Here is a 52,783-nt window from a genome sequence, read left to right as displayed (position 1 = left end):
TATAATTAAAATGAGAACCTATAAAACAAAAAACAGTAGTAAACCGGAGCTTACTACTGTTTAAAAATTGTACTTTTATTTTTTATTAATCCTGTATCGTTTTTTCAGGACTAGACAGCTGTCTAAGTAAGGTAGTTGTTTAGCCGATTTTTTAGTTATGATTGTCAATATTTTTATAAAGTCTTCATAGGGAATTCTGCCAAACTAAATACTTTCTTTATCTTTGTTTCATGAATGAAAATTTAGATCCAACTACAAACGGTTATAATGCAGACGAGCTTGATCTTGAAAAAAGATTAAGGCCGCTTTCATTCGATGATTTTGCCGGTCAAGACCAAATATTAGAAAATTTAAAAGTTTTTGTTCAGGCTGCAAATCAAAGGAATGAAGCACTTGACCACACTCTCTTTCATGGACCTCCAGGTTTAGGGAAGACAACTTTGGCTAATATTCTTGCCAATGAACTTCAAGTAGGAATAAAAATTACTTCTGGTCCTGTTTTAGACAAGCCTGGAGACCTAGCCGGTTTATTGACGAATCTTGAAGAAAGAGATGTATTGTTTATAGATGAAATCCATCGATTAAGCCCCATAGTCGAAGAATATTTATATTCAGCAATGGAAGACTTCAAAATTGATATAATGATTGAATCTGGGCCAAATGCTCGTACCGTACAAATTAATCTGAACCCATTTACTTTAATCGGTGCTACAACTCGTTCTGGACTATTAACAGCGCCCATGAGAGCCCGTTTTGGGATATCATCACGCTTACAATATTATACGACCGAGTTATTAACCACAATCGTGGAGAGAAGTGCTGCTATTTTCAAAATGCCTATCACAATGGAAGCAGCAATCGAAATTGCAGGCAGAAGTAGAGGGACTCCTCGAATCGCTAATGCTTTATTGCGTCGTGTTCGTGATTTTGCACAAATAAAAGGAAATGGTAAAATAGATATTGAAATTGCTCGTTATGCACTAAAAGCCCTTAATGTAGATGCTCATGGTCTAGATGAAATGGATAATAAAATACTTACTACAATTATTGAAAAGTTCAAAGGTGGCCCCGTAGGTTTATCAACTTTGGCGACAGCCGTATCCGAAAGTAGTGAAACTATAGAAGAGGTTTATGAGCCATTTCTTATCCAAGAGGGTTTCATTATGAGAACGCCAAGAGGGAGAGAAGTCACTGACAAAGCCTATAAACATTTGGGTAAATTAAACACCAGTATTCAAGGCGGTTTGTTTTAACTTTTTGAAGCTATTTCCCACTATTCGTCTAAATCTATCTCGTGAAAAAATGAGATAGGATATCGCTTCAAATGAAGGTCACTGAGCACCTATAAAAATAGAAGTTAAGTGAAGTGATCAGGGCTAGTATTTAATTGCCAATTTTAACTTTTTTTTATCATAATTCAAAAAACTAAATATACAGAGTTCATTAAATCCGAAGCAAAACGCCTTGGGTTTTTGGCTTGTGGTATTTCCAAAGCTCAGTTTTTAGAACAGGAAGCTCCTCGCTTAGAAAATTGGTTAAATAAAAATAGAAATGGTGAAATGTCGTATATGGAAAATCATTTCGACAAACGTCTAAACCCGACGTTGCTTGTTGATGATGCGAAAAGTGTGATTTCTCTTTTATTAAATTATTATCCAGAAAAAATTCAAAATCCAGATTCCTACAAAATTTCTAAATATGCTTATGGACAAGATTATCATTTTGTTATTAAAGAAAAGCTTAAAGAGTTTTTATTTTCTATTCAATCAGCTATTGGTGCCGTTTCAGGGCGTGCGTTTGTAGATTCAGCGCCAGTATTGGATAAAGCTTGGGCTGCAAAAAGTGGTTTAGGCTGGATAGGTAAAAACAGCAATTTGCTGACTCAAAAAGTTGGTTCCTTTTACTTCATAGCAGAGCTCATTATTGATTTAGATTTAGAACATGATAATTCTACTTCAGATCATTGCGGAACCTGTACCGCTTGTATCGACGCTTGTCCTACCGAAGCTATTGTAGCACCATATATTGTAGATGGAAGTAAATGTATCTCTTATTTTACTATAGAACTGAAAGAGAATATTCCTCATGAAATGAAAGGGCACTTTGATGATTGGGCTTTTGGATGTGATGTCTGTCAGGACGTTTGTCCATGGAATAAGTTTTCAAAAGCACATAATGAACCTTTATTTAATCCAAATCCAGAATTACTTTCTATGTCCAAAAAAGATTGGAGAGAAATTACGGAAGAAACATTTAAGGTTGTGTTTAAAAATTCGCCTCTAAAAAGGGCAAAGTTCCAAGGGTTAAAGAGAAATATTGATTTTCTAGAATAACTTTGGGGTCTAGATTAGGCTAATTAATTGGATTGTTTTTTATAGAAGATTCTCTAATAATAATATTGGTTTCTAATTCAATTGTTCTTGGTTTAAAAGGAATTCCTTCCTTATGACAATTCATTTCTTCCAATAATAAGTTGAAAGACTCAATCCCCATCTCATGACTAGGTTGATCTATAGTACTTAATTTTGGTGTAAGTACTTGTGACATAAACCAATTGCTGAAGCCAATTACCGCTACTTGACCCGGAACTTTAATGTTGTTGTCATTAAAATAAGATAAAACACCAACGGCTACTAAATCTGTAACAGCAAATATTCCATCAACATCAGGATGGTCTTTTATTATTTGTTTTGCAAAATCTACTCCTTCTTGAAAGGTTACGGTTTCGCAAGTATAGACTAATTTGGTGTCAAAAGGAATGTTGTTTTTTTCTAATGCTTTTTTATATCCAATATAACGGTCAATTGAATTTTGAGGATTTAAAGGTCCACGAATATGAACAATTTTTTTGCAATTATTATCTATTAAATGTTGAATAGCATTAAATGCTGCTTTTTGATCATCTATAATTACTTTAGAACAAGAAATTAGTTTGTTGATTTTATCAAACATTACAAAAGGAATATTCCGGGTGATTATTTCTTTTAAATGATCATCATTATTTGACTCATTAGAAAGCGAAATGATAATTCCATCGACTCTTTTTTTTATCAATAGTTCTACTTGTTTTTTCTCTAAAGCCAGTGACTCATTTGATTGTAATATAATAACTAGATAGCCATTTTTCTCTGCTTCATCAATAATTGCATTTATTACATTCGAAAAAAAATGATGTACAACTTCAGGGATAATTAATCCAATAGTTTTAGATTCTTTTGTTCTTAAATTTACAGCAAAACTATTAGGGGTATAGTGTAGATTTTGGGCAAGATCAATCACTGCTTGTTTAGTTTTTGCACTAACGTCAGGATAATTTTTTAAAGCTTTTGAAACTGTTGTTATTGAAATTCCGAGTTTAGTTGCAATTTCTTTAAGAGTGATGTCTTTCATGAATTGTATTTCTATTTATTTAATTTTAGAAAAATATTTCTCAGAAACGGTTTCCCTTTAAAGTTCGATGGGTTTTACCTTGTTTTATGTTTATGAAAAAATATTATAACGTCAAATATTCTTCACCAAGATATTAATTTTTATCTTATTTCTGAAGTTTTTATCAAAATAAACAAATTAATATTGATTAGTTAAATTAAAAATAGGATGATTATTATTATACTAAAAAAGTCTATTTATTAAGTTGAATCTCTTTCTATTATGCTAGTTTCTAATTCAATTGATTGAAAAATCACAGGAGAATTATTCTTTTTTAAATTAATTTCATCAAATAAAATTGAGGCTGATTTTCTTCCAATTTCAAATCCAGGTTGGTCAACAGTTGAAAGTTTAGGACTCATTACACTAGACATAAACCAATTACTAAATCCTAAAACAGCTATTTTTTGTGGAATTGCAATGCCTACTTCATTGAAATATTTAATGATTCCTACAGCTACTAAATCAGTAACTGCAAAAATCGCATCGATTTCCGGGTGTTCATTAACGATTTTTTTTGCATTTTCATAACCGTTTTCAAAATCCATGTTGGTGTCACACACATAAACCAAAGAGGAATCATAGATAATATTATTGTCTTCTAAAGCTTTTTTGTAGCCCAAAAAACGGTCTATGGAATTTTGTGGTAAATAGGATCCTCTAAAATGGGCTATTTTTTTATATCCTTTTTTTATAAGATAGCTAACGGCATCATAAGCTGCTTTTCTATCATTAATAGTTACTTTAGAACAGTTGACAAGCTTTGCAATTTTATCAAAAAGAACAAGAGGTGTATTATGAGACAGTATAGTCTGTAAGTGTTCAAATTCACCAGTCTCATTTGATAAGGATATTAGGATTCCATCGACTCTTTTATTTAATAAAAGGTCAATTTGTTTTTTTTCAAATTCTAATTTTTCATTTGATTGTAAAATAATAACCAAGTAATCTCTCTTCTCAGCTTCTTCAAGAATTCCTTGAATTACATTTGAAAAAAAATCATGAACTAGAGTAGGGATTATCAAACCAATTGTCTTAGACTCTTTTGTCCTTAAGTTTACTGCAAAACTGTTTGGAGTATAATTTAGTTTATTAGCTAGCTCTATAACTGCTTTTTTTGTCTTTTCACTTACATCTGAATAGCCTTTCAGAGCCTTAGAAACGGTAGTTATAGAAATTCCTAATTGGGAGGCAATTTGTTTGAGAGTGGTGTTATTCATATTTCATTACTCTAAATAGTAAAAGCCGAATAAAAAACTGCTTCTTGAAAACGAAATTACAATTAATTTATTGTAATTCAATTTTCAAGAAACAGTTTAATTTGAAATTAACTATTTCAGTATAATTTGTTATTATTTGAGTTCGATTATTTGTGCTTCATAAGGTTGTAAAATGTTGTTTTTTACTATTTTAGTTCCAGTGTAGTTGTCTAAAATAATTTTAGATTTAGCAGTCGAAACCCCTATTTTGTATGGGCTATTTTTATCAGTAAAATTTAATAGCACTAATAATTTTTTACCATCTAATTCTCGTATATAGGCATATACATTTGGATTTTCTCGGTCTAATAGCGTATATTTTCCATAAACAAGAGTTGGTTCTTTTTTGCGTAATTGGACTAATTTTCTAAAATAATTCAATACTGAATTTGGGTCTTTTTCTTGTGCTTCCGCATTCAAGGTCTTATAATTTGGGTTTACCTTCAGCCATGGTGTTCCGGTAGTAAAACCTGCATTTTGAGTTGTATCCCATTGAAATGGAGTTCTTCCGTTTTCTCTGGAAGTTTGTTTTTGTCCTTCTAAAAATGCATTCAAATCACCGCCTTTGTTTTTTAAACCAATGTATTTGTTACGGGTATCCACATCATGGTAATCATCAATAGAATTAAAACGAATGTTGTCCATTCCTAATTCATCTCCATAATAGTAATATGGAGTCCCTCTCATTGTCATTATGAAAGTAGAAAGCATTTTTGAAGAAATAGCTCTATATTTTGGAGTGTCATTACCAAATTTACTGACCATTCTAGGTTGATCGTGATTGGCCAGGAATATTGCAAGCCACCCTTTATCTTTGAAAGCTTTGTCGTATCGAGAAAAAATATCTTTGTATTTTACTAGGCCAAAATCTTTTAAATGTTTGCCAATATCAACACTTTCAAAATGGTATGCCATGTTTAGTTCTTTTCGATCGGGATCTACAAATAGCATTGCATCTTCAGGAGAACTTCCTGCACCTTCAGCAACTGTCATCATATCATACTTGCTAAAAACTTCTCTATTCATTTCTTGTAAATAGTCATGTAAATGAGGTCCTACACCATAATATTTTATGATATTTTTTTCATATCCTTTTGGTAATTCTGGCCAAGTTGTGTCTTTAGAGGCAAATTGGAAAGCGTCCATTCTAAAACCATCAATGCCTTTGTCTAACCAAAACTTCATAATGTCATAAACTTCATTTCTAACTTTTGGATTTTCCCAATTTAAATCGGGTTGCTTTTGAGAAAAATAATGGAGGTAATAGGAATCCGTTTGGGCATCATATTTCCAAGCATCACTATTCACATCAAAAAAGCTCCATCTATATGGTGGTTTCCCTTTTTCGGCTGGCCACCAATGATAGTAATCTCTGTATTTATTATCTCTGGAACTTCTGGATTGTTTGAACCATTCATGTTCATCACTACTGTGATTGACCACTAAATCCATGATGAGCTTAATGCCACGTTTGTGCATTTCCTTTAACAAAAGGTCAAAATCGGACATAGTTCCAAAATCTTTCATGATCTCACGATAATTGCTAATATCATAGCCATTATCATCATTAGGTGAAGTATAAATTGGATTAAGCCAAACAGCATCTACTCCTAGACTTTTTACATAATCTAATTTAGATATGATTCCTTTTAAATCGCCAACTCCGTCACCATCGCTATCCTTGAAACTTCTAGGATATATTTGATAGACTACGGCTTCTTTCCACCATTTAGAATCATTTTGTGGAGTTGTTTTTACTGATATGTTTTGTGCGAATGTGCTCTCAGATAAAAATAGCATAAGAGCAGAAAATAAGCATAAAGAAAAAATAGGTTTCATGATTGTTTGTATTAATAGTATTTATAATTATTTTTTTGTGGGATTCATAAATTCACCAATTTCCTTAATAGATATTTTTGGATTTGCACCCGTGTTTTTTGCTACTAAAGCTCCCATGGCACAAGCAAAATCAATTGCTTTTTGAGGTTCATTCGTGGTTAATAACTTGCTTAATAAAGAAGCTAAGAAGGAGTCTCCTGAACCTACAGTATCGACTACATCAATTTTGTAACCACTGTTATAGTACATTTTTTCATTGTAAAACAAAACGGCACCATGGCTTCCTTTGGTTATGCAAATATGTTTAGTGTTGGTGCGCTCGGCAATGAAAAGGATATTTTGTTCTAAGGAATGATAGGGTGAGTTTAGGAAAGCACTTATTTCATATAATTCATCATCATTAAACTTTATAAAATCAGATTGTAACATCAAACTGATAAGTATTTCTTTTGTGTAAAATGGTGCGCGTAAATTCACGTCAAAAATTTTATATTTGGCATAATTTATTAACTCTAATAAAGTTTGGTAGGAAGTTAGGTCTCTGCAAACTAGACTTCCAAATACAAAGGCATCAGCTTTTTTTACCGTATTTTCAGCTTCGGGATTACATTCAATTTTGTCCCAAGCTACAGGATAATTGATGGTATAAGATGCAGAGCCTTTGTCGTTCAATTGAACGAGCACTTCTCCGGTAGATAGGGTTTCATCTATTTGAATACTGTTTGTAGAAATACCATTTTTTTTAATGTAATCTAGCATTTCTCTACCTATTTCATCATTACCTACACGGCTTATTATTTGAGCTTTTACTCCAAGTGAAGCTAATCTAAGTGCTACATTTAGAGGTGCTCCTCCAATTTTTTTGTGTGTAGGGAAAACATCAAATAATACTTCTCCAAAACATACAATACTGAGTTCTTTTTTACGGTTATCCATTTTTAAGCATTTTATGTTCTAATTCTTCGAGTGATAATCCTTTGGTTTCAGGCATCATAAACAATACAAAAACTAATTGTAATACCATCATAAATGCAAAAAATGCAAATATAGGCCAAGGATTTTCTTTAAATAGATCAATTACTACAGGTCCGGCCAAAGTAATTAAGGCCGCAAAAATCCAATGAATTCCTGTACCAAAGGATTGTCCATTGGCACGAACATTATTAGGGAATATCTCGGAGATAAATACCCATATTACAGCTCCTTGTCCAATAGCATGAGAGGCTATAAATAGCATAATAGATGACATTAATATAATAGGTCCCATATTGTTGTAAAAGGCTAAAGCTACCATGCCTAAACTGATAATATAACCTAAAGAGCCAATAATCATCAGTTGTTTTCTTCCTAAAACATCTATTAATCGCATTCCAGCAATAGTAAAAATTAGATTTGTTAGTCCAATTAAAATAGAATTCATCAAAGATTCTTTCGAACCTAATCCTGCCATTTCCAATATCTCTGGAGCGTAATATAGTATAAAATTGATTCCGGATAATTGATTGAAAAATGCCAGTAAAAAAGCTAAAATAATTGGTAGTTTGTATTTTTTCGAAAAAATAGTTTCTTTGATCGTTGAGTCAACTAAATCTTTTTTAATTTCATGGAAATTTTCTAAAGCCTCTTCTTTGTTATAAATCATTTCAAGAACTTTCATTCCTTCCTTATCATCTCTTTTTTTTAATATTAACCAGCGCGGACTGTCCGGAATTTGTAAAACTACAATGCTATAGATTAAAGCAGGAACTGCCACGATTCCTATCATCCATCGCCAGTCATTGGCTCCGGCAAAACCTTCGAATAAATAATTAGAGAAAAATGCAATTAGGATTCCAAATACGATATTGAATTGGAATAGTGTTCCTAATTTACCTCTGTTTTCTGGAGTCGAAATCTCCGATATATAGATTGGTGCTGCAACTGAAGAAGCTCCAACTCCTATTCCGCCAATAAAACGAAAAAAAGAAAAGATATAAGGATTTGGCGCTAAAGCAGAACCTAAAGCCGATACTAAAAATAGGATTCCAATCCAAAATAATGTTTTCTTTCGACCCCATTTATCACATGGAATTCCTCCTAATAAAGAACCTAAAACAGTTCCCCACAATGCCATAGACATAATAAAAATGCCATGAAATAATGGTGTGGTATGCCATAATTCTTTTATTGGTAAATTAGCGCCAGATATTACGACGGTGTCAAAACCAAATAAAAATCCCGCCACAGCTACGGTAAGAGACCAATTTCGAACGTTATTCATTATTTATAGTTTTTGGTTGTTAGTTTGGTTGTTTTTATTTTGATGAAAGGTTTCTAATTTTGCCAAATTCCTTTTATTTTTGAGATTTCTATGTTTTTAATTTCTTGATTTTCATTAGATTGTATACTCAGTTTATTGTAAGCCTTTTTTGGGAAAATTTGCTCAGTGAATGTATAAATACCATCATTTAAGAAAATTTCTATCGAAGACCAATCTAAAATCATATGGTAGCTTATAGTTTTTGAAACAATATTTGAGGTTGAAGTCTTGTGGATTTTTTTTCCAAAATTGGCTTCAAAATTTACAATTCCGGAATGCCGTCTGTCTATAGAGAATGTTTTTTGTTTAGCATCATAATCAATTACTAAAGAATCTTTTGCTTCGTTAGAAAATATCAATTTTAAATTCTTTGAATAGGCTTTAAACTTTATATCGGATTGATTTAGATTGTCGTAATTTATTGTGATAGTATGATTTGCATTTAGCGATAACAAATCTTTAGATAGTTCAGTAGTAAATTGTTTATTTAGTTCTTCAACTGGAGTACTCTTTAGAATATAATTATTATTTAATTTTTCTAGTGAAAGTTCTCTTGGAAGTGTCATGGCGCTTCTCCAGTTTTTTGTCGGTGTATTTCGTGCATATTGCCAGTTACTCATCCAGCCAATAAAGAGGCGTCTGTTATTTGGAGCATCATTATAAGTCACTCCTGCATAATTATCTGTTCCATAATCAATCCATTTAGTCTCTTTTTGGACCGTGCGAAAAGTTTTTCCGTCAAAATCTCCTATGAAATATTGCGTCCCTGAACCACCATTTGGTGCTCCAGGATTAATGCTAACAAGTAATACCCATTTTTCTTCATTTGAATTGGCTACTTTTAGTTTGAAAATATCAGGACATTCCCAAACACCACCATGATCACCATTAATTTTACCAAATTCACTTTGCAATGTCCAATTTATTAGGTTTTTTGAAGTATAAAATTGGGCACGATCTCCAGCGACTAAAACTAAATTCCAAAGATTGGTTGCGGTATTCCAAAAAACTTTAGGGTCTCTAAAATCTTTTAAATCAGAATTTCCTATAATTGGATTTCCTTCGTATTTTAACCAAGTGTCTCCTTCGTCTAAACTGTAAGCCAGCCCTTGTGTTTGAAAGTTTGTTTTTCCCGCTTTTTCTCCTTCCATATTGTGATAGGTGAAAATTGCGACCATTGGCGGGTTTTCCTTAGTTCCCAATTTGGAACTGTTATTTTGGTCTATCACTGCACTTCCTGAAAATATAAGTCCTAGTTTATCAGGAAATAAAGCGATTTTTTTATGTTTCCAATGGATTAAATCCGTACTCGTTGCATGTCCCCAATGCATTGGTCCCCATATAATATCATTTGGATAATATTGGTAAAACAGATGATAGATGCCTTTGTAATACACCATCCCATTGGGGTCATTCATCCATTTTTTTTCTGGAGAAAAATGAAATTGCGGTCGAAAAGGTTCTTTGAATATTTTTGAAGAATCACTTTCTATTTTTTCAGAAGAATTAACAGTAATGATAGCATTATTTTCTTCTTTTTTACAAGAAAATAACAATAATGAAGTTCCGAATAAAAATAAGATTAATGGAATAGTACTTGTGAACTTCATTTAAAAAAGGGTTTATTTTTATATTATATCTATAAAAATAGAATTCTTTTTTTTAATTATTGAATTCGTAATAATCAAAAACGTTTTCGGTAAGTCGAAAACGTTTTCGATTTGGAATCAATGTACTATATCGAATTATATAATTATTTAACGAATTAATTATATAAGTTTGAAAATATTATTAAAAATTATAACTATGATTTCAAATTTTAAAAGCCTGTTCTTAATGTTTTTAGTATGTCAAGCTGTTTTTGGACAAACAAAATCAGATCAATGGCATTTATATGCAAACTCAAGAGAAAATTATTATGGAGTTGCTATGGCAAATGGTCAAATAGGAATTGTTACGGATGACACCCCTTTAAAAACAAAAGAGATATTATTGAATGGAGTTTATGATGGTAGTCCTGAAAACGGAATTAGCAGAATTGTAAGAGGAATTGAATTTTTAAACTTACATCTTATTATAAACAATCAAGAAATAAAATCGGACAATATTGATAATTGGGCTCAAGTGGTTTCTATGAAAGAAGGAACTAGCACAACCTCATTTACATTCAAAGATTTTGCAAGTATTAATTATACAATTTTAGCCAATAGAGCGGTTCCATATTCTGCTATGGCAATTGTTGAAATTACTCCTGATAAAGACATCGAAATAGTAGCTAATAATTACATGGTTGTCCCTGATGAATTGAAAGATGCTAAAAGTCAGTTTAGGGTATTAAAAGACAATCAGTATTTAATGCCGGTTTTTGGAACAACTGCAAAAACATTAACGGGTAAATATACCGTTTCAGCATCTACTACATTTCTTTTTGACGGGCAAAGCGAAACATTGAAGCAAGTAGGAAATGAAGTTGGTTTTTCTAAAAAATTATTAAAGGGAAAAAAATATCGATTTGCTATTGCCGGAGGGATTTGTACTTCAAAAGATATTACAGATCCTTTGAACGAATCCGAAAGACAACCAATTTATGCATTGCAACAAGGAATTGATAATTTATTGAATCGTCATAAAGAAGCTTGGGCTGAATTATGGAATACAGGAGACATTCAAATCGAAGGAGATTTAGATGCGCAACAACGGGTAAGATTCTCTTTGTATAATTTGTATTCCTATATACGTCCGGAAACAAGACAAAGTATTGCGCCTATGGGATTGTCTTCTCAAGGGTATAATGGACATATTTTTTGGGATAGTGAACTTTGGATGTATCCTACACTTTTGGCACTGCAACCTGATATGGCAAAATCATGCCTGGATTACCGTTCGGACCGTTTGCAAAAAGCAAAACAGAAAGCTACGATATATGGATATAAAGGAGCAATGTATCCATGGGAGTCTGATGACACAGGAGAAGAGGCGACACCAACTTGGGCTTTGACAGGAATTTTTGAGCAACATATTACGGCAGATGTTTCGATTGCGTTTTGGAATTACTATGCGTATACTCAAGACAAATCGTGGTTAAGAAAAGAATGGAGCGTATTAAAAGAAACGGCTGATTTCTGGGTAAGTCGAGTAGTTAAGAATCAGGATGGAAGTTATTCTATTTTGAATGTTGTTGGTGCTGATGAATATGCACAACATGTCGATGATAATGCTTTCACAAATGCTTCAGCTATTGAATCGTTAAAAAACACGATTAAAGCAGCTACAATTTTGAACGAGCCAGTTGATCCAAAATGGGTAGCAGTTTCTGAAAAATTAGTAATTCATACAGAAAATGGAATTACTCAGAATTACAAAGGATATAAAGGACAGATTATTAAACAAGCCGATGTTAATTTATTAGCATATCCGTTACATATTATTACTGATAAAGCTCAAATTGAGAAAGATTTGGAATATTACACTGAAAAAATCGATAAAAAAGATGGTCCGGCAATGGCCTCAGGAGTTTTATCCGTTTTGTATGCCAGATTAGGAGATAAGGAAAAGGCTTATAATTATTTTGTAAAATCCTATTTGCCAAATAGTCGACCTCCTTTTGGTGTGTTTTCTGAATCAGCAAACAGTAATAATCCTTATTTTGCAACAGGAGCTGGTGCAATGCTGCAAGCCGTAATTTATGGTTTTGGAGGTGTTGAACAAACCGATCATGGATTGAAATATAATAAAGGGTTGTTGCCCAAAAAATGGAAGTCACTAAAAATAATTGGTTTGGGAATGGATAACAAAACAATTACAATAGAATAACAGCATAAAACAAAAATTTCCTGCCACGATCGCACTTTTTAATCTTTTTAAGAAATTGAAAGAAGTGTATTCGTGGCTTTTTTATGGAAATAGCTCAAAATTCTTCTTAATAACCTCTTTTAAAACAAAATCATTACCATAAATAAATTCCTCCAAAAAAGGGGATTCTTAATTAAGTAAGCCATCGGATTTGAAAGACTGCTAATTTTAGAATTAAAGGCTATCTGATAAATAAGTGTGAAAAAGGCTTTTAGATTAAGGAATCTGCAGTGATTTTCGTTATAAAGCTTTTTTTTTGATATATGTTTAAATATTGAATATGGTAAATTGAGTCTAATTATGACTATGTGTTTTTTTTAACGCTTTTTTTTAAATTTTATATAATTTTAGTATTAATTTTTTGAAGTATTAATTTTAAAATCGAAAACGTTTTCGACTCAACGAAAACGTTATAGTTTGTAATTTTCTTAATTTTATCATAAAATTAGTATTATGTTTACCACATATTTTAAAACAAACCATTAAAACAAATTATTAACCAACTTATTTATTACGTATGAAAAATAGTCTATTAAAAGGCTTGATGGTGTTTCTAACGATGCTATGTACTAGTTTGACTTATTCGCAAGATGTGTCCGGTACGGTATCTGATGCTAGTGGTCCGCTTCCAGGGGCTTCTATATTAGTTAAAGGAACAACAAATGGAGCACAAACAGATCTCGATGGAAATTTCACTATCAAAAATGTTGGCTCAAACGCAGTTTTGATTTTCAGTTACATTGGTCTTAAAAGTCAAGAAGTAAGTGTAGCAGGGAAAAGCTCAGTAAAAGTAATCTTAAAAGAAGACTCATCTGAATTAAAAGAAGTAGTAGTTATTGGCTACGGTTCTGTTAAAAAGAAAGATGCTACTGGTGCAGTTGATCAAATCAGTTCAAAGAAATTTGATAATGTTGCTGCTACTAATCCAGCTGAACTTTTGAGAGGTAAAGTTGCAGGTGTTCAAATTACTTCTTCAAGCGGAGAGCCAGGTGCTGCAAATTCAATAAGAATTCGTGGTAATGGTACTTTACGTGGGGGTAACGGACCGCTTATTGTTGTAGATGGGGTGCCTTTAGCCGGAGGCGACGTGTCTGCAGGTGGTGCTAATATGAATTTAGGTTCTATGAGTGCCAAAGATCCATTGAGCTTTATTAATCAAAATGATATCGAAAGTATGTCAATTTTGAAAGATGCTTCTTCGACGGCGATTTATGGAGCTAGAGGGGCTAATGGGGTAATTATTATTACAACTAAGAAAGGAAAGTCTAAAGTACCAGAATTAACTTATTCTACTTCTTACACGACTTCTTCTTATGCTTCAAAATTCAATGTTTTATCTACTGATGAATTTATAGCGGCAACTCCAGGTCAGACAGCAAACCATTTTGGTGGAGCATTCGATTGGAAAAAACAAGTATTACAAACAGGTAGCACTGTAAATCATGATTTGTCTTTCTCAAGTGGAACAGACAATTCTAATACTAGAGTTTCTTTGGGTATGGCTAATACTGATGGTATTGTAAGAAATACTGGGTTAGATAAAATTACTGCAAGTTTTTACAACTCAAATGATTTCTTTGATGGTAAAGTGAAATTAGAAACTCGTATAGCTTATTCTAATATCAAAGATCGTAGAGGTTTGATTACGAATGACACAGGATATATTGGTAACTTATTAAGTGCTGCATTGTATTGGAACCCAACGCGTTCAGTTTATGACCCAGCACAGCCAGGCGGTTACACAAGAGTAAGTGGTGATTATCTTAATCCTGTTCATTTGATGAATTCGTTCTCTAATAATGGTGATTTGTCTAAATTATTAGGTAGCCTAACCACTACTGTGAAATTAACTAATAGTTTGAAATACAACATGGTTGTTGGTATTGAAACGTCTAATTCTTCTGTAAAGCAACAAGCTTCCCCAGATTTAAATATTCAAGATTTTGCAACGGCTACTAATCCTGCGGATTTAAAAACGTACAGAGGACAAGCGACAGTTTCTAATGATCAAAGAGTAAACAAAACTATTGAACACAATTTAACATTCACAAAAGATATTACAAAAGATATTAACTTGAATGCAATTGTTGGATATTCCTACTATAACTATGCGTCTAATGGTACTTACGTATCTGCAAAAGGTTTTGCTGCTACACAAAGTAATTTATTAGAAAATATGGAAGGTGGAATCCCAACAGAAACAAGAACTGGTTCTTACAAAGGATTAGTTGAAATGCAATCTGTTTTTGCCAGAGCATCATTAGCATTCTATAATAAATTGAATCTAGATTTAACGGTAAGACGTGATGGTTCTTCTAAAACAGCAGCTGGTAATAAATACGGAAATTTCCCTTCTTTAGGTTTGGCTTACAAAATAGTTGATGGAAAAGACGGCTTAGTTAATGATTTGAAATTAAGAGGAAATATTGGTAAAACAGGTAATACTGAATTCCCAAGAAACTCTTCTGTAGGTATAATTGAATACAATGGTCCAAATCAATTTAATGTTGTAAACAATGCGAATTCTCAATTAACTTGGGAGACTACAACTTCTTATGGAGTAGGGACAGACTTTGCTTTGCTTGATAATAAGTTAACAGGATCTGTTGATTATTTCAACAAAAACACTACTGACTTAATTGTTGGTATCCCTTCAACTTCAGGACAACCATCTCCTCAAGGTATCAAATATGCTAATTTACCGGCTAACTTAATAAACAAAGGAGTTGAGGTTTCATTATCTTACAAAGTAATTGATACAGATGATTTAACTTGGGACATTTCTGGTAACGTGGCATTTTTGTCAAATACTATTAAAAATTTGGGTGCTGCAAACGTGTACAACGTTGGGGCTATTCACGGGCAAGGTCTGAGTGATGCTTATGTTCAAAGAATTCAAGATGGATATCCGTTGTATACCTATTATCTTCCAACATTCACAGGATATGATGCAAATGGGATTTCTCAATATGCAGATGGAGGCGCTGTAAAGTTGTTAGACAAACAGCCGTTACCTAAAATGACTGCAGGCTTTTCAACAAGTTTGGCCTATAAAGGTTTTGATTTCTCAACATCATTATATGGGAATTTCGGAAATTATTTATTTAACAATACTAATGTCGCTCTTTTCTACCAAAATCAATTGGGAGGTAAAAATGTGACTCCAGAAGTTGCAAATTCAGTTCAATCAAAATCTGATGCTAATACACCATCTACTAAATACCTTGAAAAAGGAGACTTTATTAGAATGGGTAATTTAACCTTCGGTTATACTGTTAAAGGAGATGTTTTAGAGCGTTTTAAAGTAAAATCAGCTCGTTTTTATGTAAACGGTTCTAATTTATTTGTAATTACTAAATATTCAGGTTTTGATCCGGAAGTTGATACTAATAAATCTTTAAATGGTATCCCTTCAGCAGGTATAGATTATTTGTCTTATCCAAAAGCTAGAGCTTTTTCAGTAGGTCTTAACGTAACATTTTAATTAGAGTAAAAATGAAAAAAAATAATTTTATAAAGTACGGTATCTTTGCAGGAGCGTTAGTTCTTGGAGTTAGTTGTACTAATTTAGATGAAAAAATCCTTGATGCAACTGAAACTTCAAAGGCAGATCCTGATGCAGTTTTGACTTCAGCTTACAATGGATTACGTCAATTCGAGGGCCAAGACGGAATATTTGCAGTGCAAGAGGTTTCTACAGATTTCGTTATTGTACCAACACGTGCAGGTGACTGGGGTGATGGTGGTGCTTGGCTGCAAGATCATTTTCACACATGGGATTCAAACAGTAGAGAAATTAATACTGCTTGGAGACAAATGCTATCAAGTGTTTATAATTGTGATTTGGCATTAGGTATACAAGGTATTCCAGCTAGTAAGAAGGCACAAGCTCAATTTTTGAAAGCCTACTACTACTACAATGCAATTGATATGTTTGGTCAAGTGCCATACAGAGAAGCAGGTAGTTCTCCAGACGATTTTCCTAAAGTTTGGACTTCTCCTGAAGCGACAGTTAAAATTATTGCACTGCTTGAAGAAGCATTGCCTAATTTGCCTTCAAAAGATGCTTCTGATCCTTCAATTGCAAGTAAAGATGCAGCAAACTTTTTGTTAGCTAAAATTTATTTGAATAAAGCGGTATTTGATTCGCCAAGTCATACGGGATTTAATGCGAACAATGTGGCTAATATGAATAAAGTAATTCAATACGTTGATGCTATTTCTAGTTCTACAAGATTAGCTGATGATTACTGGGATAACTTTAAACCAGCAAATCATACTAGTCCGGAGTTAATTTTTACAGCCAAAAACATTAATGGTGTGGATATGGGTGCTATTAGAACAAGATGGTATATGGGGAATCATTACAATCAAGTTCCTAGTGGTTGGAACGGATTTTCTGTATTACAAGAGTATTACGACAAATTTGATCCGTCAGATAGACGTATTAAAAATGATGATCCAGCTATTATTACCGCTTTCGGTAGTCCTCTAGGACTGCGTAAAGGACAGCAATATGACAAAGGAGGAGTTACTCCTCTAACAACAAGAGCTCAAAATGGTTCATTACCTTTAGATTTTCAAAGTGATTTGGCAAATTTGCCAGCAGATGGTAAAATCATTTCTCAAACCTGGTTAGAAAGATGGGGTATTCGTCCACAAAAATACATTCCAGATGTGTCTAATATGGATAAACCGGAAAATGACTATGTGTTATTCCGTTACGCGGATGCCTTATTGATGAAAGCGGAGGCTATAACAAGAGGTGGTTCAAGCACAAGTACTGTTGTTTCTATTGCTGCTCAATTACAAGCTCGTCAAGGAATTACCACTATAATTAATTTGTCGACTTTGGCTAACATTGATAAAGCTAGGGCTACAGAATTGTGGGAAGAAGGTTGGAGAAGAAATGATATGATTCGTTTTGGAACTTATACTACTGCTAGAGCTACAATGAAGAATACTGATGCGTATAGAGTATTGTTACCCGTACCAACAACAGCTTTGTTGAATCCTAATATTAAACAAAATCCTGGATACTAAAAGTATTCTTTACTGTTAATTATATTTGGAGTTAGTTATTAAGAGGGTAATTTATTACCCTCTTAATTTTTTTATAATTGAGAGCTTCCTATGAAGCTCTTTTTTTGTTTTATTTTACACTTTTTTTGGCTCTTTTTAATTTTTTTATAAACTGAAAAAAACATAAATTGCGACCTTATATTTATTTAAATTAATTCATTTTTAAGATGTTGAAGTGTATTGCGGGTTTTTTTCTATCTATAATTTTTATAAGTTGTTCAAAAGGAAATTCAAATTCCTTGTTTACTAAATTAGATGCTTCTGAAACGGGTATCAGTTTTAAGAATGAGGTGAAAAACGGTAAGAATATGAATATCTTCAAATATCGTAATTTCTATAACGGTGGCGGTGTAGCAATTGGTGATATCAATAATGATGGTTTGGCGGATGTCTTTTTTACTTCTAATCAAGGCACAAATAAGTTGTATTTGAATAAAGGCAATTTTAAATTTGAAGACATTTCAACAAAATCAGGGATTGAAGGTAAAAAAGCGTGGTCTACAGGTGTGGTAATGGTGGATGTCAATGGTGATGGTTGGCTAGATATTTTTGTTTGTGATGCAGGAAGTAATATTGATGCTATAAGAAAAAGTCAGTTGTATATAAATAACGGGAATACTACTTTCACAGAAAAAGCGGCTGAATACAATCTTGCGGATACTGGTATTACAACCCATGCTGCCTTTTTTGACTATGACAAGGATGGGGATTTAGATTGTTATATTTTGAATAACAGCTTTATTCCGGTGGGGACTTTAAATTATTCTAATAAAAGAGAATTACGAGATAAAGACTGGGACGTTGCTGAAATCCTTAAGGGAGGTGGTGATAAATTGATGCGTAATGACAATGGGAAATTTGTTGATGTTAGCGAATCAGCGGGTATTTTTAGTAGTTTGATTGGTTTTGGTTTAGGAGTGACTGTGGGGGATGTTAACGGTGATTTATATCCAGACATTTATATCTCAAATGATTTTTATGAAAGAGATTATTTATACATCAATAATAAAAACGGAACGTTTACCGAACAAATTCAAGGTTGGGCAACTCATATAAGTCAATCTTCTATGGGGGCGGATTTAGCGGATGTTAATAATGATGGTAAATCTGATGTTTTTACAACTGATATGTTGCCAGAGGGGGATGCCCGTTTAAAAACAACAACTAGTTTTGATAACTATGATTTATTAACTAGAAAATTGAATTTAGATTTCTTTAATCAATATATGTCCAATACTTTACAGATTAATGACGACAATAATAAATTTATTGAAGTAGCTAATTATGCAGGCGTGGCTAAAACGGATTGGAGTTGGGGAGCCTTGTTGTTTGACATGGATAATGACGGGTATAAAGATATTTATGTTTGTAATGGGATTTATCATGACTTGACGAATCAAGATTTTATGGACTTTTTTGCAAATGAATTTTTGCAGAAAATGGTAGTTACAGGTAAAAAAGAAGATATTGAAACCATCATAGCCAAGATGCCAAGCACGCCTATCTCAAATTACGCTTATAAAAACAATCATAATCTGACTTTTACAAATAATGCGATAAATTGGGGTTTGGATACGCCAAGTTTCTCTAATGGTGCGGCTTATGGTGATTTAGATAATGATGGGGACTTAGATTTAGTAGTCAATAATGTAAATATGGAATCCTTTGTTTACAGAAATAATTCAGAGAAAAACAAAGCAAATCATTTTGTAAAGGTAAAATTGAAAGGAGATAATCAAAATAAATTTGCTGTCGGTAGTGTAGTTGAATTATATTCAGGTAAGGAAATTATAAGACAAGAGTTAATTCCTTCAAGAGGTTTTCAATCTTCTATTGATTATGTAATGACGTTTGGTATTGGAACTAAAAAAATAGATTCATTACAGGTAATTTGGCCAAATGGAAAATCGCAAACGATAAAAAAAGTAATTCTCAATTCAACTATCAATTTATCAATTGGTGATGCTAAAAAAGAGTATGTCTTTAAAAAAACACAGCCAAAAGCTTTGTTTAAAGCGGTGAAATCAAACTTCATTACTCATAAAGAAAATGACTTCATCGATTTTGATTATGAAGGATTAATCTCTAAAATGCTCTCACAAGAAGGACCTTCACTTGCCGTTGGGGATATTAATGGTGATGGGAATGATGATGTGTTTATTGGAGGTGCCAAAGGACAAGCAGGAAAAATTTATTTGAACAAAGGAAACAATAGTTTTGGCGTCACAGTTCAAAAAGATTTGGATGTAGATGCTGATTTTGAAGATACAGCCGCTAGCTTCTTTGATGCTGATAATGATGGGGACCTAGATTTATTTGTAGGTTCAGGCGGAAATGAGAAATCGGATCAAGCCAATTATAAAAACCGTTTGTATTTGAATAATGGCAAAGGGATTTTTATAAAAAGCAAAACTACCATTCCAACAACTAATAATAATGTATCGGTTATTGCACCATGTGATTTTGATAATGATGGGGATGTAGATGTTTTTGTGGGGAGTAGAAGTGTTCCAGGAGTCTATGGTATTGACCCAAAACATTTATTATTAGAAAATGATGGCAAAGGAAATTTTACAAATATTATCGATAAAAAAGCCTTTAAACTTAATTCGACTGGAATGATTACTGATGCGGTTTGGGAAGACATTGATAATGATTCTAAGAAAGATTTGATTGTAGTAGGAGATTGGATGGCTCCACAAATCTTTAAAAATACAGGAAGACGTTTGGCTATTTTTAAATCAAATTTGACTGGTTATTCAGGTTTTTGGAATTCAATAAATTGTGTGGATTTGAATAATGACGGTAAAAAAGATTTTATTTTTGGGAATAAAGGAACTAATACAACTTATAAAGCTTCTGCTAAAAATCCTATGAAATTATTTGTCAATGATTTTGACAGTAATGGAACTATTGAACAAATTACTACTCGTACTATTGGAGGTAAAGATATGCCAATTCATTTAAAACAAGAATTGGCAAAACAAATTCCAGCTATTAAAAAGAAAAATTTAAGTTATGCTGATTATGCGAACAAATCAGTTCAAGAAATATTTGCTCAAGATGTAGTCGGCAATTCTTTACAAAAAACGGCTGTGATTCAGGAAAGTGTTGTGGCTATTAATAAGGGTAATGGTCAGTTTGAAATAAAAATATTACCAAAAGAAGTGCAGTTTTCATCCGTAAATACGACTTGTGTGGTGGATGTTAATAAGGATGGGATTTTAGATATCATTCTTGGAGGAAATCAATATGAATTCAAACCGCAATTTGGGCGATTAGATGCCAATCATGGAAGTGTTTTGTTAGGAGACAAAAAAGGTAATTTTTCTTGGCTTCCTTATGCTAATTCTGGTTTCTTTTTAACTGGAGAAGTGCAAAAGATTAAAACAATTAAGAATAAAAATAATAGGATAGCTATTTTAGCGGTACTCAATAATAATACTCCAAAACTATTTATAAGCAATGAATAATTTTTTTAAAATAGGTCTAGCGTCATTGCTATTTATAAGTTGTTCAAAGAATGAAAATCTATTATTTGAAAAACTATCGCCCGAAGAAAGTAATGTAAAGTTTAACAATCAATTAGATCAATCAAAGAATATTTCGATTTTAGATTATCTCTATTATTATAATGGAGGCGGAGTCGCTCTAGGTGATATTAATAATGATGGTTTAGTAGATATTTATTTCACGTCCAATCAAGGAAAAAACAAGTTATATCTCAATAAGGGCGGCAATAAATTTGAGGACATTTCTGTAAAAGCTGGCATAGAGGGGGGAAGTGATTGGAAAACGGGTTCTATTATGGCCGATGTTAATGGCGATGGGTATTTAGATATCTATGTTTGTGCAGTGGTAGGAATCAATGGATTTGAAGGTCATAATGAATTATTTATTAATAATAAAAATAATACCTTCACTGAAAGTGCTTCAGAATACGGATTAGATCTTGATAATTACAGTTCTTCGGCAGCGTTTTTTGATTACGACGGCGATGGTGATTTAGACATGTATTTGTTAAATCATGCGATTCATTCGGAAGCTTCTTATGGTAAAGCCGATATTCGAAATAAAAGAAATTATGAAAGTGGAGATAAACTATTTAGAAATGATGATGGCAAATTTGTTGATGTAAGCGCGCAAGCGGGAATTTTTGGTGGTGCTAATGGCTATGGTTTAGGAATAGCGGTTTCTGATTTTAATTTGGATGGCAATCCAGACATTTATGTTTGTAACGATTTTCATGAAGATGATTATTATTACTTAAATAATGGGGATGGGACATTTACAGAAAGTATGAAGAATTACTTCGGTCATATTAGTCGATTTTCGATGGGAATAGATGTTGCTGATATCAATCACGATGGTTTTCCAGACATTATGACATTGGATATGTTGCCGGAGGATGAAAAAGTTTTAAAATCTTCATCGGGTGACGACAATCCTCAAATGTTGAAGGTTAGAACAGAAAAATTAGGGTATCATTATCAATATACCAGAAACATGTTGCAAATTAATCAGGGAGGGAAACATTTTACAGAAACAGCTTTGTTGAGTGGGGTAGCGGCAACAGATTGGAGTTGGAGCTCCTTATTTGCTGATTATGATCAAGATGGAGAACAAGATATTTTTATTTGTAATGGAATTCCGAAACGACCAAATGATTTGGATTACATAAAGTATTTTTCAAATGACCATGTAAAAACCAAACTTAATACAACTAAGTTATTGGATAAACAGGCGCTAAAGAAAATGCCTAAAGGCAATGTAACCAATTATGTGTTTCAAGGAGCTAAAGATTTACAATTTAAAAACAAATCTAATGAATGGATAGAAAATGATTCCATTATTTCAAATGGGGGTGCTTATGCCGATTTAGATAATGATGGTGATTTGGATGTTGTAACCAATAATTTGAATAGTGTGGCTTCTATTTATATTAACAGGACTAATAATAAAGCCAATTATTTAAAATTAAAATTGCGTTTTGGAGGAAAGAATACTTTCGGGATAGGAAGTAAAGTGATTTCGTATGTAAAAGGCAAAAAACAATTCAAAGAAATTCAAACTACTCGTGGTTTTCAATCGAGTTCAGAACCCATAATTCATTTTGGTTACGGAAAAATAAAGCAAGTAGATTCTATTCAGGTAATTTGGCCAGATAAAACGGTCCAAACCCTGAAAAATGTAAAAACGAATCAGACGCTTACAATCCAACCTAATGCTGGGCGTAAAGTATTTAATTATGCAAAATTACATCCAGCTATTTTGCCTATTTTTAAAAAATCAGAAACCAATTTAGGAATCGATTTTACACATCAAGAAAATGACTTTGTTGATTTTACAGCTCAAAAATTAATGCCGTATCAACGTTCTGATCGTGGACCGGCAACTGTTGTTGGAGACTTGAATAATGATGGTAAAGAAGATGTTTTCTTTGGAGGTTCACAAGGAAAGTTAGCCGCAATTTACTTTCAAAATGGAAAAGGATTTTCAAAAAAAGCATTCCATTCCATTTACTTAGATTCCATTTATGAAGATGCCTCGGCGGTGATTGGTGATTTCAATGGTGATAAGCAAAATGATTTAGTAGTTGCTTCTGGAAGTGGACAATATGCTGCGGACCTGATTCATCGATTGTATTTAGGAAATACACTAATTAAAAGTGCTTTTCCAGATACAAAGGCAATGAATGCTTCTGTTATTAAAACAATTGATTATGATAAGGACGGCGATTTGGATTTGTTTATCGGAAATAATTCTAAGTATAATAGTTTTGGGCTAATGCCAGATTGTTATTTGTTAAATAATAATAAAGGTGTGTTTTCGATAGTTCAAAGTAAAATTTTTACGGGAATCGGAATGGTAACAGATGCAGTGGTTACGGATTTTAATAATGATGGAAACCTAGATTTGATTGTAGTGGGTGAATGGATGAAACCTAAATTTTTTGCCAATATAAAAGGAAGTTTTAAAGAGGTTACAGAAAGTCTTTTACCAGGAAATCAGAATGGGTTATGGCAGTCTATTTGTGCATTTGATATCGACCATGATGGAGATCAAGATTATTTAGTGGGCAATTGGGGAATGAATTCAAAATTCAAAGCCTCTACGGAATTTCCTATGAAAATGTATTACGATGATTTTGATACCAACGACACTTTTGAAACAATTGTTGCCATCGAAAAAAACGGAAAATACTACACTACATTGGGGTTAGATGAATTAGCAGAAGAATTCAGTGGAATGTTGAAAAAGAAATTTAACACCTATAAATCCTTTGCTGGAAAAACACTAGAGGAAGTTTTTGATCCCAAAATGTTAGACAAAGCAAAATTGTATGAAGTCCATAATTTAAAATCAGGATATTTAAGAAATGACAAGGGTAAATTCACTTTTGTTCCATTTACCAATAAAATGCAAGTTAGCCCAATTACAAGTTTTGTGAAAGCTGATTTTGATGGTGATGGACAAGACGAAGTTTTTGCTGCAGGAAATTATTTTGGGGTGACTCCATATCACAGCCGATTTGATGGCTTTTCTGGAGCGTTAATTAAAAATCAAAAAACAATTTATTTAGGGAATCAATTAGGAATTGATTTGACGCAAAAAGCAGTGCGTCACTTGGATATTATTCCGTTTAATGGGAAAAAATATTTATTGGTAACCATAAATAATAAAAAAGCGGAAGTCTATGAACTGCCGATGAATAAGAATTAAAACAATAAAAAATGAAAACTAAAATTTATCTTTTAGGAATTATGGTGCTTCTTTTTGCTTCGTGCAAAAAAGAAAAAGCCATTGTTATTACTACCAGTGATTATTGCTCAGCTATTGATACAGTAACAGGGATTATGGTTCATGATATTTTCTCTCCTCCAGTAGCTAGTAGAATTTATGTTTATCCGAATATTGCAGCTTATGAAATTATGGCTCAAAACAGCCCTAAATATAAAAGTCTGCAAGGACAATTAAAAGGATTAGATTCTATTCCTAAACTAGATCCAAAAAGTGGAGTTAATAAAAATTTAGCAGCACTTATTGCCCATATTGAGGTGAGTAAACAATTAATTTTTTCCGAAGAAGCGCTAGGGAAATATAGAGACAGTTTGTACCAAAAATGGGAAGATGAGAACGCTAAGGAATTTCTGGTTTCAAAAGAGTATGGCTTAAAAGTAGCCGATCAAATTAAAAAATGGATGGGGAAAGACAATTATAAACAAACCCGAACTTTTTCTAAATTTTCAGTTCATACGAATCAGCCAGGAAGATGGCAGCCTACACCACCGGCTTATATGGATGCCGTGGAACCACATTGGGGCGAAATAAGAACTTTAGTGATGGATTCAGCTTCTCAATTTAAAGCAATTGCACCCTATCCTTTTTCTACAAATAAAAATTCTGCTTTTTACAAAGATGCAAAGGAAACCTATGACGTAGGGAATATGATTTCCAAAAAATTAATAAGCATGGAGGGAAATAAAAGTACGGTAATTCCAGAAGAATCTGCTATTGCTACTTTTTGGGATTGTAATCCATATGCTACAGTAACACAGGGACACATGATGTTTGCCAAGAAGAAAAACTCACCGGATGCCCATTGGATGAACATAACTAAAATTGCGTTGAAAAAAAATAAATCTGATTTTGAAACTGCCGTTTTTGCCTATACTAAAACGTCAATCGGAGTTTTTGAAAGCATTATCAGTTGTTGGAATGGAAAATTTAAAACGAATGTAGTGAGACCGGAAACTTATATTAATCAAAATATTGATGAAAATTGGAGACCACAATTACAAACCCCTCCTTTTCCAGAATATACGAGCGGACATTCCGTGATTTCTTCTTGTTCGTCACTAATTTTAACGTCTATTTTTGGAGATAATTTTAGTTACATTGATGATTCCGAAGTTTCTTTCGGGTTGCCAAAAAGACCTTTTAAATCCTTCAAGCAAGCCGCAACAGAAGCCGCAATTAGTCGATTGTATGGCGGGATTCATTATAGGGCAGCAATTGAAAATGGGCTAGTCCAAGGGACAAACATAGGAACCTATATTAATAGTGAAATCAAATTTTTTAAATCTAAATAAATCAAATTCATACAATGAATAATAAGTTAAAGTGGTTATTAGCGGTCGTTTTATTTTCTTTTTTAGGATGGTATTTTTTATTAAAGCAGTCGGATTATACCATTACTTTTAAAGTCAATGCTGCTACAGGAACCATTTCTCAAGGAATTATGGAATGGACAACAACTCGATCTAAAAAGCAAAATGAAATGTATATTATTTTAGAAAAGAGAAATTTTGATTTCATCAAACAACAGATGAAAAAAGGAAATGAAAAAATGGAATACACTTGGAATATGAAATCAATAAACGATTCAATGACCAATGTAACTATTGGAATAAAAGATTTAAACCATTCATTTTACAACAGGTTAACAGCTCCTTTTATTGCCACTAAGTTTAGAACGGAACAAATAGAGAAAATAAAATACTTTAAAATGGGACTTGAAGACCATATTGACGATTTTAAAATTAGAATAGATGGTGAAAAGTCATCTGAAGAAATATATGTAGCGTATATTTCTTTAAAAAGTGTTTTGCAGGAAAAAGCCCAAACTATGCTTGAATATGATCCTAAAATTATAGGCTATTTAGATAAAAACAAAATAAAAATAATAGGTTATCGTCCCTATTTAGAAATTACTGATTGGGATGAGGATAAAGAAATTGTTAGTTTTAATTATTGTTTTCCTATTCCTAAAAACACAAAATATCTTCCAGACAGTAATGTCAAGTTTAAAACGATACCTGCGTTGAAAGGGCTTCAGGCAACATATTTTGGAAATTATAGGACTTCTGATAGAGCTTGGTTTGCATTATTGGATTATGCGAAGAAACATGACTATACATTAGAAAATAAACCAATAGAACATTTTTTGGCAAATCCTTTTAATGGAGGAAATGAATTGGAATGGGAAACAAAAATAATTATTCCATTTGCGTCAAAATAGAGGTTAAAAATTTAGATTATTTTAACATTTCGAAAACGTTTTCGGATATTCCGAAAACGTTTTTGTTTTAATTATGTATTGAATTGGGAATTTAAAAATTAAATTTAAAAAAAATTAACAAACCAATACATTAACCAAAAAATGGGAATTAAAATAAAATTAAGTTTTTGGCAGATAATCAATATGAATGTCGGTTTTTTTGGCATACAATATAGCTTCGGATTGCAGCAAAGTGCCGTAAATCCTATTTATGATTTTTTACATGCAAGCCCAGATCAAATACCTATATTAAACCTTGCAGGGCCATTAACAGGTTTGTTAATCCAGCCCATAATTGGTGCAATGAGTGATAAAACTTGGCATCCAAGATGGGGAAGGCGCAAACCTTACTTTTTTATTGGTGCAATGGTTTGTAGTATTGCTTTATTTTTATTCCCATTTAGTAGTTCCTTGTGGATGGCTGCTGGTTTGCTTTGGATTCTAGATGTTGGTAATAATACCGCGATGGAACCTTATCGTGCCTTTATTGCGGATACATTGACCGAGGACCAGCAACCTATGGGTTTTCAAGCGCAAAGTTTTTTTACTGGTTTTGGGCAGTTTTTGGCCTATATCTCTCTTTTTCTATTTCCAATAATTTTCGTCGGTTATACGGGGTCCTTGCCTACTTGGATTTATGCCTCCTTTTTTCTAGGAGCAGTACTTTCTATAACTTCCATTTGGTGGAGTATATCTAAGACTAAAGAAATTCCACCAACTGAAGCAGAATTAGCAATTTTAAAAGCGGAGCCATTAAATGTTTTTTCTCCTTTTATAGATATTTATAGAGCGGTTTTAGAAATGCCAACGGTGATGTGGCAACTGTTTTTGGTCTATTTGTTTCAATGGTATGCCATGATGTGTTATTGGCAAAATAATTCAAAAAGTATTGCTTTGTCTGTTTGGAATGTAACGCCAAAGAATACAGTAGGATATGAAAAAGCAGTGGAATGGAATGGATTGATTGGTGCATTTGGGTTTATAGTTACTTTTTCAATAGCCTTCTATTTGGCCAAATTAGCCAAAAGGCATGGTGCTAAGATGATTCATTTCGTCTGTTTGTTATTAGGAGCGGTTTCTCTTTTATGTTTTCCTATGGTGCAAAATCAGTATGTATTTTTTGCTGTAGTTATTGGCTACGGCATTGCTTGGGCAAGTATGATGGGAATTCCGTATTTGATGGTTGTTGCTGTTATTTCAAAAGAAAGATATGGCGTTTACATGGGAATTATTAATATGATGATTGTGATCCCAATGATTATTCAAAACCTTTCATTTGGTTATATTTTAAAAAACTTCTTACATAATGACCCTCGATTAGCGATAAGTTTTGCAGGAGTATTGTTAGTGATTGCTGCTCTCTTCACATTATTAATTAAAATAAAAAAGACAAAATTAAGTGAATAATACAATAAATAATATGGATGAAATAGACATCCTTTGTGTTGGTGAAGTTCTTGTAGATTTTATTGGACATCAAGAAGGAGTGCTTATTAGTGAAACTAGAGATTATCATAGGTATTTAGGAGGTTCACCTACTAATGTTGCTATGAATTCAACGCGACTAGGTTTGAATACCATCATGGTTGCAACTGTTGGGAACGATGGTTTTGGGTCCTATATTACGGAACGATTAACGAGTGTTGGTGTGAATACAAACCATCTTAATGTTCTGGAGGATAAATCGACTAGTGTGATTTTTGTTTCAAGATCCGAGGGTACACCAGATTTCATTCCGTATCGTTCAGCAGATTGTTGTATTTATGAAGAACAAATTTCAAAGGAAATACTCTCTCGTACCAAGATATTTCATACCACCTGTTTCGCATTAAGTAAAAATCCTGCACAGAAAACGATCTTAAAGAAAGCACAAGAAGCACACGATTTAGGATGTAAGCTAAGTATCGATGTTAACTATGCAAGAAAGCTCTGGAAAAGTCAAAAGAAGGCTTTTAAAGTAATCAAAACCTATTGTCAGTTCAATCCATTAATAAAAATTAGTGAAGATGATATGTTGCGACTTTTTGAGAAGGAACTTCCTCATGAAGAGATATTTGATTTTTTTCACCATCAAGGAGTAGATACTGTTTGCTTAACTTTAGGCAGCAAAGGGGTGAAATTATCTCAAAAAGGGAAAGAAGTAATACAAATGCCAGCTATAAAAATTGACAAAGTTATGGACTCCACTGGAGCGGGTGATGCTTTTTGGTCTGGATTTTTATTTGCTTATATAAAAGAAAAATCAATTCATGAATGTTTGGATATCGCTTTAAAATTAGCAGCTTTAAAACTGCAAAATGTTGGGCGATTACCGGATAACATCAATATCCTTTCTAAACTTTTATAAAATACGATGCAAGAAAATATTACAAAAATCAGCAATGGCGTAATGCTCAATGTTTATCCAGATAGTATTGGAGAAAAATTTAGTGATGCCATAGCCATGCTTAAAATGGAAGAGTTTAAAGATGTATTTTCTTTAATTTACGTTTTACCTACTTTTTTTAATAGTGATTTAGACAGAGGTTTTTCTATTATTGATTATGATATAAATAAAGATTTAGTAGACCCAAAAGATTTAAAGGACTTGAATGAGCTCCAGATAAAGCTGAAATTTGATATTGTGTTAAACCATCTTTCTGTAGCTTCTCCTCAGTTTAAAGACCTGCTGCAACACGGTAATGAATCTAAATTTAAAGATTTTTTTATCAATTGGAATGAGTTCTGGGAAGGAAACGGGGTAAAAAATGAAGATGGCATTGTAATTCCAAAGCCAGAGTTTCTCAATAAATTATTTATGAGAAAGTCGGGTTTGCCCATATTGAAAGTACGTTTTCCGGATGGCAGAGAACAGCCTTATTGGAATACTTTTTATCAGCAAATAACCTATAATACGATTGCTGTAGCAGATTTACAAAATGTAAAAGGACTAACAGAAGAGCAAAGTCTATTTATTGTTACCGTAATTAATACAGAAATTAATGATAATCAAGATTTTATGACTATTGATTTTGAAGATTGTACTCCTTTGAAATCAGAAATTTTACAAATTGTAGAACAAAAGCGTTCCTATTTAGGACAAATGGATGTCAATGCTGAATCGCCTTTAGTATGGGGTTTTTATGAGGAGACATTAAAGAAATTAAATGGTTATGGTTGTAATATCCTTCGATTAGATGCTTTTGCCTATTTGCATAAACAAGTAGGGGAATCCAATTTTTTTAATAAACCTGGGACTTGGGAATATTTAGAGCGTATTAAGAAAATAGCACGACAAAATAATTTGATGCTATTGCCAGAAATTCACGCAGAATATGGTTTGCATTTACATGATGAGGTAGCCAATGAAGGATATTATATCTATGACTTTTTCTTACCTGGTTTAACGATACATACTATCGAAAATAAAACTAGTAAAGCCTTGTTAAGTTGGGCTAAGGAGATTATTGCTAAAGGATATAAAACAGTAAACATGCTTGGTTGCCATGATGGAATACCTGTTCTAGATTTGAAAGGTAAGGAGGTAAATGGCGTTTATAATAAAGGATTGTTAGAAGATACCGAGATTGAAAGTATCATGAATAAAATCATGGAACGTGGTGGTCGTGTAAAGAATCTTTACGATCCTTCAGGGAATAAAATTTCTTATTATCAAATAAATGCTACATTTTTTAGTGCACTAGGTGAAGACGAACAAAAGTTGCTTCTTGCGAGAGTCATTCAAATGTTTATGCCAGGAATACCGCAGGTTTGGTATTTAGATATTTTTGCAGGTAAAAACAATTATGAAGCAGCAGATAATGGGGGTAGTGCCGGACATAAAGAAATTAATCGTACCACATTGACAATGCACGATATTGCGCAAGGGTTGAAAACGGAAGTTGTAAGTAAACAACTAGAAATCATGCACTTAAGAAATACTTCAAATGCATTTTCAGGTCATGTAGAAATAAATGATGCCGTGGATGCTATTATAGATGTCAAATGGGTGAATGGCACCACAGTTGCGCACCTAAGGGCAAACCTTGAAACCAATGGTTTTACAATTAACCATACGGTAAATGGTATGACAAGCACTATGGGTTTTTAAATTTTATACTGTAATCAAAAAATTTCGCGTGTTAAAATATCAAATTAAAGATAGTGACGACTGAAGGAATTTAAAATCTTAATTGTCCAAATGATTAAAAACTAAAAAAATGAAAAAAAACGCTGTCAAAATTGCGATGTATCTCAATTATTTTGTGTTTGCAATATTATTAAATAGTGTTGGGATTGTTATACTAAAATCGCAAGCAAATTATGGAGTAGATGAATTGCAAGCCAGTATTCTAGAAGCCTTCAAAGATTTACCTATTGCGATAGTTTCTTTTTTGATAGCATCATTTTTGCCAAGAATAGGGTACAAAAGAGCCATGCTCATTGGATTAGCATTGGTTTCTTTAGCCTGTATAAATATGTATTTTGGAAATTCATTTGGTACCGCAAAGGTACTTTTTGCAACCGTTGGAGTTTCGTTTGCCCTGATAAAAGTCTCGGTTTATTCATTAATTGGTACAATAACGGAAAATCAGAAAGAGCACAATAGCTTGATGAGCAGTATTGAAGGCGTTTTTATGATAGGAATTGCCTTGGCTTATTTTTTATTTCCTGCTTTTAATTCGGATGCAAATCCTGATTCCTGGTTAAATGTGTATTGGTTGTTGGCCGGAATTTCAGTAGTATCATTTGGATTTTTATTTTTCATCAAATTTGAAAACCAAGCGGAAATCCCCGGCGTTAATTTGGTCGATGATTTTGCACAAATGTTCAAATTATTTGCCAAACTTCTCACGATCGTTTTTGTAATAAGTGCTTTCTTGTTTGTGATGATTGAGCAAGGGATAATGTCTTGGTTGCCTACCTTCAATAGTAAAGTGCTGCATTTGCCACAAAATATTAGTATTATGATGGCGAGTATATTGGCAATTTCTTTGGCAACTGGACGACTTTTAGCGGGTGTGATTACTAAAAAAATTGATTGGATTTGGGTTCTCAGCTTTTGTATCGTGATGGCGATGTTGATAGTTGTTTTTGTGCTTCCAAAAACAGTTGGATTAGAAGTAAAAGAAATTAATTCGCTTAGCGATATTCCATTAATAGGATTTGCATTTCCGTTGGTTGGACTTTTTATTGCGCCGATTTATCCACTCTTAAATTCGGTTGTTTTGAGTGCTTTGCCAAAGAAATTGCACAGTTCAATGACGGGTTTAATCGTTGTTTTTTCGGCTCTTGGAGGCACGCTTGGATCTAGAATTATTGGGTATTTGTTCAAAAACGAAGGGCCTGAAAATGCATTTTTCTATACTTTAATTCCAATGTCATTACTGCTTGTTTCATTCTTTATATTAAAAAAACTTACTTCTAAAATATGAATTTCTTAATTAACATAGACAAGGTATTCCATGAATTACTACTTCAGGAAGATACCGATCAAGATAAAAAAATTACTAAGGACGATAATGGACCTAAAAAGTTTGCTTTAGTTGATGAAAACACCAAACAAGAAATTGTTATTGAGGGAACGTATCATTTGTCAAATTTACTTCAGGAATTAGCTTTATTAAAAGAAAATAAAGTAGATAAAGGGGAGATAGATTTGAGTCGTATTCAAGAGAATCCTGTAGAACGAATTTCGAGGAAAATTAGAGATGACTATTGGAATGAATTGACCAGAACTATTGATAGAAAAGGGTTAGAGCAAATTCTTCAGGACGAGAAAACGAACAATGAGGTTCCTACACTTTATGTTTCGGCAAAAGACAAGCAAGGTGTTGCCTATTTTCAAGAATTAGAAAAAGAACTTCAGAATTTTAAAGTAGGCATTTTGCCCGAAAATTTCTCGATGGAATATGTAGATACATTGGATGAAAAACCAGGTATTTTGGCTTTAGCTTTAGAGCGAAAAGTATACAGTTTTCAAGGAGTGCCTTTCGTGGTTCCCGGGGGTAGATTTAATGAAATGTATGGGTGGGATAGTTATTTTATAGGTGTTGGTTTAATTATTGACAATCAACTGGAAAAAGCAATGTCAATTGCTGAAAATTTTAAATATCAAATCATACATTACGGTAAGATTCTAAATGCGAATAGAAGTTATTACTTAACAAGAACGCAGCCACCATTGTATTCTTCATTATTAATCGCAATTGTAAAAAAGAAAACGCCAAGTTTAGAATGGTTGAGAAGTCATTTAGAAACAGTAATCTTGGAATACAATACCGTTTGGATGGTTCAGGGAAAACGATTGACACCAACAGGTTTAAATCGATACAAAGCAGATGGAGTGGGAATGCCATTTGAGGTAGAGCCTGGACATTTTGATGATGTTTTAGAGCCTTATGCTAAAAAATATAACTTGCCAATACGAGAGTTTGAAAAACAGTATTTAAACCGAACTCTTGTTGATGCTGATCTTGATATGTACTTCGTTCATGACCGTAGCTTGAGAGAAAGTGGCCATGACACAACCGATAGGCTTATAAATACGTGTGCCAATTTAAACTCGGTAGACATCAATAGTTTTCTTTATAAATACGAAAAGGACATTGCATATTTGATTAAAGAGTATTTTAATAATACTTTCCAAGTTGGTGACGTGATGTATACTTCGGAAGAATGGGACCAGAAAGCACTTTTTAGAAAAGCGAAAATTGATGAATTGTGTTGGAATGAAGAATTAAGCATGTATTTTGATTATGATTTTGTAAATAAAAGACAATTTCCATTTGAAGCAGCAACTACATTTTTTCCTTTATGGGCTGGCTTGTGTAATGAACAACAAGCTAAAAAATTAGTAGAAATAGCTTTGCCGCAATTTATAAAAACGGGCGGAATTACAGGAAGTACAAAAGCAAGCACTGACAGTTTCTCAAAAGATGCGCCACAACGACAATGGGATTATCCATTTGGTTGGGCACCACATCAAATATTATTATGGGAGGGTCTGATTAATTATAAATTCTTCAATAAGGCTCAAGAAATGGTCTACAGATGGTTGTGGTTAATCACCAAAAATGCGGTGGAATACAACGGAACTATTCCCGAAAAATTTGATTTAGAGATCAGTTCGCACAAAGTTTTTGCGGAATATGGTAATGTAGGAACTGAATTTGATTATATCGCCAAGGAAGGATTTGGCTGGATGAATGCGTCCTATCAATATGGTTTACAAATATTGAGTGACAATTTAAAACAAGAACTAAATAAGCTGACTTCGCCGGTTGATTTATTTTAATGTGAAATAAATAAATAAATTTATCATTTGAATACTATTTTTTTTAACTTTATAATAAATTAAACTTATCTATTATGACTGTTAATCAAATATTAAGCACAAAAGGTAAGGAAGTTTATTCCGTACTTTCCACGAACACCGTATACGAAGCTTTGACGGTGATGAGTGAAAAAAACATTGGGGCCATTCTTATCATTGAAGATGGAATTTTGAAAGGAGTTTTATCTGAGAGGGATTATGCCAGGAAAATTGTTTTGAAAGCTAAATCTTCAAAGAAAGCTTTGGTTCATGAAATTATGGAAACGGAAGTGTTTACAGTTAAACCTTCCGATAATCTAGATTATTGTATGGAATTAATGAGTACTAAAAGAGTGAGACATTTACCTGTTTTAGAAAACGATACTGTCATAGGAATTATATCCATAAGTGATGTTGTAAAAGCAATAATCGAAATCCAAAAAGATACAATTCAACATTTAAACTCTTACATTACTCAATAGAAGTAAATAGTTCAATACTATAATAGCTGCAAATTTTTGCAGCTATTTTTATTTGTATCTATTGGCGCTAGTCTGTTTTTTTATAAAAGAATAGGATAAAAGCTGACTTTTTAAACCAAGTCTTCTATCTTTGTATGATAGAATAAAATCTAAAAAAATGAACAAAGACAGCAAAAGAAGAGAAGCATTATTATACCACGCAAAGCCAACTCCTGGTAAAATTCAGGTAGTTCCCACTAAGAAATATGCAACACAAAGAGATTTATCTTTGGCTTATTCCCCTGGTGTAGCCGAGCCATGTTTAGAGATTGCAAAAGATGTTAATAATGTTTATAAATATACTGCAAAAGGAAATTTAGTTGCTGTAATTACTAATGGTACAGCGGTATTGGGACTTGGTGATATTGGTCCTGAAGCATCTAAACCAGTAATGGAAGGTAAAGGATTATTATTTAAAATTTTTGCTGATATTGATGTATTTGACATCGAAATTGGGACAAAAGATATTGAGGAATTTATCCAGACCGTTAAAAATATAGCACCAACTTTCGGTGGAATTAATTTGGAAGATATTAAGGCTCCGGAGTCTTTTGAAATAGAAAGAAGATTGGTTGAAGAGCTGAATATTCCAGTAATGCATGATGATCAACACGGAACAGCTATTATATCATCGGCTGCTTTGTTGAATGCACTAGAACTGGCTAATAAAAAATCAGAAGATGTAAAAATGGTGGTTTCAGGAGCGGGTTCTGCTGCACTTGCTTGTGCCGATTTATATGTTTTATTAGGAGTAAAAGTTGAAAATATATTGATGTTTAACAGTAAAGGAGTTTTGACGAAAGACAATCCTTCTCTTTCTGTTTTGCAACAAAAATATGCCAGAGACATAAAATCAATGAGTCTTGAGGAAGCATTAGTTGGTGCAGATATCTTTTTAGGTTTGTCAACAGGTGGAATTATGTCTCCACAAATGTTGATGGGAATGGCAGAAAATCCAATCGTTTTTGCAATGGCAAATCCAGATCCTGAAATTGATTATAATCTGGCTGTTGCAACTAGAAAAGACGTTATCATGGCTACGGGACGTTCTGATTTTCCTAATCAGGTGAATAATGTTCTTGGATTTCCTTATATTTTTAGAGGGGCGCTTGATGTTCGTGCAACCAAGATAAACGAAGCCATGAAGATGGCTGCTGTAAAAGCGCTAGCTTTATTGACAAAAGAATCGGTTCCTGAACAAGTAAATGTTGCTTATGGAGCAACTAAATTAAATTTTGGCAGAGAATATATCATCCCAAAACCATTTGATCCAAGATTAATAACTATTGTGGCGCCTGCTGTTGCAAAAGCGGCTATGGACTCTGGAGTAGCATTAAATCCTATTACGGATTGGAAAAAGTATGAAGAAGAGCTTTTAGATCGTTTAGGAAATGACAATAAAATGGTTCGTTTGATTACCAATAGAGCCAAAATGGATCCAAAAAGAATCGTTTTTGCGGAAGCAGATCATTTAGATGTGCTTAAAGCAGCTCAAATTGTATTAGAAGAAGGGATTGGTTTTCCAATTTTATTGGGGAATAAAGAAATAATTTTAGAATTAAAAGAAGAACTAGGTTTTGATGCTGATGTTCAAATTATAGATCCAAAAATAAAAGAAGAAGAGCCTAGAAGAAATAAGTTTGCCAAAACCTATTGGTCATCTAGACAAAGACGTGGAATATCTTTATTGGATGCTCAGAAATTAATGCGTGAAAGAAACTATTTTGCCGCCATGATGGTCAATGAAGGTGAAGCAGATGCGCTTGTTACAGGACATTCCAGAAGTTATCCATCTGTTGTAAAACCAATGTTACAACTTATTGAAAAAGCTCATGGTGCTTCTCTTGTTGCCACTACAAATATGATGATGACCAGTCGTGGTCCTATGTTTTTATCGGATACGGCTATAAACATAAATCCTTCTGCAGATGATTTGGCTAAAATTGCCATTATGACTGCAAAAACGGCCAGAATGTTTGGAGTGGAGCCGGTAATTGCGATGATATCGTTTTCTAATTTTGGTTCTTCTACAAATGAAAGTGCCACTAAGGTGAGAGAAGCAGTAGATTATTTGCATAAAAACCATCCTGAAATGGTTATTGATGGTGAAATTCAAGCTGATTTTGCGTTGAATCCAGAAATGTTAAAAGAAAAATTTCCGTTTTCAAAACTAGCAGGTAAAAAAGTAAATACGTTAATTTTTCCTAATTTGGAATCGGCTAATATTACCTATAAACTTTTGAAAGAATTAAATAAAGTTGATTCAATAGGGCCTATTATGTTGGGAATGGGAAAACCAGTTCACATATTTCAATTAGGAGCAAGTGTAGAAGAAATGGTAAATATGGCCGCTATTGCTGTGATTGATGCTCAAGAAAAAGAGAAGAAAAAAATAAATGTAGGGTAATACTTCTTTGATTAAAAGAACATTTAAATAAATGAATTTAGTTAAATTATGTGCTAATTTTATTATATTTGGAGACATATATTATAAAAAATGATTGCACATATACAGGGGAAATTGGTAGAAAAGACACCAACACAAGTAGTTATTGATTGTGGAGGTGTTGGGTATCATGTAAATATATCCTTACATACCTACTCATTGCTTCCCAATGCTGACTTTATAAAATTGTATACGCATCTTCAAATAAAAGAAGATGCGCATACTTTATTTGGTTTTGTAGAAAAATCAGAAAGAGAGATTTTTAAATTATTATTGTCAGTTTCTGGTATTGGTGCAAGCATAGCTAGAACGATGTTGTCATCATTAGACCCAAAACAAATTACAAATGCAATTGCATCAAGTGATGTGGTTACCATTCAATCTATAAAAGGAATTGGTAGTAAAACGGCACAAAGAGTAATACTTGATTTAAAAGAAAAAGTATTGAAATTGTATGATTTAGACGAAGTTTCTATGTCACAAAGCAATACAAATCGAGATGAAGCGTTATCTGCTTTGGAGGTCTTAGGGTTTGTTCGAAAAACTTCAGAACGAATCATCGAAAAAATTGTAAAAGAGGATCCAGAGGCTTCTGTTGAATCGATTATTAAGAAAGCTTTAAAAAACTTATAAAAGGTACTCAAAACACGGATTATATGCATAAAATTTGTATTTTTTTGCTAGTCATATTTTGTGGTTTTGTATCGCAAGCTCAGGTAACACCGGCCGCTCAGGATACAATTAAAACTGGTTTCTCTACAGGGAAAGTTCAGTTAAAAGATCCTCAAAGTGTTCTTTCTGCGTATACTTATGATCCAGTTACAGACAGGTATATTTACACGAATTCTGTAGATGGATTTTCCATTAATTATCCCATTATATTAACTCCAAAAGAGTATGAAAATTTGGTTTTGAAAGAATCTATGCGAGATTATTTCAAGAAAAAAGCAGATGCTATTGACGGAAAAAAAGAAGGCAGTGAAGCCGCCAAAAAAGATTTATTGCCAAGGTATTATGTGAAATCAGGGCTTTTTGAATCTATTTTTGGAAGTAATACAATTGACGTGAAACCTACCGGATCAATAGAAATGGATTTGGGAATGCGGTATACAAAACAAGATAATCCATCATTTTCACCAAGAAACAGATCGAATCTTTCTTTTGACTTTAATCAAAGGATAAGTATGAGTTTGATGGGGAAAGTAGGGACACGACTCAATGTAAATGCTAATTATGATACACAGTCTACTTTTGCTTTTCAAAACTTAATTAAGTTAGAATATGCTCCTTCAGAAGATGATATTATTCAAAAAATTGAAGTCGGAAATGTAAGTTTGCCTTTGAATAGTTCTTTAATTAGAGGTGCTCAAAGTTTATTCGGTGTAAAAACACAATTAAAATTTGGTAAAACAACTGTTACAGGTATATTTTCAGAACAAAAATCCCAAACAAAAAGTATTGTTGCTCAAGGTGGAGGAACGATTCAGAACTTTGATATGTATGCGTTGGATTATGATAATGACCGACACTTTTTCTTATCCCAATATTTTAGAAACAAATACGATTCTTCCTTAAAAAATTATCCTTTTATTGACAGTAGAGTTCAAATTTCAAGATTGGAGGTTTGGGTTACCAATAAGCAAAATAGGGTAAATACAACTACTGGAAACAATCTTAGAAACATTATAGCTATTCAGGATTTAGGGGAGGGGCAATTAGCCGGTTTGCAGGACAACGAAGTAGTGGTATTAGATCCAATTCCTTCAGTTCCTAATCCATTTTTTAATGTAACAACCGATTCTCCTTCGGACAACTCAAATAATGATTTTGACCCTGCTAAAATAGGTAAAGTAGGTATAGATGCTGGTTTATTGAACAAAAACATACGTGAGATAGTAACATCTGGATCAGGATTTGAAGTTACTGTTAATGAAGGTGCAGATTATTCTAAATTAGAAAACGCTAGAAAACTAAATCCTAATGAATATACGTTTAATGCTCAATTAGGTTATATTTCATTGCAACAGCGATTAGCTAATGATGAGGTTTTAGCGGTTGCATATCAATATACAATTGGTGATAAAGTGTATCAAGTGGGTGAATTTGGTAATGATGGTGTAGATGCAACAGTAGTAACGGGTAATAGTAATACATCAAATCAAGCTATCATAACACAAAGCTTGATATTGAAAATGCTAAAAAGTAATTTGACCAATGTCAAAAACCCTGTTTGGAACTTGATGATGAAAAATATTTATCAGATTCAAGGAGCTTATCAAGTGAAACAGGAAGACTTTAGGTTTAATATACTTTATACCGATCCATCTCCTTTAAATTATATTAATATTGTTTCACCGTTGCCATCACCGGATTTAGTAACAAGCACACCTTTACTTAAAGTTTTTAATTTAGATAAACTCAATTACAACAATGATCCACAAGCAGGCGGGGACGGTTTTTTTGATTTTATGCAAGGCTTGACGATCGATGCTCAAAATGGTAGAATTATCTTCACAACCAAAGAGCCTTTTGGAGAACTGCTTTTTTCTAAATTATCAAATGGAGGAGAAAGTTATGATGATGCAAATACATATAACGCCAATCAAAAGAAATACGTGTTTAGAAACATGTATCGAAACACACAATCCGGTGCTTTACAAGATAGCGATAAGAATAAATTTTTATTGAGAGGTAAATATAAATCTACCGGTGGCGATGGAATCCCAATTGGTGCTTTCAATGTGCCAAGAGGTTCAGTTGTTGTTACAGCTGGAGGTAGGGTTTTGGTTGAAGGAATTGATTACAGCGTGAATTATCAATTGGGAAGAGTCCAGATTTTAGATCCTTCGCTTCAAGCCTCTAATACGCCTATTAATGTATCTTTAGAAAACAATTCTGTTTTTGGTCAGCAAACCAGAAGGTTTATGGGTGTAAATGTAGAGCATAAAATTTCTGATAATTTTTTGGTGGGAGCGACTTTTTTAAAAATGACTGAGAAACCATTTACTCAAAAATCTAGTTTTGGTCAGGAATCTGTTAATAATACCATTTTTGGATTTAATACTAATTTCTCAACGGAAGTTCCATTCTTTACCCGATTAGTTAATAAATTACCTAATATCGATACTGATGTTCCTTCAAATCTTTCTATACGAGGTGAAATTGCATTTTTGAAACCGGATTCCCCAAAAGCAGATCAATTTCAAGGGGAGTCAACTATATATGTTGATGATTTTGAAGGATCTCAATCAACTATTGATATGCGTTCTCCGTATGCTTGGAGCTTGTCATCGACTCCAGAGAAAAACACCAGAAGCACCTATGATTTCAATGCTAGTGCCAATGATTTGAGTTATGGTTTTAAAAGAGCAAAGTTAGCATGGTACTCGATAGATCCTGTTTTTTATACTCAAAAACCGTCTGGAATTACAAATGAAGAATTGTCTTTCAATACAACCAGAAGAATTTTTAGTGAGGAATTGTATCCTTTGACCGATATTGCACAAGGACAATCTCAAGTAGTTAATACTTTAGATTTAAGTTATTATCCTTCTGAAAGAGGTCCGTATAATAATAGTTCAAATGTGTCTACAAATCCAACTTCTAATTTTGGTGGAATTATGAGATCATTGAATTCTACTAATTTCGAACAAGGAAATGTAGAATACATTCAATTTTGGATATTAGATCCTTATGTGGGAAGTGGTGAAATACCTCAATCCAATACTGGTAAAATCTATTTCAATTTAGGAGAAGTATCAGAGGATGTTTTGAAAGATGGAAAAAAGCAATATGAAAATGGACTTGGGCCAGATCAAATTATTTCAAAACCAAATCCAGGAACAGCCAATTGGGGAGATGTTCCCGCATCGCAATCTTTAATTTATGCATTTGACACCAATGTTAATAATAGAAAGAATCAGGACGTTGGGTTAGATGGTTTGCCTAATGCCAAAGAAGGTGCGATTTACAGTAATTTTGCATCAGAACCAGATCCTGCAGCTGATGATTACACCTATTATTTGAATGCTTCAGGAAATGTTTTAGACCGATATAAAAAGTATAATGGTGTAGACGGTAACTCAGCGGTTGATATTAACGATCCTAATAGAGGTTCTACCACGTTTCCAGATGTAGAAGATATCAATAGAGACAACACCATGAATACGATCAATGCCTATTATGAATATAGTATTGATGTTAAACCTAATATGAGTGTCGGACAAAATTACATTACTGATATCAGAAATACTCAAGTCACATTACCAAATGGAGGTACAACTGATGCCAGATGGATTCAGTTTAAAATACCAGTTTCACAACCTGAAAATACAATTGGGAATATCTCTGATTTTAGATCAATCCGTTTCATGAGAATGTTCATGACGGGTTTTAATGATTTGGTAACGGTTCGTTTTGGAGCATTGGATTTAGTGAGAGGGGAATGGAGACGCTATACGAATACGCTCGATTTTAATGATACAAATGTTGCTGATGACAAAACTAATTTGGATGTGTTAGCAGTAAATGTTCAAGAAAATAACGAAAGATGTCCGGTGAATTATATTACTCCACCCGGAGTAGTAAGAGAACAATTGTACAATAATAATACGGTTATTAATCAGAATGAACAATCACTATCTTTAAGGGTTTCTGGTAATGGACTGGAACCGGAAGATTCAAGAGGAGTTTTTAAAAATGTGAGTATCGACATGCGTCAGTTTAAAAAATTGAAAATGTTTTTGCATGCTGAATCTTTACCAAATGAAATTGCGCTTCGAGACAATCAAATGGTAGGTTTTATTCGTTTTGGAAATGACTTTACACAGAATTTTTACCAAATAGAAATTCCTTTAAAAGTTACTGTTCCATCCTCATCATCAACTTCGGATTGTTCCGCATTGAGTGCCGAAGCGGTTTGGCCTGAAGATAATCAAATTGATTTGTCATTGGCATTATTGACACAATTGAAGATTTTGGCGATGAGCATTGATAAAAGTACGCTCCCACTAGATGGAATTTATTATCAATATGAAGATGATCTTGATCCTTCGTTAGCAAACAAAAGTAACAAATTGAGATTGGGTATAAAAGGGAATCCTAATTTTGGCCAGGCACGAACTTTAATGGTGGGTGTGAAAAGTAATGAAACGCATCAAGATATTAAAGGAGAAGTTTGGTTCAATGAACTTCGTTTGGCCGATATGGATAATAAAGGAGGTATGGCAGCAGTATTGAATGTAGATTCAAATTTTGCTGATTTTGCTACAGTTTCTGCAACAGGTAAAAAAAGTACGATTGGTTTTGGAGCATTAGAACAAGGTCCAAATGAGAGAAGTCGAGAGGATACGAAACAATATAATATTGTTACGAATGTTAATTTAGGGAAATTATTACCTCCAAAATGGGGTGTTAATTTACCATTCAATTATGCCATTGGCGAAGAAATGATTACTCCGGAATATGATCCTTTTAATCAAGATATTAAATTAAAACAGTTATTAAATAATACTGCAGATAAAGCCGAAAGAGATAATATTCAAAGTCGCGCAACTGATTATACGAAACGTCAAAGTATCAATTTTATCGGGGTTAGAAAAGAAAGAGGAGCAGAGCAGAAACAACATGTTTATGATGTTGAAAATTTCACTTTTTCTCAATCTTTTAATCAGGTAGAACGACATGATTTTGAAATAGAAGATTATGTCGATCAGCATGCGAATTCATCCGTTGATTATGCGTATACTTTTCAGTCAAAGCCAGTCGAGCCGTTCAAGAAAACTGCTTTCATGAAAAAAAGTAATTATTGGAAATTATTAAGTGATTTTAATTTTAATTACCTGCCTTCTAATATTTCTTTTAATACCAATATTATTAGACAATTCAATCGCCAGCAATTTAGACAAGTTGATGTAGAAGGTTTAGGTCTAGATCCATTATACAGAAGAAATTTTGCATTCAATTATCAATATGGATTTAATTTTAATTTGACAAAATCATTAAAATTAAATTATACGGCTTCTTCTAGCAATATTGTGAAAAGCTATCTAAATAAGAATAATGAGCCTATTGATAGTTTTACAATATGGGATAGTTATTGGGATATTGGAGATCCTAATCAGCACATGCAACAATTGGTTTTAAATTACGAGATACCAATTAATAAAATTCCATTATTTAGTTTTGTAAAAGCTAATTATTCTTATACAGGTGATTACAGTTGGCAACGTTCTTCTAATGCTTTGTCACAAATAGAGATTGATGGTAACAGTTATAACTTAGGAAATACAGTTCAAAATGCAAGCTCCAGTAATTTGAATGCAACATTCAATATGGATGCATTTTATAAGTATTTAGGATTGACAAAAAACACCAATAAACCGGTGACAAAGCCTAAGGCAATTGCTCCAAAACCAGGTGAAAAAATTGTAAATACAAATACACAACAAATTGTAAAAAACAATGAATTTGTTGACGGTTTAATCGGGGTTTTGACCAGTGTTAAAAACATTCAAATGAATTACACCGAGAATAGCGGTACGATATTGCCAGGATATACGCCGAGTGTTGGGTTTTTGGGTTCTTCAAGACCATCGTTAGGATTTATTTTTGGAAGTCAAGATGACGTACGTTATGAGGCTGCTAAAAACGGTTGGCTTACCAACTATCCTAATTTTAATCAAAATTATTCTCAAGTGACCAATAAGTTATTTAAAGCTACTGCAAATGTTGATTTGTTTCCAGATTTAAAAATCGATTTGTCATTGGATAGATCTTATTCCAAGAATTTTTCAGAACAATATGATATAACTGATGGACAATATAATGCACGATCTCCATATAGTTATGGTCTTTTCTCAATTTCTACAGTTCTGATAAAAACATCTTTCTCAACAAGTGATGAAAATTCATCTGCGGCTTTTGATGATTTTAGAAGTAATAGACTTACCGTTGCAAATCGATTGGCAATACAACGTGGTATAGATATTAGTAATCCAGTTAATCTTGATGCAGAAGGATATCCTTTAGGTTATGGTAAAAATAATCAAGCGGTTTTGCTGCCGGCTTTCTTAGCAGCGTATTCTGGATCTAATGCTTCAGGAGTTTCACTTGGGATTTTTAGAAGTTTCCCAATACCTAATTGGGCTGTTAAGTACAATGGTTTGATGCGTTATAATTTTTTCAAAAAGAATTTCAAACGCTTTTCGATGCAACATAGTTATAGAGCTTCATACACAATTAGTGCATTTAGATCTAATTTCGAATATGATAAAACACCAAACGGTGTAGATGCAAGCGGTAATTTTTTCAATAGCACAATCATGTCAAATCTCAATTTAGTAGAGCAATTTAGTCCGCTTATTAGAATGGATTTTGAGTTAAAAAGCTCTTTAAAAGTACTTACCGAAATAAAGAAAGATAGAGCTTTGTCAATGAGTTTTGATAATAACCTATTGACAGAAGTAAAAGGAATAGAGTATGTTGTAGGACTTGGTTACCGATTTAAAGATGTTATTTTCTCCTCCAGATTAGCAGATAATCCAACAGGAATTATAAAAAGTGATATCAACCTTAAAGGAGATCTTTCCTATCGAAATAATCAAACAATTGTTCGATATTTAGACTATAATAACAATCAATTAGCCGGAGGACAAAATATATGGTCTCTAAAAATAACTGCGGATTATGCGTTCAGTAAAAATTTGACCGCGATTTTCTATTATGATCATTCATTTTCGAAAGCAGTAATATCAACTTCTTTCCCATTGACAAATATTCGATCAGGATTTACGATGCGCTATAATTTTGGGAATTAATTTTTTTAAAATCTAAACAAGATTTGAATTGAGATTGTTACATTTGTCACATAAAATTCAATTATCAATTAATAATTATCAATTAGTATTTATATGAACATACCAGCAAATTTAAAGTACACTAAAGATCACGAATGGGTTAGTATTGAAGGCGACATAGCAACAGTAGGAATTACTGATTTTGCACAAAAAGAATTAGGGGATATCGTATATGTTGAGGTGGAAACTTTAGACCAGACTTTAGAAAAAGATGAAGTTTTTGGAACTGTTGAAGCGGTTAAAACGGTTTCTGATTTGTTTCTTCCTTTATCAGGTGAAATTGTCGAGTTTAATGACGCATTGGAAAATACACCGGAAAGTGTAAATTCTGATCCTTATGGAGCTGGATGGATGATAAAAATAAAAATTGCAAACGAAGCTGAAATTGATTCATTGCTTTCAAGCGAATCTTACAAAGAACTTATTGGTGCCTAAACAATTCTATTTTTGGGCAGCTTTAACTTGGACAGGGTTAATCGTCTTTTTTTGTTTAATTAAATCAAGCGATATTCCTGCTATTCAAATTACGAATCTAGATAAAGTTGTTCATTCCTTTTTTCATTTGGTATTTACATCGCTTTGGTTTTTCTTTTTTAAGAAGCAAATAAATAGTTCGGATGTTTTTAAGCCTTTGGTAGTATCATTTATAATTTCCATTTTTTTTGGAATAGCAATAGAAATAGCGCAAACGCTATTTACCACAACTAGAAAAGGAGATTTGTTTGATGTTTTAGCAAATTTATCTGGAGCAACTCTTGCTGTTTGTATAATTTTGTTTTTCAACAAGTACACTAACTTAAATAAAGTTTGATACGAATTACAATCCCACTTCGGTGGGATTTTTTTATATTACAAATGTTTTTACTTTTTTAACGATCAGGAAATATAAAATAAGATTAGATCCTTACGAAGTAGTTATTAATAGTAAATAAATGTGAATTTAAAATGTATTTTTGCTAATTGGATAGCAATAGGTATCATTAAGCTATAAGAAAAATGAATATTAAACAATATTTAGATTCTACTTATTTAAAAACAGCAACACAGGCAGGACTTAGTGAAGCTGATGATGTCGTTATTGTCAAAAAATATATTCAGGAAGCCATTAATGAGCATTTTAAGCTTATTATGATTCGCCCAAATATGGTTTCTATCGCCCAAGAAATGATTATTGATGCCGATTCAAATTTGCAAATAGGTACGGTGATTGATTTTCCAGAAGGAAAATCGAGTGTTGAGGATAAACTTTCTGAAGCGATTCAGGCGATTGAAGATGGAGCCGATGATTTGGATTTCGTTTGTAATTATGAAGCGTTTAAAAATGGTAGTATTGATTTGGTTAAAGATGAAGTCCTAAAATGCACGTTATTGGGACTGGAAAATAATAAGGTTGTAAAATGGATTATAGAAGTGGCTGCACTAAATGATAAACAGATTATACAATTGTCTGCTTTGATAAAAAATGTAGTTATTTCAAATTTTAAAGAGGAATTGTACCAATCGGTTTTTGTAAAATCATCAACAGGATTTTATAAAACGGAAGGTGATTTGCCAAATGGAGCCACAATTCCATCCATTATTATGATGTTGGAAAATGCTTCGCCACTTCCGGTAAAAGCAGCTGGCGGTGTAAGAACTTATGAAGAGGCTGTTGAAATGATACGACTGGGTGTAAAACGAATAGGAACGTCTGGGGCAAAAGCAATTGCTAATGGGCAAGATTCACAAATTGATTACTAAATTCACAAAGAAAACCAATATGAAAAAGGGGTTGTCAACGTTACTTTTATCATTTTATTCATTTTTTATTTATTCGCAAGACATAAGTAATAATGCAACTCAATCGGGAATTTCGCCTGAACGATTTCCTGTTTTTTTGAATTGTGAAAACTTGCAATCTAAGGAATTGGAAAAATGTTTTTACTATCAAGTGCAAAATTTTGTGTTTCAAAATTTTCAAGTTTCTGAGAATTTTAAGCAAAATAATTTCAAAGGTAGTGTAGAAGTGCTTTTTGAAGTTGACGCTAATGGCGTTTTCAAAGTGATTTATGTAAATGCTACTGATGAGGATTTAATAAAAGAAACTAAGCGAGTTTTTGGGATATTCCCAAAGATTAAACCGTCAACTTATAATGGAAAACCAACATATTCGAGATACACAATTACAATTGCGATTCCATTAAAAAGCCCAGAACAGTTAGCTTCAGAGGTACTTGCTCGCGCAGAAATTTTGCCAAATGAAACAAAACAACTTACCGAATTGGATAGTATTGTTTACAAAAAATTCAATAATCCTCAGTTTGAAAGTCATTTGAATATTCCTTTTTCCCATAGTTATTATTCTCAGTTTGATGCTTCTTTAAATCAAGTTGGCAGCAATAATCACACTGCATCTAAACCGTATACTTATGTGGAAGTATCAAAATATTATGATTTTAAAGCAGCAAATGATAAACTAAAGAAGAATGTTTCCGGTTGGTGGACCAGAAAATTATGGAATGAAAGTATGGTTGAAATTCAAGGAGACGGCTACTGGTTTACTTTGAATCCTATTTTAGATTTACAAGTTGGTAAGGCGTCTCAAACTAAAGCGAATTACACTTATATAAATACTCGTGGAATCAATTTCCGTGGAGGATTAGGGAAGCAAATTAATTTCACTGCTACAGTTTTTGAAAGTCAGGGGCGTTTTGCGGATTACTACAATCGTTATGCAGAATCTATAAAACCAGCAGGCGGAAATCCTGCAATTATTCCAGGTATGGGAATTGCCAAAGATTTTAAAACGGATGCGTATGATTTTCCTTTGGCGGAAGCCAATATAACTTTTGCGCCTAGTAAATATTTTGATTTGCAATTGGGTTATGGAAGAAATTTTATAGGTGATGGATATCGATCTTTGTTAGAAAGTGACGGGGCAAGTCCATATCCGTATTTTAAAATAAATACTAATTTTTGGAAAATAAAATACACCAATACCTATATGTGGCTTAAAGATGTTCGTCCAGAGGTTACCCTCGAAAAAACGTACGCTACTAAATTTATGGCAAATCATTATTTGAGTTGGAATGTGTCGAATAAATTGAATCTTGGTTTCTTTGAATCAGTAATTTGGACTGATACAAATAACAGGGGGTTTGATGTGAATTTTGTAAATCCAATTATATTTTATCGTTCGGTTGAATTTGCTTCTTCTGCCAGAAGTGGAAATGCGCTTTTGGGGTTGACTTATAAATACAAATGGAACAATCAAATCAATACATACGGACAGTTTCTTCTTGATGAATTTTCTCTTGGAGATGTTAAAAAAGGAGACAATAGCTGGAAAAATAAATTTGGATATCAATTAGGTGTTAAATATTATAATGCTTTTCACGTTGATAATTTGGTATTGCAGTTAGAGTACAATCATGTGCGTCCTTATGTGTATTCCCATAGTAATCCCATCACAAATTATGGGCATAACAATCAAAGTATAGGGCATCAATGGGGCGGAAATTTCAAAGAATTTTTAGTTATCGCGCGTTATCATAAAGACAGGTATTTTGCTGATGCAAAAATAACGATGGGTACCCGAGGATTGGATTTTGATACAGCCGAAGATGGTTATAATTACGGGGGGAATATCTATAAAGATTATGACGAAAACAGAGCTTTAGATAGCGGTGTAAAAGTAGGACAGGGAAATAAAACGGCTGTTTTTATCACAGATGTTCAAGCTGGATATCTGATAAATCCAGCAACCAACCTGAAACTTTTCGGAAGCTATATTTATAGAAGTTTTGATCCAACAAAGAATACGGCAACGACTTTTAATGAAAGTACTAATTGGTTTACTTTAGGGATACGTTCGGATGTTTTTAATTGGTATTTTGATTATTAGCTTTAATAATATTTCTAAAAAAGCTTTTTTATGAATTGTTTTTTGTCAAATCCCTTTTGATAAACTACTTTTGCAAAAGTTTTTACAAAGCAAATAAACATTAGTATTGAACGCAACACAAAATACCCTTTCATTAAAGTCTGTCTATATTGATTTCCGCGAGATAACTAAAGCACGTCTCGCTGTTAGCGTAGTGTTTTCGTCTATTGCAGGATTTATGCTTGGAATTACTGATGTCCATTCTTTCAGTTGGATGGTGTTGTTAAAACTTGCCATTGGTGGGTATTGTATGGTAGGCGCTTCTAATGCTTTTAATCAGGTTATTGAAAAGGATTTAGATGCGTTGATGGATCGGACAAAAAATCGTCCCGTTCCGGCTGGTAGAATGTCTTCTAATACAGCTTTGATTATTGCAAGTCTTCTTACTATTATTGGAATTGTATTGTTGTATACAATCAATTCTAAAACGGCCATGTTTGGCGCAATTTCTATATTTCTTTATACGAGTGTCTATACGCCTTTGAAAACTATGACATCATTGTCGGTTTTTGTAGGAGCATTTCCTGGTGCAATTCCCTTTATGTTGGGATGGGTTGCGGCAACTGGAGAATTTGGGATAGAAGCAGGGACTTTATTTTTAATTCAGTTTTTCTGGCAGTTCCCTCATTTTTGGGCTATTGGATGGTTTTTATACGAAGATTATGAAAAAGCAGGTTTTTTTATGCTTCCTACAGGGAAAAAAGATAAATCAACTGCTTTACAGATTATTTTATACACAGTTTGGCTTATTATAGCTTCGCTTTTACCAGTTTTGGGTTATACAGGGCAGTTGTTTATTACGCCTGTAGCCGCTATTGTCGTATTTTTACTAGGACTTTGGATGCTTTATTATGGAGTGCAATTATACAAATTAAGAACGGCAAAAGCAGCGAGAACGTTGATGCTGGTAAGTGTTTCTTATATTACATTGTTACAATTAGTTTATATATTTGATAAATTTTTAAGATAGTTATGGAGATTACAATGACAACAGACGAACATAAATCGAGAACAGCGCGATCATATAAATTGATATTGCTGTTTGCTATGGTTAGTATGACCATGATGTTTGCAGGGCTTACTAGTGCTTTTGTGGTAAGTAAATCTAGAGCCGATTGGTTGAAAGATTTTCAATTGCCTACGGCATTTTATTTTAGCACGGTTGCAATCATTGGATGTAGTATTACTTTTCATTTGGCAAAAAAAGCGATTCAAAAAGACAAACAAAGTGCAACTACTGCATTTCTTTTGTCTACTTTAGCATTGGGAATATTATTTGTTATTTTACAATTTGTAGGTTTTGGTCAGATTGTCGCTAATGGGTATTATTTTACCGGAAGTGAAAGTTCTATAACGACTACTTTTCTATATATTGTAACGGTTGTGCACCTGATTCACCTTGCTGGTGGGTTAATTTCACTTCTAATTATAATTTATAATCATTTTAAACAAAAATACAATTCAACTCAAACTCTTGGAATTGAACTAGGTGCGATGTACTGGCACTTTCTTGATTTCTTATGGGTTTATTTATTTTTATTTTTATATTTCTTTAAATAATAAAAAAACGTAAATTTGGGAACTTTTTAACGAATAACTTATATGGAAGCGACAGTTACTACTGCAAATAGTGAAGGAAAAACTTGGGGAGGCGGCACAGAGCCAATGGGAGCAAGTTACGGCAAATTAATGATGTGGTTTTTTATCGTATCAGATGCCTTAACATTCTCTGGATTTCTAGCAGCTTATGGTTTTTCTAGATTTAAATTTATTGAAACTTGGCCTTTAGCCGATGAAGTGTTTACTCACTTCCCATTCATGCACGGTGTCTCGGCCCCGATGTATTACGTGGCATTTATGACGTTTATTTTGATTTTTTCATCTGTAACGATGGTTTTAGCAGTTGATGCTGGACATCAGATGAAAAAAGACAAAGTGACAATATATTTGTTTTTAACAATCATCGGAGGTATTATTTTCGTTGGTTCACAAGCTTGGGAATGGAAAAACTTTATTAAAGGGGAGTATGGTGCTATTGAAACAAAAGGAGGTAGTTTACTTCAGTTTGTTGATAAAGAAGGTCACCGTGTAGCTCTAGCTGATTTTGCTGCAACTTTGCCGGAAGATAGAGAGCAATTGACAAGAAATAAAGGAAAATGGTTTATGGATGAGGCGGCTATTTCGACTTATTCTGTAGCTGAAGTTCAAGCTGGTTTCAAAGCACATCCTGATCTTTTGATTAGAACAGAAACCATCACTGCCGAAAAGAAAAAAACTATTCTTTCAAGAAAAGATTCTGAATTGCGATTGACTCAAGCCAGTTTGGTTATTGAAGGAGCAAATTTAACCCACAACGAATATGGAAGTAAATTATTTGCTGATTTCTTTTTCTTTATAACAGGATTTCACGGTTTTCACGTATTTTCTGGGATAATCATTAACATCATTATATTTTTCAATGTTCTAGTAGGAACTTATGAGAAAAGAGGAAGTTATGAAATGGTTGAAAAAGTGGGGTTATACTGGCACTTTGTCGATTTAGTTTGGGTATTTGTATTTACGTTTTTCTACTTAGTTTAATTTTAGATTTATCATTATGTCACACGAACATGTTTCTAATACAAAAAGAATTTGGACGGTTTTCGGTCTTTTGTCTGTAATAACTATTGTTGAAGTAATTTTTGGAATTATTAAGCCAGATGCTCTTCATATGAATAGTTTCATGGCAATGAGTTTGTTAAACTGGTTATTCATAATCTTAACACTTGTAAAAGCATATTTTATTGTATGGGCCTTCATGCACATGGAAGGAGAGAAAAGTACTCTAAGAAATGCAGTAGTTTTACCAGTAATTTTTTTAATATTATATTTGCTTTTCATTCTTTTGACTGAAGGGAATTATATTTATGAGGTTTTTAAGAATTCTACGATTAAATGGAATTTTTAACAAGATATTAATTCAAAAAAAGGGTACGCATTGCGTGCCTTTTTTTATTTTTGTACTTTAAATTTTATCATTGCAATGAAAAAAAATATTGTTCTTTTTGTTCTTTTTATTTTGCCTATTGTAGCTTATCTTTTTTTTGCATCAGGTATAAATAGTTTTACTAAGTTGCCTATTATTACTCCTAAGGTTGCTGATTTTGGCAACTGGGAATCATTAAAAGGGGAAAAAGTTAGTTTAAATAATAAAATAACCATTTTAGGTTTTTCTGGTACAGAGATTCTAAAAAATAGAGGTAATTTTTTTAATCTAAATGAAAAAATATACCAGCAATACCATACTTTCAAAGATTTACAATTTGTTGTAATTTGTCCTTTAGGAACTGAAAAAGATGCTAAAAAAGTGGTGGATGCATTAGGTGCTTTTACAGATGTTAGTCAATGGCATTTTGTATTTACTTCACCTCAAGAAATCAATAGCTATTACGATCAACTTAAACTGGTTGGGAAACTAGATAAAAATTTAGGGACTCCAAATGTTTATATTATAGATAAAGTAAGGAATCTTAGGGGAAGAAAGAAAAATAAAGAATACAAAGAAGGGTATGATACATTTCATCCTGCTGATTTGAGCAACGAGATGCTTGATGACTTCAAAGTTATTTTATATGAATACCGTGCGGCTCTTAAGAAAAATCATAATGCAACCAAAGAACTTTAATTCTTAGAAATAATGCTTAAAAACAAATCATACATAGGGATTTCTTTTATTATTTTACTTTTTGGGATTTATGCAGTGCCAAAAATAATTGATAGAATAGAAAATAATGATGTAGTAAAAGGGGATCGTTTGGACAAAGTTGGTTTAACTACTAAAAATGATGATAAATTAGTTAAAATAGGCCCTGCTCCAAAATTCGAATTAATCAATCAGGATAATATAAAAATTACGAATGAGACCTATAGAGGTAAAGTTTATG

General features: G+C 32.9%; 34 protein-coding genes (1 of these 34 cut by a window edge). 28 read left to right on the top strand and 6 right to left on the bottom strand.

From position 1 onward, the window contains the following. Positions 1 to 230: 230 nt before the first annotated feature. Positions 231 to 1,253, top strand: coding sequence for a Holliday junction branch migration DNA helicase RuvB (gene ruvB / locus ACM55I_RS01985; protein ID WP_416845103.1), 1,023 nt, complete (start codon positions 231 to 233; stop codon positions 1,251 to 1,253). Between the two features lie 156 nt (positions 1,254 to 1,409). Then, positions 1,410 to 2,333, top strand: a complete 924-nt coding sequence (gene queG / locus ACM55I_RS01980; RefSeq protein ID WP_416845108.1) for a tRNA epoxyqueuosine(34) reductase QueG — start codon at positions 1,410 to 1,412, stop codon at positions 2,331 to 2,333. A gap of 19 nt (positions 2,334 to 2,352) precedes the next feature. Here queG and ACM55I_RS01975 read toward each other — a convergent pair whose 3' ends face one another. From ACM55I_RS01975 to ACM55I_RS01950, 6 genes are all read right to left on the bottom strand, one after another. Continuing rightward, positions 2,353 to 3,390: a LacI family DNA-binding transcriptional regulator gene (locus ACM55I_RS01975; RefSeq protein WP_416845102.1), complete on the bottom strand. Its 1,038-nt coding sequence runs from the start codon at positions 3,388 to 3,390 to the stop codon at positions 2,353 to 2,355. 239 nt (positions 3,391 to 3,629) lie between these two features. Further along, positions 3,630 to 4,649: a LacI family DNA-binding transcriptional regulator gene (locus ACM55I_RS01970; protein WP_416845101.1), complete on the bottom strand. Its 1,020-nt coding sequence runs from the start codon at positions 4,647 to 4,649 to the stop codon at positions 3,630 to 3,632. Positions 4,650 to 4,781: 132 nt separating this feature from the next. Beyond that, positions 4,782 to 6,527, bottom strand: coding sequence for a glycoside hydrolase family 13 protein (locus ACM55I_RS01965; RefSeq protein ID WP_416845100.1), 1,746 nt, complete (start codon positions 6,525 to 6,527; stop codon positions 4,782 to 4,784). Between the two features lie 27 nt (positions 6,528 to 6,554). Continuing rightward, on the bottom strand, positions 6,555 to 7,463 hold the full coding sequence (locus ACM55I_RS01960) for a carbohydrate kinase family protein (RefSeq protein WP_416845099.1): 909 nt from the start codon (positions 7,461 to 7,463) through the stop codon (positions 6,555 to 6,557). Then, positions 7,456 to 8,787 carry a sugar porter family MFS transporter gene (locus ACM55I_RS01955; RefSeq protein ID WP_416845098.1) on the bottom strand — a complete coding sequence of 444 codons (1,332 nt, stop codon included), beginning with the start codon at positions 8,785 to 8,787 and terminating at the stop codon, positions 7,456 to 7,458. The genes ACM55I_RS01960 and ACM55I_RS01955 overlap by 8 nt, the downstream gene beginning before the upstream one ends. A gap of 53 nt (positions 8,788 to 8,840) precedes the next feature. Continuing rightward, positions 8,841 to 10,436: a glycoside hydrolase family 32 protein gene (locus ACM55I_RS01950; RefSeq protein WP_416845097.1), complete on the bottom strand. Its 1,596-nt coding sequence runs from the start codon at positions 10,434 to 10,436 to the stop codon at positions 8,841 to 8,843. Between the two features lie 196 nt (positions 10,437 to 10,632). On the opposite strand from ACM55I_RS01950, the gene ACM55I_RS01945 reads away from it, so the two are divergent. The 26 genes from ACM55I_RS01945 to ACM55I_RS01820 all read left to right on the top strand — a co-directional run. Then, a complete protein-coding gene (locus ACM55I_RS01945) occupies positions 10,633 to 12,639 on the top strand; it encodes a glycosyl hydrolase family 95 catalytic domain-containing protein (RefSeq protein WP_416845096.1) in 2,007 nt (668 codons plus the stop codon). A 556-nt stretch (positions 12,640 to 13,195) separates the two neighbouring features. Beyond that, complete coding sequence (locus ACM55I_RS01940) at positions 13,196 to 16,162, top strand: SusC/RagA family TonB-linked outer membrane protein (RefSeq protein ID WP_416845095.1); 2,967 nt, start codon at positions 13,196 to 13,198, stop codon at positions 16,160 to 16,162. Positions 16,163 to 16,173: 11 nt separating this feature from the next. Then, complete coding sequence (locus tag ACM55I_RS01935) at positions 16,174 to 17,721, top strand: RagB/SusD family nutrient uptake outer membrane protein (RefSeq protein ID WP_416845094.1); 1,548 nt, start codon at positions 16,174 to 16,176, stop codon at positions 17,719 to 17,721. A gap of 206 nt (positions 17,722 to 17,927) precedes the next feature. After that, the gene (locus ACM55I_RS01930; protein WP_416845093.1) at positions 17,928 to 21,233 is read left to right on the top strand and encodes a VCBS repeat-containing protein; all 3,306 of its coding nucleotides are present in this window, start codon (positions 17,928 to 17,930) and stop codon (positions 21,231 to 21,233) included. Continuing rightward, on the top strand, positions 21,226 to 24,483 hold the full coding sequence (locus ACM55I_RS01925) for a VCBS repeat-containing protein (protein ID WP_416845092.1): 3,258 nt from the start codon (positions 21,226 to 21,228) through the stop codon (positions 24,481 to 24,483). The genes ACM55I_RS01930 and ACM55I_RS01925 overlap by 8 nt, the downstream gene beginning before the upstream one ends. An 11-nt stretch (positions 24,484 to 24,494) precedes the next feature. Beyond that, positions 24,495 to 25,853, top strand: coding sequence for a vanadium-dependent haloperoxidase (locus tag ACM55I_RS01920; RefSeq protein WP_416845091.1), 1,359 nt, complete (start codon positions 24,495 to 24,497; stop codon positions 25,851 to 25,853). Positions 25,854 to 25,867: 14 nt separating this feature from the next. After that, positions 25,868 to 26,782, top strand: coding sequence for a GyrI-like domain-containing protein (locus ACM55I_RS01915; RefSeq protein ID WP_416845090.1), 915 nt, complete (start codon positions 25,868 to 25,870; stop codon positions 26,780 to 26,782). 141 nt (positions 26,783 to 26,923) lie between these two features. After that, positions 26,924 to 28,228, top strand: a complete 1,305-nt coding sequence (locus ACM55I_RS01910; protein WP_416845089.1) for an MFS transporter — start codon at positions 26,924 to 26,926, stop codon at positions 28,226 to 28,228. A 13-nt stretch (positions 28,229 to 28,241) separates the two neighbouring features. Then, positions 28,242 to 29,168 (top strand): carbohydrate kinase family protein, encoded by a 927-nt coding sequence (locus tag ACM55I_RS01905; protein ID WP_416845107.1) that lies wholly within the window; start codon positions 28,242 to 28,244, stop codon positions 29,166 to 29,168. 6 nt (positions 29,169 to 29,174) lie between these two features. Next, positions 29,175 to 30,911, top strand: a complete 1,737-nt coding sequence (locus ACM55I_RS01900) for an alpha-amylase family protein (RefSeq protein ID WP_416845088.1) — start codon at positions 29,175 to 29,177, stop codon at positions 30,909 to 30,911. A 109-nt stretch (positions 30,912 to 31,020) separates the two neighbouring features. Next, on the top strand, positions 31,021 to 32,235 hold the full coding sequence (locus ACM55I_RS01895) for an MFS transporter (RefSeq protein WP_416845087.1): 1,215 nt from the start codon (positions 31,021 to 31,023) through the stop codon (positions 32,233 to 32,235). Next, entirely contained in the window at positions 32,232 to 34,097 is a 1,866-nt protein-coding gene (locus ACM55I_RS01890; protein WP_416845086.1) for a trehalase family glycosidase, read from the top strand. The genes ACM55I_RS01895 and ACM55I_RS01890 overlap by 4 nt, the downstream gene beginning before the upstream one ends. Positions 34,098 to 34,171: 74 nt before the next feature. Beyond that, positions 34,172 to 34,597 carry a CBS domain-containing protein gene (locus ACM55I_RS01885; protein WP_416845085.1) on the top strand — a complete coding sequence of 142 codons (426 nt, stop codon included), beginning with the start codon at positions 34,172 to 34,174 and terminating at the stop codon, positions 34,595 to 34,597. Between the two features lie 157 nt (positions 34,598 to 34,754). Continuing rightward, positions 34,755 to 37,043: an NADP-dependent malic enzyme gene (locus ACM55I_RS01880; protein WP_416845084.1), complete on the top strand. Its 2,289-nt coding sequence runs from the start codon at positions 34,755 to 34,757 to the stop codon at positions 37,041 to 37,043. 90 nt (positions 37,044 to 37,133) lie between these two features. Then, a complete protein-coding gene (gene ruvA / locus ACM55I_RS01875; protein WP_416845083.1) occupies positions 37,134 to 37,715 on the top strand; it encodes a Holliday junction branch migration protein RuvA in 582 nt (193 codons plus the stop codon). A gap of 23 nt (positions 37,716 to 37,738) precedes the next feature. After that, positions 37,739 to 44,899, top strand: coding sequence for a T9SS outer membrane translocon Sov/SprA (gene sov / locus ACM55I_RS01870; RefSeq protein WP_416845082.1), 7,161 nt, complete (start codon positions 37,739 to 37,741; stop codon positions 44,897 to 44,899). A gap of 93 nt (positions 44,900 to 44,992) precedes the next feature. Further along, positions 44,993 to 45,373, top strand: a complete 381-nt coding sequence (gcvH, locus tag ACM55I_RS01865; protein WP_039108788.1) for a glycine cleavage system protein GcvH — start codon at positions 44,993 to 44,995, stop codon at positions 45,371 to 45,373. Then, positions 45,366 to 45,749: a VanZ family protein gene (locus ACM55I_RS01860; protein WP_416845081.1), complete on the top strand. Its 384-nt coding sequence runs from the start codon at positions 45,366 to 45,368 to the stop codon at positions 45,747 to 45,749. The genes gcvH and ACM55I_RS01860 overlap by 8 nt, the downstream gene beginning before the upstream one ends. Positions 45,750 to 45,934: 185 nt before the next feature. Beyond that, positions 45,935 to 46,678 carry a deoxyribose-phosphate aldolase gene (deoC, locus tag ACM55I_RS01855; protein WP_416845080.1) on the top strand — a complete coding sequence of 248 codons (744 nt, stop codon included), beginning with the start codon at positions 45,935 to 45,937 and terminating at the stop codon, positions 46,676 to 46,678. A 19-nt stretch (positions 46,679 to 46,697) separates the two neighbouring features. Next, complete coding sequence (locus ACM55I_RS01850; protein ID WP_416845106.1) at positions 46,698 to 48,821, top strand: gliding motility protein RemB; 2,124 nt, start codon at positions 46,698 to 46,700, stop codon at positions 48,819 to 48,821. Between the two features lie 106 nt (positions 48,822 to 48,927). Next, positions 48,928 to 49,830: a heme o synthase gene (cyoE, locus tag ACM55I_RS01845; RefSeq protein ID WP_416845079.1), complete on the top strand. Its 903-nt coding sequence runs from the start codon at positions 48,928 to 48,930 to the stop codon at positions 49,828 to 49,830. A gap of 2 nt (positions 49,831 to 49,832) precedes the next feature. Continuing rightward, the gene (locus ACM55I_RS01840) at positions 49,833 to 50,420 is read left to right on the top strand and encodes a cytochrome c oxidase subunit 3 (RefSeq protein ID WP_039108795.1); all 588 of its coding nucleotides are present in this window, start codon (positions 49,833 to 49,835) and stop codon (positions 50,418 to 50,420) included. A 42-nt stretch (positions 50,421 to 50,462) separates the two neighbouring features. Then, the gene (locus ACM55I_RS01835; protein WP_416845078.1) at positions 50,463 to 51,440 is read left to right on the top strand and encodes a cytochrome c oxidase subunit 3; all 978 of its coding nucleotides are present in this window, start codon (positions 50,463 to 50,465) and stop codon (positions 51,438 to 51,440) included. Positions 51,441 to 51,456: 16 nt separating this feature from the next. Then, positions 51,457 to 51,807: a cytochrome C oxidase subunit IV family protein gene (locus tag ACM55I_RS01830; protein ID WP_039108799.1), complete on the top strand. Its 351-nt coding sequence runs from the start codon at positions 51,457 to 51,459 to the stop codon at positions 51,805 to 51,807. 75 nt (positions 51,808 to 51,882) lie between these two features. Further along, a complete protein-coding gene (locus ACM55I_RS01825) occupies positions 51,883 to 52,524 on the top strand; it encodes a hypothetical protein (protein ID WP_416845077.1) in 642 nt (213 codons plus the stop codon). Positions 52,525 to 52,536: 12 nt separating this feature from the next. After that, a protein-coding gene (locus tag ACM55I_RS01820) for an SCO family protein (RefSeq protein WP_416845076.1) crosses the window boundary here: on the top strand, positions 52,537 to 52,783 show its 5' end (the start). Its footprint extends 440 nt past the window's final position; only the first 247 of its 687 coding nucleotides appear in the window; it begins with the start codon at positions 52,537 to 52,539; its stop codon lies beyond the right edge, outside the window.

Source organism: Flavobacterium algoris (assembly GCF_048158525.1).
Lineage (GTDB): Bacteria > Bacteroidota > Bacteroidia > Flavobacteriales > Flavobacteriaceae > Flavobacterium > Flavobacterium algoris.
This window is presented reverse-complemented; position numbering and strand designations above follow the sequence as displayed.

What these genes read in the sequence shown, in the direction of transcription:
- ruvB (WP_416845103.1), top strand. Translation starts at nt 231, where the DNA reads ATGAATGAAAATTTAGATCCAACTACAAACGGTTATAATGCAGACGAG.
- ACM55I_RS01975 (WP_416845102.1), bottom strand. Translation starts at nt 3,390, where the DNA reads ATGAAAGACATCACTCTTAAAGAAATTGCAACTAAACTCGGAATTTCA.
- ACM55I_RS01970 (WP_416845101.1), bottom strand. Translation starts at nt 4,649, where the DNA reads ATGAATAACACCACTCTCAAACAAATTGCCTCCCAATTAGGAATTTCT.
- ACM55I_RS01965 (WP_416845100.1), bottom strand. Translation starts at nt 6,527, where the DNA reads ATGAAACCTATTTTTTCTTTATGCTTATTTTCTGCTCTTATGCTATTT.
- ACM55I_RS01960 (WP_416845099.1), bottom strand. Translation starts at nt 7,463, where the DNA reads ATGGATAACCGTAAAAAAGAACTCAGTATTGTATGTTTTGGAGAAGTA.
- ACM55I_RS01955 (WP_416845098.1), bottom strand. Translation starts at nt 8,787, where the DNA reads ATGAATAACGTTCGAAATTGGTCTCTTACCGTAGCTGTGGCGGGATTT.
- ACM55I_RS01950 (WP_416845097.1), bottom strand. Translation starts at nt 10,436, where the DNA reads ATGAAGTTCACAAGTACTATTCCATTAATCTTATTTTTATTCGGAACT.
- ACM55I_RS01945 (WP_416845096.1), top strand. Translation starts at nt 10,633, where the DNA reads ATGATTTCAAATTTTAAAAGCCTGTTCTTAATGTTTTTAGTATGTCAA.
- ACM55I_RS01940 (WP_416845095.1), top strand. Translation starts at nt 13,196, where the DNA reads ATGAAAAATAGTCTATTAAAAGGCTTGATGGTGTTTCTAACGATGCTA.
- ACM55I_RS01935 (WP_416845094.1), top strand. Translation starts at nt 16,174, where the DNA reads ATGAAAAAAAATAATTTTATAAAGTACGGTATCTTTGCAGGAGCGTTA.
- ACM55I_RS01930 (WP_416845093.1), top strand. Translation starts at nt 17,928, where the DNA reads ATGTTGAAGTGTATTGCGGGTTTTTTTCTATCTATAATTTTTATAAGT.
- ACM55I_RS01925 (WP_416845092.1), top strand. Translation starts at nt 21,226, where the DNA reads ATGAATAATTTTTTTAAAATAGGTCTAGCGTCATTGCTATTTATAAGT.
- ACM55I_RS01920 (WP_416845091.1), top strand. Translation starts at nt 24,495, where the DNA reads ATGAAAACTAAAATTTATCTTTTAGGAATTATGGTGCTTCTTTTTGCT.
- ACM55I_RS01915 (WP_416845090.1), top strand. Translation starts at nt 25,868, where the DNA reads ATGAATAATAAGTTAAAGTGGTTATTAGCGGTCGTTTTATTTTCTTTT.
- ACM55I_RS01910 (WP_416845089.1), top strand. Translation starts at nt 26,924, where the DNA reads ATGGGAATTAAAATAAAATTAAGTTTTTGGCAGATAATCAATATGAAT.
- ACM55I_RS01905 (WP_416845107.1), top strand. Translation starts at nt 28,242, where the DNA reads ATGGATGAAATAGACATCCTTTGTGTTGGTGAAGTTCTTGTAGATTTT.
- ACM55I_RS01900 (WP_416845088.1), top strand. Translation starts at nt 29,175, where the DNA reads ATGCAAGAAAATATTACAAAAATCAGCAATGGCGTAATGCTCAATGTT.
- ACM55I_RS01895 (WP_416845087.1), top strand. Translation starts at nt 31,021, where the DNA reads ATGAAAAAAAACGCTGTCAAAATTGCGATGTATCTCAATTATTTTGTG.
- ACM55I_RS01890 (WP_416845086.1), top strand. Translation starts at nt 32,232, where the DNA reads ATGAATTTCTTAATTAACATAGACAAGGTATTCCATGAATTACTACTT.
- ACM55I_RS01885 (WP_416845085.1), top strand. Translation starts at nt 34,172, where the DNA reads ATGACTGTTAATCAAATATTAAGCACAAAAGGTAAGGAAGTTTATTCC.
- ACM55I_RS01880 (WP_416845084.1), top strand. Translation starts at nt 34,755, where the DNA reads ATGAACAAAGACAGCAAAAGAAGAGAAGCATTATTATACCACGCAAAG.
- ruvA (WP_416845083.1), top strand. Translation starts at nt 37,134, where the DNA reads ATGATTGCACATATACAGGGGAAATTGGTAGAAAAGACACCAACACAA.
- sov (WP_416845082.1), top strand. Translation starts at nt 37,739, where the DNA reads ATGCATAAAATTTGTATTTTTTTGCTAGTCATATTTTGTGGTTTTGTA.
- gcvH (WP_039108788.1), top strand. Translation starts at nt 44,993, where the DNA reads ATGAACATACCAGCAAATTTAAAGTACACTAAAGATCACGAATGGGTT.
- deoC (WP_416845080.1), top strand. Translation starts at nt 45,935, where the DNA reads ATGAATATTAAACAATATTTAGATTCTACTTATTTAAAAACAGCAACA.
- ACM55I_RS01850 (WP_416845106.1), top strand. Translation starts at nt 46,698, where the DNA reads ATGAAAAAGGGGTTGTCAACGTTACTTTTATCATTTTATTCATTTTTT.
- ACM55I_RS01840 (WP_039108795.1), top strand. Translation starts at nt 49,833, where the DNA reads ATGGAGATTACAATGACAACAGACGAACATAAATCGAGAACAGCGCGA.
- ACM55I_RS01835 (WP_416845078.1), top strand. Translation starts at nt 50,463, where the DNA reads ATGGAAGCGACAGTTACTACTGCAAATAGTGAAGGAAAAACTTGGGGA.
- ACM55I_RS01830 (WP_039108799.1), top strand. Translation starts at nt 51,457, where the DNA reads ATGTCACACGAACATGTTTCTAATACAAAAAGAATTTGGACGGTTTTC.
- ACM55I_RS01825 (WP_416845077.1), top strand. Translation starts at nt 51,883, where the DNA reads ATGAAAAAAAATATTGTTCTTTTTGTTCTTTTTATTTTGCCTATTGTA.